Genomic DNA, 57,671 nt, shown 5'->3' with positions numbered 1-57,671 from the left:
TACATCTTAGAGCGCGCGGAAGAGAAAGGGACGCTTATCGTCAACAAGCCGCAGAGCCTGCGCGACTGTAACGAAAAACTGTACACCGCCTGGTTTGCTGATCTGACGCCGGAAACGCTGGTCACCCGCAGCAAAACTCAACTGAAAGCCTTCTGGCAGAAGCATGGCGATATCATCATGAAACCGCTGGACGGCATGGGCGGTTCGTCCATTTTCCGCGTTAAAGAGGGCGACCCGAACATCGCGGTGATTGCTGAGACACTGACAGAACTGGGTACCCGCTACTGCATGGCGCAAAACTATCTGCCAGCTATCAAAGACGGTGACAAGCGCGTGCTGGTGGTTGATGGTGAACCGGTGCCTTACTGCCTGGCGCGCATCCCGCAGGGCGGCGAAACGCGTGGCAACCTGGCAGCCGGTGGTCGCGGCGAACCGCGTCCGCTGACGGAAAGCGACTGGGAAATTGCCCGAAAAGTAGGCCCAACGCTGAAAGCGAAGGGACTTATCTTCGTTGGTCTTGATATCATCGGTGACCGTTTGACCGAAATCAACGTCACCAGCCCGACCTGCATTCGCGAAATCGAAGCAGAATTTCCGATCTCCATCACCGGTATGCTGATGGATGCTATCGAAAAGCGTCTGGCGAAGTAAACTACGCGGGCAAAAGGAAACCGCCCGCGCTCGACAGCACCCTGGCTTATCCAGCATACTGGGTGCTGCTTTTTTAAACAGGACACAGAACCTCTGACAATGAATTTACAGCACCACTTTCTTATTGCCATGCCTGCGCTTCAGGATCCGATCTTCCGTCGCTCTGTCGTTTATATCTGTGAATACAATGATGATGGCGCCATGGGAATTATCATCAATAAACCGCTGGAAAATCTTCAGGTTGAAGGCATTCTGGAAAAACTGAAGATTGTTCCTGAACCGCGCGATCCCGCCGTCCGCCTGGATAAGCCGGTGATGCTCGGGGGTCCGCTGGCTGAAGATCGTGGTTTTATCCTTCATACGCCGCCCTCTGATTTCTCCTCCAGCATCCGTATTTCTGACAATACTGTGATCACCACGTCCCGCGATGTGCTTGAAACGCTCGGCACCGCGGAACAGCCGACTCAGGTACTGGTGGCGCTCGGTTATTCTTCCTGGGAGAAGGGACAACTGGAACAGGAAATCCTCGACAACGCCTGGCTGACCGCCCCGGCGGACCTGAATATTCTGTTCAAAACGCCCATCGCTGACCGCTGGCGAGAGGCCGCAAAACTGATTGGCATCGATATTCTGACCATGCCGGGCGTGGCGGGACATGCATAATGAGTGGAACATTCCTGGCTTTTGATTTTGGCACAAGAAGCATCGGCGTGGCGGTAGGCCAGCGAATTACGGGCACTGCACGTCCGCTGAATGCGCTCAAAGCGCAGGACGGTACGCCTGACTGGAACAGCATTGAACGCCTGCTGAAAGAGTGGCAACCAGAAAACGTGATTGTCGGCTTGCCGCTGAATATGGACGGAACGGAACAACCGCTGACCGCCCGTGCGCGCAATTTCGCCAACAAAATTCATGGCCGCTTTGGCGTAAAGGTCACGCTGCATGACGAACGCCTGAGCACCGTGGAAGCAAAATCCGGGCTGTTTGAACGCGGCGGCTTCCGGGCGCTTAACAAAGGCAGCGTTGATTCCGCCTCCGCGGTGATCATCCTGGAAAGCTTTTTTGAGCAGGGCTACTAAGTCTTTCCGGGTGCGCCCATGGCACCCGGTAACCATCACAGTCAGTGACGTAAATGCTCATTCGCCCAGCTCACCGCCTGGGTTCTGTTCTTCACGCTTAGCTTACGAAAAACATTATACAAATGGGTGCGTACGGTGTTTTCGCTGATAAACAAGGCCCGGGCGATATCCATGTTCGTCGCGCCGTGACGTAATTCATTGAGGATCTCGCACTCGCGTTCGGTCAGCGGAACATTATCATCGGCATCAGCATGATTATCCGCGGCATACATCGCCGGATGCATCACGCTCAGTTCTGCCGTCTGCTCACCATTTAACACTGCGCGAATTCCTTCAAATAAGCGCGATTCATCGTCGTCGTGGCGGAATACACCATACAGCGAAGGCCATTGTGTCATTTCGTATAACTCATACTTCTGCGCGCTATTGATAATTAACAGACGAGGCGCATCAGCCTGAGTACGAATAAGATCCCGCCAGATGCCATTCAGCTTTTTGTTGGATATTGCGATATCAAATAACACCACCACACCTTTTGGCAGACGGTGTGTCAGGGGCTTATTAATATTGTGAACTTCGACGGAAATCTGTAGTAAATCAGAAAGGTATGAAGCAAACGTATTTGCCTGCACGGAAGGATGGGTAATAAGTAACAGGTGCCGCACGGCTTGTATTTTGTTAGACATATCAATCATTTAAACTCTCCTTAGTTAACGATCACCTTCATGGTGGCTAAATGAAACAAAGTAATAAAAAATAACAGTAAAAATGAAACAATATTTTATAGGAAACATCCTATTTCCATACTTAGAATAGAACGAACGCATGAGAATAGTCAAAAGATATCACGCTTTCTTTTTCACTAATCACAACGCAATCTAATGGATTGCTCGTAATTTGTTCATCACCATCTCATCAGCCATCATTCGACAAACCAGCAGCCCGAGGGATATTGCCGGAAAGACGGAATATCCCATGACATGAAAAATTCGCCACAACAACATTTCAACATCAATATTTTTTATGTTTCATTCCATTTCATTACGTATATATATTTATATCAATAATGATTTACTGCAATTAATAATATAAAAATATAATTTATGAAATTGATGACCATCAAATTCACGGATTAAATTCGTCCTGCGGCGACCCGTTGTTGGTAACTCTGGGTAAAGGTCTGCATGCCGGACTGCTGCCCGGTTTGCATTACGCCTGGCAACTGATGCCCCTTCCCTTCACGAATCAGGTTGGCGACAGCGGGTGTATTGACCAGCAGTTCATACAGCGCCACCCGGCCATCTTGTTTATCTGCCACCAGTTTTTGCGCCAGCACCGCGCAAAGACTCCCGGCCAGCTGGCTGCGCACCTGCTCCTTTTCTTGTGCCGGGAAAACATCCACCAGTCTTTCTACCGCCGAGGCGGCGCTTCGGGTGTGCAGGGTCGCCAGCACCAGATGCCCCGTTTCCGCCGCCGTCAGTGCCAGTTTGATGGTTTCGCGATCGCGAAGCTCGCCAAGCAGGATTACATCGGGATCCTGACGCAGCGCGGCGCGTAGCCCGTCAGCAAAAGACAGGCAGTGTGTTCCCAGTTCCCGCTGTTGGATCAGACAACGCTCGCTGTGATGAATAAATTCCACCGGATCTTCCAGCGTCAGAATATGCCCGTCCAGATGATGATTGAGGTGATTCACCATCGCCGCGAGAGTGGTGGATTTTCCGCTACCGGTCGCCCCTGTCACAAGGATCAACCCACTCTCTTCATGCAACAGATTTTCCAGCGCGGGCGGCGCAGCGAGCGTTGTCAGCTGCGGGCACTGCTCCGGCAACAGTCGCAACGCCAGCGACACACCCAGCGTATTGACAAATGCGCTGGCGCGCAGGCGTTTGCCGTCAGCCAGCGCGACAGCGAAATCCGTCTGCTGATGAGCCTGCCACGCTGTGCGTTGTTCCTGCGAAAGCCAGCCTGCAAGCAGTGATTCGACATCAGGCGCTGGGATCGGCGCGGGTTCCAGCCGCCCCTGCCGACGCCAGCGCGGCGGTCTGCTACTGCACAGGTGTAGATCCGAGACATTATGCTTTACACTAAGCTCCACGATTTCTTGTATATCCATATACCCACCAGCAAAAATGAACGACATTGCGCATAACCTGGCACAGGTCCGGGACAAAATCCTGACCGCCGCGGCACGATGCGGCCGCGATTCAGAAGAAGTTACGCTGCTTGCAGTCAGTAAAACAAAACCTGCGAGCGCCATCGAAGACGCCATCGCTGCAGGTCAGCGTGCATTTGGTGAAAACTACGTTCAGGAAGGGGTAGATAAGATCCGCTACTTTCAGGACGCCGGTCACAGCGATCTGCAGTGGCACTTTATCGGTCCGTTGCAGTCCAACAAAAGTCGTCTGGTGGCTGAGCATTTTGACTGGTGCCATACCGTCGATCGTCTGAAGATTGCCACCCGCTTAAGCGAACAGCGGCCTGCGCATCTGCCGCCGCTCAACGTGCTGATTCAGATTAATATCAGCGATGAGCAGAGCAAATCCGGTATTCCGCTGGCATCACTGGACGCGCTGGCGGCAGAGATCGTTGAATTACCTGGCATCCGGCTTCGCGGTCTGATGGCCATTCCGGCGCCAGAAGCTGAATACGAAAGGCAGTTTGCCGTTGCCCGACAAATGGCTGTAGCATTTGCCGAACTGAAAACACGCTACCCGACAGTCGATACGCTCTCACTGGGCATGTCGGATGATATGGACGCTGCTATCGCGGCAGGTAGCACAATGGTACGCATCGGCACCGCCATTTTTGGTGCGCGTGATTACACAAAAAAATAAAGGAAACTGAGGAACGCCATGATTACCTTGTCCACTTTGTTAGCTCTGGTTCTCCAGATTTACACGATGGTGCTGTTGCTTCGTATCTGGATGCAGTGGGCACGGTGTGATTTTTACAATCCCTTTTCCCAGTTCATCGTGAAGGTCACCCAACCTGTCGTCGGGCCATTGCGCCGCATTCTGCCGTCGATGGGGCCGATTGACAGCGCCTCGTTGCTGATTGCGCTGATCCTCTGCGCCATTAAAGGTTATTTCTGTCCGTACGTTTCCGTTGGCGGTGCCGCCATTGCGATTGCCGCGCTGCTGGTGCTGGTCAAAACGCTGGGCTCGCTGATCTTCTGGGTGCTGCTGGCGATGGCAATCATGAGCTGGGTCAGCCAGGGGCGCAGCCCGGTGGAATATGTGCTGATGCAACTGGCCGATCCGCTGCTGCGACCTATCCGCAACTTCCTGCCGTCCATGGGTGGCATCGATTTTTCACCGATGATCCTCGTGCTGCTGATGTATGTCATCAATATGGGCGCTGGCGAACTGCTGACCAACATTTCCATGCCGCTGGCGATCATCTGGAGTTGGGCTTGAGTGCAGTCACCCCCTGCAGCGACGGGCTGGTGCTTCGGCTGTACATTCAGCCGAAAGCCAGCCGGGACAGCATTGTGGGCGTGCATGGCGACGAGTTAAAAGTCGCCATCACCGCCCCGCCTGTCGACGGTCAGGCTAACGCGCATCTGGTAAAATTCCTCGCCAAACAGTTTCGGGTAGCAAAAAGCCAGGTCATTATTGAAAAAGGCGAACTTGGCCGTCATAAGCACGTTAAAATTATCGATCCGCAAAACATCCCGACTGACGTCGCGGCGCTGATAAATTAGGATATCCCATGCAAAAAGTTGTCCTCGCCACCGGTAACGCCGGTAAAGTGCGTGAACTGGCTACGCTGCTTAGCGATTTTGGCCTCAATATTGTCGCTCAGACGGAGCTCGGCGTAGACTCGGCGGAAGAGACGGGTCTGACGTTTATCGAAAATGCGATTCTGAAAGCGCGTCATGCGGCACAGATTACCGGCCTGCCCGCGATTGCCGATGATTCTGGTCTGGCGGTTGATGCGCTTGGCGGCGCACCAGGCATTTACTCCGCTCGTTACGCAGGCGTGGACGCGACCGACCGTGAGAATCTGGAAAAACTGCTGGCAACACTGAAGGATGTCCCGGATGGGCAGCGTCAGGCGCAGTTTCACTGTGTGCTGGTCTACCTGCGCCATGCTGAGGATCCCACTCCGCTGGTATGCCACGGACGCTGGCCGGGCGTGATCACCCGTGAGCCTGCCGGTCAGGGCGGTTTTGGCTACGATCCCATCTTCTTTGTGCCGTCAGAAGGCAAAACTGCCGCTGAACTGACTCACGAAGAAAAAATTGCCATTTCCCACCGTGGTCAGGCACTGAAAACGTTACTGGAAACATTACGCAATGGCTGATTTACCGCCGCTGAGTCTTTACATTCACATTCCGTGGTGCGTGCAGAAATGCCCGTACTGCGACTTTAACTCGCACGCGCTCAAGGGCGAGGTGCCGCACGACGACTACGTTCAGCATCTGTTACGTGATCTGGATACAGATGTCGCCCTGGCGCAGGGCCGCGAAGTAAAGACGATTTTCATCGGTGGCGGTACGCCGAGCCTGCTTTCCGGTGAAGCGATGCAGACCCTGCTTGATGGCGTTCGCGCGCGCCTGAATCTTGCTGCGGATGCGGAAATCACCATGGAAGCAAACCCCGGCACGGTTGAGGCAGATCGTTTTACCGATTACCAGCGTGCCGGAGTCAACCGTATTTCCATCGGCGTGCAGAGCTTTAGCGAGGCAAAATTGCAGCGTCTGGGGCGTATTCACGGGCCGAAAGAGGCAAAGCGTGCTGCACGGCTGGCGAGTGGCCTCGGGCTGCGCAGTTTTAACCTCGATCTGATGCACGGCTTGCCGGATCAAACGCTCGACGAGGCGCTGGATGATTTGCGCCAGGCCATCGAACTGGATCCGCCGCACCTCTCCTGGTATCAGCTCACCATTGAGCCGAACACATTGTTTGGTTCGCGCCCGCCGGTACTGCCTGACGACGATGCGTTGTGGGACATCTTCGAGCAGGGTCATCAGTTGCTGACGGCGGCCGGGTATCAGCAATACGAAACCTCGGCCTATGCGAAACCGGGCTACCAGTGTCAGCACAACCTCAACTACTGGCGCTTCGGCGACTATCTGGGGATTGGCTGCGGTGCGCACGGCAAAGTGACCTTCCCGGATGGGCGTATTCTGCGCACGGCCAAAACCCGCCACCCGCGTGGCTATATGGAAGGCCGTTATCTTGAGCGCCAGCACGACGTGGCAACGGAAGACAAACCGTTCGAATTCTTCATGAACCGTTTCCGTCTGCTGGAGCCCGCTCCCCGCGCCGAATTCGCACGCTACACCGGTTTAACGGAGGCGTCGATTCGCCCGCAACTCGACGCGGCGCTGGCGCAGGGGTATATCACCGAGAACGCGCAATTCTGGAAAATCACCGAACACGGTAAGCTGTTCCTCAATTCGCTGCTGGAGCTGTTCCTCGCCGACGAGGCGTGAGAACAGCGCACCCGCTAGTGAATAACGCCGTTGCGGCGCAGATAAGCGATATCGCGGTCCCAGCGCTCTAAACGGCGCTGCATCTCGTCGCTACTGGTATTCAGTTTCATCAGCTCGGTGCGCAATTCGCCCTGTTTAAGCCGCAACGGCTGGAGCGTGTCATCCCGCGCCGCCATTTCGTCCTTGATCTTGTCGCTCATGATTTTGAACTGCACCGAATACTTGCGCTGCTGGTCGCTCAGCGCGAGATCCCGCGCTTTTCGCAACGGCGTCGCATCACAGTCTGGTTTTTTCTGGCAGGCTTCCAGCGCGGGTTCGTAGACGGTGGCGTTGTAGTGGTTTTCAAATTTCAGCGGATCGTTGTCTTTGCCAAACTGATACAACTCCTGCAGCAACGCGCTTTGCACGTCGCCCCGGCTCAGTGGTTTACCGTTTTTATCTTCTCCCCAGCTGGCATTGATTTGCTTTTCGAGCGTGGCGATCTCGTCCTCCAGCTCTTTTTGCCGGGTCAGCGACACCTGTTGTCTGGCTTTCAGCGATGCATAGTCGGCATTAATTTTCGCCAGCCGCGCATCGAAACCAAAGTCATTGACGATAAGGTACTTATCCTGATTATCCACGTCTTCCAGCGGATGACCGACGTTTTTCGCCGCCGCTTGCATGGAGAGGAAGGAGGTCGTCCAGCCGGATTCAGGTGTACCGGTCGCGGTCATCATGGCGGAAAACTTCACCGGCTTGCCTTTGGTCCAGGTTTTTTCCACCAGTTGATAATCTGCCGCCATCCCGACGATAGCGTACAAATCTTCCGTCGCCGACATATCGCCTTTTACCGAATACGTCGCCTGATTGCCCAGGGCATCGAGGCGTTCGAGGTTGATGGCGTCAAGATGAAAGAGACCGTTGTACTGTTCACTGAACTGCTGGCTCATCACCGGATAAGTGGGGGCATTACTGTTTGCAAACGCCGTCAGCGAGGCAAAGAAGAGTAATGAAGCGGTAACGATTCCCTGTATTCTCATGAAAATATCCTTGTGGGGTATGAATGACGCCACACAGGATAAAAGAGATGCCCCTTCGCGAAGGATAAATGAATTCCGAATTACCGGCTTTCTGTCCGAAAACGGAAAGCCGGATAATTGACTACTTCAGCGTTCCTACCAGCGCCTTACGGCTGTCTTCCAGGGAGACCACGCGCCCGCAGACGTCTTTACCGAACTTCTGGAAATCATCTTCCTGCGTTTTCCATTCGTTCTGGATCGCGGTTTGCAGCCCGCCGAGACTACCTAAAACGCCCTGCAGCGGGTTACCGCCACCTTTGAGCACCGCTTTTGCCCCGACTTCATTGATGCTGTCCTGCAGGATGCCGCCCATCGCCTGATTCACCAGTTGCTGGCCGTCGGCGCGCACCTGATCGATGGCTTTATAGTGGAACGTCAGGCCATCGCTACGATGCTCAATGATGCGGTTCATCTGTTCTTTCAACTGGGCGTCCAGTTTGGTCAGGCGGCCACGCATGCTGCTGCTTTCACCGACCTGCTCAGAGATGATTTTATCCAGCGCCACGCGGCTTTTTTCGACGCGGGAGCGGGCGCCTTCGTCGATCCACGGCAGCGCACTGCGTAAATCGGTCTGATAATCTTTGGCCTGCTCACGTTGAGCCGCAGAGAGGTTGTACTGTTTTCCGTTGTACATCACGTTGCCGTCGGGCGTGATGACCAGGTTGCCGTTCTCCCCTTTCACCTGGACGGTTTGCGGGCTCAAAATCACATCGTCACGTGGGGTGACGCTGCACTGATAGTCGGCCTGAGCGGCGAACGCCGTCAGCGTTAGCGCCGCAGCCAGCAGCGTATTGCGCATCATAATCTTCCCTCAAGACAAAACGGGCCGGCATTTGCCGGCCCTTTCGTTAACTTAGTCCCACCAGACGTCGAAAAGTTCGCTGATGCGTACATCTTCGAATTTGCGGTCTTCCAGCCATTTGCGGACGATGGCCTGATGCTCTTCGGTGCATTTACCGATTTCCTGCATGCAGATAAGCCCTTCCCAGGCCAGGTAGCCGCTACCGTCAAACGCCAGTTTGTTCGGCTCAATCACGTCGTTGATGAAGTCATCGACGGTTTTATCGATCACGTCTTCGCTGGTGCCTTCCGGAAAACGCCACGCAATCGAAAAGCCTAATTCCTGGAATTCGTCGATATGCATTTTCTTACGCAGACGACGGCTACGGTTCTTTGCCATTATTTCACCCTCTCGAACATTAAGTCCCATACGCCGTGACCAAGACGATGGCCACGTTGTTCAAATTTGGTCACCGGACGTGATTCCGGGCGCGGTACATAGTCATTGCTTGCTGACAGGTTTTTGTAGCCATCAAGCGAGGACATCACTTCCAGCATATGCTCCGCATAAGGCTGCCAGTCGGTCGCCATATGGAATACCCCGCCGAGCTTCAGCTTACTTTTGACCAGTTCAGCAAACGGCCCCTGAACGATACGGCGTTTATTATGACGTGCTTTGTGCCACGGGTCAGGGAAAAAGAGCTGTACCATGTTCAGAGAATTGTCAGGAATCATTTTATGCAGCACTTCCACCGCGTCGTGACACATCACACGCAGGTTCTCAACGCCTTCTTCATGGGCGGAGCTGAGACAGGCGCCCACGCCCGGCGAATGCACTTCAATGCCGAGAAAATTCTGTTCCGGCTTCGCTTTCGCCATCGCGACCAGCGACGCGCCCATGCCAAAACCGATCTCCAGCGTGACCGGCGCGCAGCGACCAAACAGGGTATCGAAATCGACCGGCTGTTCGCTAAATTCGACGCCCATCACCGGCCAGTAGTTATCCAGCGCATGCTGTTGCCCTTTCGTCAGGCGCCCCTGGCGGCGGACGAAGCTACGAATACGGCGCAGCGGGCGACCGTTTTCATCAAATTCCGGTGAGATGACGTCGTTATTCATAAAAATTATGTCTGCTTGTGAGAATGTTCGGGAAACGGGCATTATCCAAAGTTAGGGAGAGTATGCAAGCATGGGAAAGATCCTGTTTACACCGCCGGAGCGCTGTGCTGGAATTTGCCTCCCTGATAATGCGAATCGATAACCATGCAAGCCTCTCAATTTTCAGCCCAGGTGCTGGACTGGTACGACAAATACGGGCGTAAAACCCTGCCCTGGCAAATTGAAAAAACGCCTTACAAAGTCTGGCTGTCTGAGGTCATGCTGCAACAAACGCAGGTGACAACGGTTATCCCTTACTTTGAGCGCTTTATGGCGCGATTCCCGACCGTTACCGATCTGGCCAATGCGCCGTTAGATGAAGTGCTGCACCTGTGGACCGGGCTCGGCTACTACGCCCGCGCGCGCAATCTGCATAAAGCCGCGCAGCAGGTCGCCACGCTGCATAACGGTAAATTTCCGGAAACATTTGAAGAGGTTGCCGCGCTGCCGGGCGTCGGGCGTTCAACGGCGGGCGCTATTCTGTCGCTCTCGCTCGGCAAACACTTTCCGATCCTCGACGGCAACGTAAAACGCGTGCTGGCGCGCTGCTACGCCGTCAGTGGCTGGCCGGGGAAGAAAGGGGTGGAAAATCGCCTGTGGGAAATCAGCGAGCAGGTCACACCCGCCAGCGGCGTTGAGCGCTTTAACCAGGCGATGATGGATCTCGGTGCGATGGTCTGCACCCGCTCAAAACCAAAGTGCGAGCTGTGTCCGGTAAATACGATTTGCGTCGCGCATGCCAACAACAGCTGGGCGCAGTATCCGGGTAAAAAGCCGAAACAGACGTTGCCGGAACGCACCGGTTATTTCCTGATCATGCAGCACGACAACGAGGTGTTTCTCCAGCAGCGCCCGCCGGTTGGGTTATGGGGCGGCCTGTTCTGTTTCCCGCAGTTTGAGAGCGAAACCGCGCTTCGCGAGTGGCTGGCGCAGCGGCGCATAAAATCAGATAATCTTACGCAACGTAATGCGTTCCGCCATACATTCAGTCACTTCCATCTGGATATTGTGCCGATGTGGCTTGACGTGCACTCCATCGCCGCGTGCATGGATGAAGGCAGCGCTCTCTGGTATAACTTAGCCCTGCCGCCGTCCGTCGGGCTGGCGGCACCCGTGGAGCGCCTGTTACAGCAGTTACGCGCCGGGGCACTGGTGTAGTCCCCTGGCCGAAAGAAGAGGATTTATCATGAGCAGAACCATTTTTTGTACTTTCCTGCAGCGTGACGCTGAAGGTCAGGACTTTCAGCTTTATCCGGGCGAGATCGGCAAACGGATCTACAACGAGATCTCCAAAGAAGCCTGGGCTCAGTGGCAGCATAAGCAGACCATGCTCATCAACGAGAAAAAGCTCAACATGATGAACCCGGAGCACCGCAAGCTGCTTGAACAGGAGATGGTCAACTTCCTGTTTGAGGGCAAAGAGGTGCATATCGAAGGCTATACGCCACCGGAAAAATAAGAAGCCCCGCGGGGCTTTAAACCCAACAACACGCACTCCCGGAATGATGAAAAAACTTTTAGCGCTAGCCCTGATTGCGCCGTTGCTTGTGTCGTGTTCCGGCTCGAAGAAAGGCGATTCTTATAACGAAGCCTGGGTCAAGGACACCAACGGATTTGACATTCTGATGGGGCAGTTTGCCCATAACATTGAAAATATCTGGGGATACAACGAAGTTCTGGTGGCAGGCCCCAAGGACTACGTGAAGTATACCGACCAGTATCAGACCCGCAGCCACATCAACTTTGATGCGGGTACCATCACTGTCGAAACCATTGCCGGTACCGAACCTGCCGCGCGCCTGCGTCAGACGATCATCAAAACCTTGCTGATGGGCGACGATCCGGGATCGATCGACCTCTATTCCGATACCGACGATATCCAGATTTCGAAAGAGCCGTTCCTGTACGGACAGGTCGTGGATAACAATGGCGAGGCGATCCGCTGGGAGTGGCGCGCCGCGCGCTTTGCTGACTGGCTGCTGCAAAACCGCATGAAGAGCCGCAGCAATGGCCTGCATGTGATCTACAGCATCACCATTAACCTTGTGCCAAACCACCTGGATAAGCGTGCGCATAAATATATCGGCATGGTGCGTCAGTCGGCGCGTAAATACGGCATTGATGAGTCGCTGATTCTGGCGATTATGCAGACTGAATCCTCCTTTAACCCCTATGCGGTCAGTCGTTCTGATGCACTGGGCCTGATGCAGGTAGTTCAGCACAGTGCGGGGAAAGATGTGTTCCGTGCGCAGGGGAAATCAGGCACGCCGAGCCGCAGCTATCTGTTTGATCCGGCAAGCAACATTGATACCGGCACTGCGTATCTGGCGATGCTGAATAACGTCTATCTTTCCGGAATCGACAACCCGACGTCGCGCCGCTATGCGGTGATCACCGCCTATAATGGCGGCGCAGGCAGCGTGCTGCGTGTCTTCTCTGACGATAAAATTCGTGCCGCGAGCATTATTAACAGCATGGCGCCGGGTGATGTCTACCAGACGCTGACGACCCGCCACCCGTCGGCGGAATCCCGTCGCTACCTGTACAAAGTGAATACCGCGCAGAAAGGTTATCGCCGGAAATAGCGGTTAACACGATGTCCCCTCTCCGCGCCGGAGAGGGGAATACATATCAGGCGTCAGCCGCTTTCAGTACGTAACCATACAGCCGCTTGATGCCATCAGCGTCTTTTTCGCTATAGACGCCCTGCAGTTCCGGTGAGAAGCCTGGCAGCAGGTTGACACCCTCTTCCAGCGCCAGAAAATAACGCAACACCGCCCCGCCCCAGATTTCACCGGGAACCACGCAAAGTACACCTGGCGGATACGGCAACGCGCCTTCGGCGGCAATTCGCCCTTCTGCTTCGCTCAGACGCACCAGCTCAACATTGCCGCGAATGAACTCGCGGTTGGCGTCCTGCGGGTTCATCACCACCGCTGGCAAACTGGCTTTGCGGAACATCGCTTTTTGCAGATCCTTCACGGCAAAGCTGACGTAGAGATCGTGCATCTCCTGACACAGCTGGCGAAGAGTGTAATCGCGATAACGCACCGGATATTTGTGATAGATGGTCGGCAGCACCACTGACAATGGTGTGTCGTCTTCGATGTGTTGCTCAAACTGTGCCAGCATGGCGACCAGTTGCGCCAGCTTTTCCGGGCTTTCGGCAGGCGTCAGCAGGAAGAGGATCGAGTTCAGATCGCACTTTTCCGGCACAATGCCGTTTTCACGCAGGTAATTGGCAAGAATGGTCGCCGGGATGCCAAACCCGGTATATTCGCCGGTTTCCGCGTCAATGCCGGGCGTCGTCAGTAGTAACTTGCAGGGATCAACAAAATACTGATCCTGGGCGTAACCTTCAAAACCATGCCAGCGCTCACCGGGGCCGAAACTGAAGAAACGACGCTCCCGGGCGATGGTTTCCGTGGGGTGATCCTGCCATGGCCGACCGGCGACGACTGGCGGTATAAACGGTTTGATCATCTTGCAGTTAGCGACGATCGCCTTGCGTGCTTCGATCCCCATCTCGACACATTCCGCCCACAACCGACGCCCGCTCTCCCCTTCATGGATCTTCGCGTTGACATCCAGCGCGGCAAACAACGGGTAAAACGGACTGGTTGAGGCGTGCAACATGTAAGCATTATTCAACCGCTTATAAGGACAGAACCGCGCCTGACCGCGGATATGGTTATCTTTTTTGTGGATCTGCGAGGTTTGCGAGAATCCCGCCTGCTGTTTATGCACCGATTGCGTAACGAAAATCCCTGGATCATTTTCGTTAAGATCCAGCAACAGCGGCGAACAGTCAGCCATCATCGGGATGAATTGCTCGTAACCCACCCATGCAGAGTCAAACAGAATGTAGTCGCAGAGATGACCAATTTTGTCGACCACCTGGCGGGCGTTATAAACGGTGCCATCGTACGTACCGAGCTGGATCACCGCCAGGCGGAATGGCCGGGCTTCACCGGCTTTCTCTGGCGCGACCTCGTTAATGAGTTCACGCAGATACGCATCATCAAAACAGTGCTCATCAATGCCGCCAATAAAACCGAACGGATTGCGCGCCGCTTCGAGATAGACAGGCGTCGCACCGGCCTGGATCAGCGCGCCATGGTGATTCGATTTGTGGTTGTTGCGGTCGAACAACACCAGATCGCCGCGTGTCAGCAGCGCGTTAGTGACCACTTTGTTGGCCGCCGAAGTGCCGTTCAGCACGAACCAGGTCTTGTCGGCATTAAAGACTTTCGCTGCGTATTTCTGCGCGTGCTTTGCCGCACCTTCGTGGATCAGCAAATCGCCGAGTTTGACGTCGGCATTGCACATATCGGCGCGAAAGATGTTCTCGCCGAAGAAATCATAAAACTGACGCCCGGCGGGATGTTTTTTGAAAAACGCGCCATGCTGATGCCCCGGACAGGCAAAGGTACTGTTACCCATTTCAACGTACTGTTTCAGGGTGTCGAAAAACGGCGGCAGCAGGTTTTCTTCATAGCTGACAGCCGCAGCTTCCAGCTCCAGCCACTGCTGATCTCTTCCCTGTAACACGCCACTGACGCCCGCGGGCACAACCGTCCCTTCCTCACTCAGCAAAAATACCGGCAGTTGAAAGCCGCTGCGTTTGAGTAACGCCAGAATACCGCTGCGGCTGTCCGCCTCGCTAACCACGACGGCTGCCACATCGGTGAAATCGGTATTGTCCAGTGCCACCACCTCCCGGTGCGTGGAGAGTCGGGAGACCAGCGTATGGCTGGCAGCTATTTTCATTGATTTCATAAGCAAATAGACCCGGTTCGGGGGAATGAAAAAGGATTAATTAACGGTGGTACTTCGTTAGCTTCACCGCATGGTGATCATAGAAAGCGGTGCGGAAGTATGGGATAACCTACGCTGGCGCGCGCATGGGTGCTGGCAAATTCGTAATGAAGTGGTCATCACTGTCGGCCCCATCTCAGGAAAGGAGGAAATTCGCGCAATCATGGCACCTTTCCTGTGTGCGTGCAAGATGCATTGATTATGCAAATCCGCTGTGAATGGTTCCCCATTCTCCGGGATATTCATTCAATAATCATGCAGTTATTGCGAGTAATTAGCAGGAGTTACTTTTGGTTATTGGTCCTTTTATTAATGCGGGTGCCGTCCTTCTGGGCGGCGTGCTGGGCGCTGTACTGAGTCAGCGCCTGCCGGAACGTATTCGCGTTTCCATGACGTCTATTTTTGGCCTTGCATCGCTGGGCATTGGTATTCTGCTGGTCGTTAAATGTGCAAATTTACCCGTGATGGTGCTCGCAACGCTGGTGGGCGCGCTGATTGGCGAGTTTTGCTATCTCGAAAAAGGCATCAACACCGCTGTGGGCAAAATGCAGCAGCTGATGATGAAATCTGGCGGGAAACGCAGCGGCACTCATGAAACGTTTATCCAGAGTTATGTCGCCATCATTATTCTCTTCTGCGCCAGCGGTACCGGGATTTTCGGCGCCATGCGCGAAGGAATGACCGGCGACCCCAGCATTCTGATTGCGAAGTCATTTCTTGATTTCTTCACTGCCACGATCTTCGCCTGTACGTTGGGTATCGCTGTCGCAGCGATCAGTGTACCGATGCTGGCGATTCAGCTGTCGCTGGCGGTTTGCGCATCAATGATCCTGCCGATGACCACGCCAATGATGATGGCGGATTTCACCTCCGTGGGTGGCCTGCTCCTGGTGGCGACCGGCTTGCGCATCTGCGGAATCAAGATGTTCGCGGTGGTAAATATGCTGCCTGCGCTGGTGCTGGCAATGCCGCTTTCCGCCGCCTGGACGGCCTTTTTTGCCTGAGCCTCCGTGCAAACCGGCGAAAGTGGTGATAGATTGTGCAGTCTGCAATGAAAATCGCAAATTTCATTGACGAAGCGGAGCGAATCAGGTTTAATGCGCCCCGTTGCCCGGATAGCTCAGTCGGTAGAGCAGGGGATTGAAAATCCCCGTGTCCTTGGTTCGATTCCGAGTCCGGGCACCACTTCTTTAAAGAACCCGCCTCTGGCGGGTTTTTGCTTTTAAATCTCAGAGTGTTTTTCCTGACTCAACATTATTATTCAATAAATCCATTCCATTTATATTTAATCAAATAACATCACTCCAATAAATATAAAAGTTATGTTCCCGACAGAATATCAGCGGTATATAATTGCGCAAAACATGCGTCAAATTACAAAATACTATTGAAGGATCATAAAGTATGCATTCTCGATTAACGCTCTTCTTATGTGCAGTCGCCTTTCTCTCAGGCTGTTCATATTCCCCTATTGATGCAAAAAAAACGGGAGCGCCCCGCACGGAAAATCGCATCAGCAAGGCTGCCACCGTGCAACTAACAGACAGAGACGTTTTCGGAAGTGAAGCCACCCTGGCCGTTTCGGAAGAAGATATTCAGGACGCGCTGGATGGAGAAAAATTCCATATTCCGATGAATGCTTCCGTCATACTGGTGCAATCGGGCAGTCGCGCGCCAGAAATGATGATGCAGCAGGAAATGAGTAAATATTATTTAATTTCGACCTTCTCAGGCATCCCGGATCTGCAGAAATCACTCTCCTGTAATAAAAACGCAGATACAGCTGAAAGTGAAAATATGAATTATATGCAGGCCTTACGTTATATTGCGGCAAAAGGTCGGCAAAAAGCGGTAATTGTTTACTGGGATGAACTTCAGACGGGGAAATACGATACCGTCAGCAAAAACACTGTATGGGCAGGCTACAAAAATGAAAAACTCACAGACACTACCCTGCTCCGCTATCTGGTACGCTTCGCGCTGGTGGATGTCGCAACGGGTGAATGGGCGAGCTGGTCGCCCGTCAATTATGAATATAGTGTACTGTCGCCGACCGGAGCCACGCCAGAGTTACAGGAACAACAAATCGCCCAGTTGAAACAAAAAACGTATGCGGCTGTTGTAAAGGATCTTGTCAGCCGCTACGAATAACTATTCTGCTGCCGCTGTTGGCTCGTTTGTGAGTAGCCACCAGCGGCTTATTACACCATCCAGTCGTTCGTTAATTTGCTTTTCCAGTAGATCTGTATTTTCACCATGAGAACGACGTTCTTCGTATTGCGTCAGCAGATACTCCAGAGGGGCCTCCTGATTCAGCATCCTCTCGGCCTGATAGATCACGGTTTTAATATGCGAGAGCGTGAGACCTTCTTTATTCTGCTCCCGTTGCAGCAACAATTCGGCGAATGCCCGCAAATCGGTCCGCGTTTGCTGCCAGCCATGTAGCGACGGGCTACCTGTCGCTCGAGTTTTCAGCGCCTCATTCCACGTGTTAGTGGCTTGTTGTTGCTGCAGGCTTTCCGGCCAATGACTATCAGCCACACGTGTCATTTGCTTGCCTGTATCCAGTTGCTGTAAAGGGGAAGCATTGAGCTGTTTTCTGAGTAGTGCGTCATAGTCAGAAAGCGTCGGCGACGCCAGCCAGATGGCTGTCATTCCTGATATGGTATCCCGCACCCGACTGTTCTGTTGCTGTATGGGATAGACCCACCACCACCAGAGAGCAGTAGCGACGGCCACGGAACAGATCACCCCGGCCAAAAAACCTTTCAGGAGGCCGACAGGATGTGTCTCAGAAGTGGCCTCCATCACGCCGCGATGCACAGTAACTTTCATTTCCGGAAGTTCTGGCAAAGAAATCACCGAATCAGTTTCTACGCTTTCCGGCTTGTAGATCAACGTGCGTACAGTCGGCATTTCCGTTTTATCTGTCACGGTCGCTTTCGGCTGTGGCTCGTAGCGTTTTCGTGTGTTCTGAATAAAGTAAAGCAGATTTTCCACGCGCGGGACGCGCTTTAGTTCCACTTGCTGAAGCTTATCGCAAATCACCTGCAGTGCCCGTTCTACACGATACATCAGGGGAAGATCAGCGTCGGAAAAGGACAGTTGTTGGCGCAGGATATTACCGGTGCGGGTGTTAAACCAGTCGAGCATTTCTGTTCGCGCCGCGCCGCCTTGTGGCCAGAACTTCTCCCATTCATGGCTTATCATCGCCGCCATCAGTTCTACACCTTCACAAAACCCTGCCAGACCCTGCGTACGGGTCCGTGCCAGCGTGTACCAGGCAGCCGTATGTAAATCCACTCCATTAGATTTAAATATGCTCAGCGCCAGGGATTCGACAAGTTTCCAGTTCATTTCCGGTTGCGCGGGATGACTGGCTTTGTTGATCTCCTCGCGAATAGCACTAAATTCCGGCAAATCGCGAGGATCACGACCAGTACTAATTGTCTGAGTATCGGCAGATATATTCATTTTTTCTTTACTCAACAGACTATTGAAGGATTGAAAGCGTTTATTTTCTGAAGTGATACCCAAATTGTTCATACATTACTGACGACTTTACAAAATGGAGCCGGTCTTAATACCCCTTCATTTCAGTATTTCTTTTGGATACAGCATTTAGAATATACGTTCACTCCACAGGCTATAAGCACTTGTACCCGCAATACAATGCTCCCAGCTAATGGATTCATAAGTTAGATCTATTGATTCTTCCGGCTGCCCCTCACTGTCATGGATAGTATGAGGATTGTGTAGTTGAATACTGGAGATTCTGGCATTTGTTAATTTAAGCTTATAATAACATTCATTCAGGCCGGTCCGATTTGTTCGATAAAAACTAAAATCGCAGCTTAATACCTCGTTTTCATTAATTGCCTTCCCCAGTAATGGGGATGATTTGTCAACCGGTTTAACCAGTCTCAACGTTTGATGATTCACATTTTGCTGGCGAGTTAATCCATGGGTAAGTGCCAGTACCATGATTTGATCACGATGACTAAGTTGCGCTTTATTACCAATTGAATCCACAGAGGAGCAACCTGCAGAAATTAACCCCTGCATTTGACCATTAAGTGTCAGATAAATAATATTCGCCATGACAATTCCTCATTATCACAAATAATTAATATAAAATAAGAACCGCACCGGATTGCTCTTCCGGCGCAGATTTTTTTGTTCAGTACAACGTATCCGGGAGATGGAACTGGCTGAATAACCCTCCGGTAAATGGATTGTCTTCTGTATCCGTATGTACACGGTAAACCATGTAGCCGCCATCGATATTAAAGCGAACCGTAAATGTTCCCTCCTGTACGCCCGTTAACTGCCCCGCGCCAAGCAATCTGAACTGTGCCCATGGGCCGCTAAAAGCGATGCTGCGGGGTGAGTTGCTATTACCGGCACTTATCAGTGTCAACTTACTCTCGTTTCCTTCACGCATATTATTCGGCCAGACCAGATGCGCGGTATAATTACGCCCTTGCGCATAATCCACCAGTTGACCATCAAGGTTAAGTACGCTGCGTCGCTTGTTACCCGACAACGACACCGTTTCAACTGCGAATTGCGCGCCTAATCCATTCTGGCGACTAAAGAAAATGTCACGAATTTTCTGCGCTGCATCTAGCTGGCTGAGGATATCTTCACGAATAATCACGTTATCGTCGTCATCCCGGCTCAGATCGTTTTCAATAAACAGCTTCAGGTTCTGCTGATAAAACGTATCCAGAACACCATCCGGCTTAAAGAACCGTTCAAACGCATCAAGCGAGGCATCTTCTTTGGCTTGTGGATTAAAAGGATACTTATCAGCCAGTTGGGTATTAAAGGTTTCGACTACATTGTCACGCCAGTCCAGTTCCATATAATGAACGGCTTCCACCATCACAACGTGCCAGGCTTGATCTGCCAGTTTACCAACCCATCGGTTTAGCGGAGCGGGCAGGTTTTTAGCCAGTTGCCGGGTTGCAAAAATCGGATCGCTGCTGTTTTGATCCAACCGCAACTGCACGGCTTTTAACGCTGATTTCCCTGGTACCGGCGCATTTTGGATTGCCAGTAGATACCGGTGCAGTTCTGTCAGTTGCTGATAGACAGCCTGTAAAGTACTGGTTTTTTCCTTCTGCTCTGCCAACGTACTATTTTCTGCCGAAAACTCCTGCCCGAGGCGAGTCAGCAGGCGGTAATCCGGCTCTGCCAGTAATGCGTCTCTGGCTTTTTCATCGAGTTTCTCCGAAAGTCTGGTTGGTTGCGTATTGTCACGAAGCGTCACCAGTACCCGCTGGAAAGGCTGATCACCGCTAATGATTTGCTCCAGCGCGCCGGTCATCTCTGCGACAGACTCATAGTCACGGACATTCAGGTTATCCATACCGGCTCGCCAGGTGGCGGTGTAATCACTCAAATACTGTTCTGTCAGTTGCCGTTGGATCTCCTCTCTGTCTGCGTCGCTATAACTGACGCTGCGTGTCAGATTGAGCACCCATGAATCCATTGCCGTGAGTTCAATAAGCTCATCCCGCTGTTTCACAAAGTAATTTTGCAGACCGTAGCGGGTAAGAAATTGCGGGATGATAAGTTTTTCGTCATCCCCGGCGACAAAAATCCGATCGAACGCGGCGCCAGTCTGATCCCGAAGGTTAAGATCGGCGGGTAACACACCCTGAGCGCGGGTTTTCAGACTTTGATAAACCCGCTGATAGACCGGCAGCTTGCTCAGTTCTTTCTGAGCTGCAACAACCGGCTTCTCATAAGGCGCCCAGCGGCTGATCGCATCGCCATCCCCCACCAGTCGCTGTGCATGCCAGTCCGTACGATTAAGCGCATAGTCCAGATGCGACATAAGTTGCACCTGAACATCACGCTGCCCATGAAATTTTTCGCTCCAGCGCTTCGCCATGTACTGTTTCACCACGGCGTTATTACGCCCGCTTTTGTCCTCCAGCATGCGAATAACGCGCAATACGGCAAGCTTCTCTTCACTTTCTGGTGGAGCGTTATTCAGATCATTCATCAGACCATTCAGAACGGCGGGCATATAACGCTGCGCCAGCAGTTGCAGATACGTCTGTTCAACATAGGGACCAATGCGCGTTCCCTGATACAGCCCCATATCCGCTAACCGGTTATGATCACCCCAGTCACCATAAGCAAGCGTCGCATCGCGTAACGGATTTAACAGTGGAAGCTGCAGGTCGCCATTCTCGTCCTTGCCCTGTGGCGGCGGGATTGCCATAAAAGATTTTGCCTGCCTGAGCACAGTGACACCCGCGTCATAGTTACTGTTGTAGTAATGATGCCAGCCACCAATTAGCGACAGCATCACTACACCACCAGCGGCCGAGAACCAGGAGAGACGGCGGCGGGACTCAGCTAGCCAGACGCTGTTTTCACCCGCAAGATTAGGCTCTGCCAGCAATACCTGAGGAAACAGCATGCGTGTAAAATATGGCGAGCTTTCCACCAGCGGCCAGGCCGTAAGGGAACGGCTGCCAAGGCCATATTGCCGGGCAGCAGACTGCATAAAGATATCATCCACCTGTCCGCGCTGCGCCGAAGAAGTGAGATAAACACCACGCAGCATGACATCGTTACCTTCACCATCGAGTAAACCGTCAATGAGCGTTGTCAGCTGAGTGCCTGCCCCCTGCATTTGGCGTGAGAAACTGAACAGAGAACTGCGCGGTGCTGCACTACTCTGCGCAAGCATGCGATCCGCCAGAGCATGGTTCATTCGCTGCCCCCATTCCTGCCAGAATACATTCAGTTCTGTTCGCCACTCATCTTTTTCATGGGCATTCCGGGTAAACGTCACGCCAAGAACGGTATCGCGATCTTTTTTCTCCAGTGAATGAAATAGCGCGGAAAACCCCGACAGCAAATCCAGTTTTGTCAGCACGAGGTAGACGGGCAACCGACAATGAAGTTGTTGGCGAACCTCCTGGAAACGACTGCGAAGCAATTGTAAAAGCTGCTCACGCCGGGTTTTATTCGCCGTGAGCAAATCCGGGAGGTCGAGTGTCAGAATAACGCCGTTGAGCGGCTGACGTGCTCGTTTCTGCGACAACCAGCCCAGCCAGTGTTCCCGCAATCGACGGTGTAACAGATCATCATCTCCGCTCGCGATTAGCGCACCGTCAATATCAAAGATGACAGCCTGTTTGCCAACATGCGGCGTAACAGTCACTCGTTGTTCTACACCGCGTGAACTCTCCGGGGTATAGAGAATATCGGACGGGAACCCTTCCCTTACCAGCGTGGTTTTACCACTCTGCCGCGGGCCGATAACCATATACCACGGCAGTTGCCACAGATAATGTCGGCTATCAAGATGGCGTTGAAAACGCAGCAGCCAGCGATCCAGATAACGTTGTTGATAGTTAATCTCCTGGAACAGCGGATCCTGAATTTCCTGACGCTGTTCCTTCTGCTGCTTTTCTATCTGTTGCAGTCGCTTCATGACTCTTACCGTGAGCCACACCAGCACAATCAGCCCCCATACCGCTGTCGCAAGCCAGCGATTCGTCAGCGGCTTAAGCCATGACTCGCCATACAGCGTCCACGCTGGGCCCTTCCACCAAATCCATACCAGTAGAAAAATCCATGCCAGTGCCAATAACCAGGCGGCGGACACCGTCAGCCGGGGCATTGCGGGCCTGAGCAATGATTTCAACCCGGCAAAAATGCGGGGTGTCGGTATTCTGAACACAAAAGCTCCTTGTTATTCTTTTATCTGTTCTTCCAGATGCTGCAGCAGCGCAGGTTCCCACTCCGCCAGCGAAATGTGGCAAGCTGACTGGTGTAATGTGCCGTAATGCTGACGTGCCAGCTGTTTCAGTCCGGTGGCTTCAAGCATTTGAGCCCCAAGCCATTCACGATAAAACCGCGTACGTAGTTCCCCCTCGGGCTGCTGTTCAAGCAAATGCAAGGCTGCTTCCAGCCCCTGTTCTTCAAAACATTGCCAGACCAGACGGGTATCTTCGCTCGCTGAAAGATCGGCTGTTACTGGTGTTGAAACAGCCGTGTTTTCCAGCCATTGCCGGGTGGTATCGTTAATAAAAGAGGTGCGATCGCTGAATTTCAACAGGGTCAAACCCGGCAGGCGTTGCAGGAAGCGGCTCGCTTCATCACGGATTGCGTCTGCAATATCGGTATGTCCAAGTTGTTGTGCGATACGAGCAGAGAGATGGTGGCCGTCCAGCCAATACGGTGCCCGCAACAGGCTTTGTTCCACCTGCTGCCAGAGCGTGATATCGGCATTATTCAATCGATTCTGGTAGTCTGCGACCATGTCTGCAGAAACCGCTGCCAGCGGGGTGCGTCCATCAGCTTCAGACTGCGGTGTGCTGGAAATGGATTGCCATAGCGCATGGCGGCGCAAGCGATACCCCAGTGGTGACTCCGGATGACGTTCGCAAAGAATTTCTGCCACCTTCAGCAAGGTCTCGCGCCAGGCTTTATCATCGTGGCTATTAACACTCACAGTCGGAGCGGGTGCTATGGGAGCACCAGGCTGTGCTGCAACAGGAGTCGCAACTGCTGGACTTGTTACTGTCGCCGGTGCAGCATCCTGAAAAGCATGTCGATACAATATCGCCAGCTCATCAGTTGCTTGCGCCAGAGCTGACGCTTCATGCGCTTTCCAGAGTTGCGCCAGCCTGGCAAGCTCACCCAGTAATGCATCCCGCTGTGTTGCATTTGCAGCCGTAGTGAACCCGTCAATCCCCTTCTCAAAACGTTTCAGTATCTGATCGGCAAACCGCTTCTTCTGCGTAGCATTCTGCGGCCAGGCAGTCAGCCAGAAATGCTCGACATACAACGCCAGAAGCCGGACGGCCAGAAGATGGTCGCCAGTATGCTGTAGGGTGCGCAACAGATGTGCCAGAAGACGTACATCCTTACTTTCTGAAGCTAAAAGCTGGAGTCCACGGCGTTGAAGTTCAGGTAAATCAAGCTGATTATGCGCGAGTGACCCCAGCTTAACGATTTCACTCTCAATAAATTCCCAGTGAGGATTGTCGTCACTCAACGCGCAAGATTGTTTCTCTTCCGGCAGTGTTTCAAGGAGGTGTGAAATCCAGGTATCAGGATTACGTAAATCCATAGGTGCGCTCCTTATTCCCCGGTCCAGTGGCAGGTTTCCCGCAGCGGCTCAATCGCCTGCGCCAGCCCGTCTATCGTAAAAACCAGCTTACCGGCGGCACCTTCTGTCCCCAGATCCACGGTGAGTACCTTCGCGCCGAAAAGTTGTTTGATCTCATCAATTCCGGCTAAGCCACGACTGGATTCCAGGAGCATACCGTTTTCACGGATAAACCAGCGGCTGCGGAATTGCCGTCCATCGACATTCAGTACCACGGGAATATCGTTTTCTTTTCGTGCCTGCATCAGCGCTACCTGCATACGGGTAATGTTGTCGACGCAACTGAACATCAGCACAGGGCGAGGTGGCAGGTTACCAATGGCTGGCGTGGTGATCACCACAACAGGGCGCTCCCCTCCCGTTTGCTTAACCAGTAGCGTGGTGGTATCGCCAGTTCGTTGTTTCTCCTGTTCGACTGCTCGCTGCCATGTTTCGCCTGAGTAACGAGCTTTAACCAGTGCGCCATCGAACCCCTTCTCGTGTTCTGGAGTGAGAACATGGTCGTAACAATCAAGACGCTCCAGCGCAGCAGCTTCTCTCCGGCAGATGCTCATGGCTTGTAACAGCGCCAGCCCGTCAGATTCAACGGGTGGTGCATCCCCGGCAAACACCGGGGTCGTTATTAACAACATGCTGAGCAACCAGCGAATGGCATTACTCATAACGCGCCTTCACTCACCGGGTCTGGCATGTCAGCATCTTCAATCTGAGCCGTGAACGTACCGTCTTCTGCAGATACCCGAATTCGGGCAATTGCCGTATTGGCTGCCATTTTCTGTAATAGCAAAAGCGATAGCGGAGGTAACATTTCACCGTCGATGATCGACTCCAGCATACGGGCACCATTCTCGCCACGAGTGACACGCTGCATGATTTCATCTGTTACTGCCTGTGTTATTTCGACTTCGGCGCCAAAACGGGAGCGCAATACGCTATCCAGGCGATCCAGCTTCGCCGCGATGATGATGGCGAGCGTCTCCTTCGATAGTGGCAGCCAGGGGATTACCTCCATACGTGCCAACAGCGCAGGTTTAAAGAAATCAGCCAGAACCGGATACAACACCTCCTGCATGACCGCAGGATCCTCCGCATATTCAGCGATGACCTGATACCCGAGATTAGAGGTGAGGAAAAAAAGGATATTTTTACAGTCAATGAGACGGCCTTCACCATCCGCCATTTCGCCTTTGTCGAATGCCTGATAAAACAGATTGAGCACATCCGGATGCGCTTTTTCTACTTCATCAAGCAACACCACCGAATACGGTTTCTGCCGGATGGCCTCGGTCAGTACGCCCCCCTCACCGTAGCCCACATAGCCTGGCGGAGAACCAATCAGCCGCGAGACAGTATGCTTCTCCTGAAATTCCGACATGTTAATAGTGGTAAGGTACTGTCGACCACCATAGAGTAAATCCGCCAGTTGCAGCACAGTTTCGGTTTTTCCCACACCGCTTGGCCCTACCAGCAAAAATGCACCCAGCGGGCGACCTGGCCGACGTAAATCAGCCCGGGCAGTCAGCAGGTGTTTATGGAGATGGCTAATCGCCAGTGTCTGGCCTTTGATCGTTTCGCCCAGCCACTGGGGCAGGTCGGTAATCATCGACATTTCGTTTTGCGACAGGCGATTGAGCGGCACGCCAGTCCATTCAGCGATCACGGCGGCAATCTGCTTTTTGTCCACATGCGGCGAGACCAGGCGTTGTTCATTATGTAACGCATCAAGTTGCGCGGTGAGCGTTGTCAATTGCCCGGTGGTAACGGTACTGGACACGCTTTCTGTATCACTCAATAGCGTCTGGCGTAGTTCAATGATTTCCTGCACCAGCGACTGCTGCTGATGCCAGGCATCTTCCAGCGTCTGTAACGCTATTTGTGTCGATTCATACTGCTCGTGAATCTCTTTCAGGCGTGATGCATCGGTACGTAATCCGATACGCATCTCACGTTCAAGCTGACGAATTTCCGCTTCGAATTGATGGCATTCTGTAGTCAGTGCTGAAATTTGCTTCGGTGGTGAAGAGAGATTAATTGCGACACGGGCGCAGGCTGTATCCAGCACGTCAATCGCTTTGTCCGGTAACTGACGGCCGGAAAGATAACGTTCACTCAACGCTGCGGCGGCTTGCAAAGCATCATCATCGATTAGCACTCCGTGGGACTGTTCATAAACAGCCGAAAGACCGCGCAGAATGATGGTTGCCTCCGCTGCGTTCGGTTCACTCACCTTCACTAGCTGGAAACGGCGTGACAAAGCGGCATCTTTCTCGAAATACTTTTTGTATTCACTCCATGTCGTGGCAGCAATGGTTTTCAGTTCACCGCGAGCCAGCGCCGGTTTCAGCAGATTCGAAACATCCAGACCGCCCTGTTGATTACCCGCGCCAATCAGCGTATGTGCTTCATCGATAAATAAAATGATGGGTTTGGGTGACTGAACCACCTCTGCCATCAGTCCCTTAAAACGCTTTTCGAACTCGCCTTTCACCGATGCACCGGCCTGTAATGCGCCTAAGTCCAGGGTCATAATGTCAGTGTCACGCAGTTTATCCGGCACCCTCCCCGCGATAATACGCAAAGCAAGCCCTTCAATTAACGCACTTTTCCCTACGCCAGCCTCGCCGACTACCACAGGATTATTTTTACGGCGACGACAGAGAATATCGATCATCAGGTCGATTTCGTTATCACGGCACAAAACCGGATCAAGCCTGCCATGGCGGGCATCGGCAGTCATATTTTTCGCATAGCGGGCAAGCAGACTGTCATCACCATTCATATTCGCCGTGGTGGAATGCTCGCTCTCATTCAGCACAACAGATTCTGCCGATGTCTCTGTCCATTGGCTAAAATCCTGCTGCAGGCGATCACGGTTAATGGCTGTCAGAAGTCTTGCCGCCTGCACAGATACATAACGCTGCGGAGTGTGCAGAAGCGCCAACAGCAGGACGCCCCCTCGGAGATCCGTCATCTGCATTTCAGCTGAAGCCAGTAGCCACGCGTCTTTCAGCCATTCGACCAACAGAGGGGAAAACGCCGGGTAAGCGTCCACCTGACGGGTGGTGGCATAGTTTTCTACCGTCAGCGCCTGGCGCAACACATCTGTAGTGATATCCGCCTGCTCAGTAATGACACGAAGATCACTACGCGGAATAGCAAGCATCTGTAGTAACACATGGCTTACGGTGATTTCGCTTGCCTGCTGACTCATGCACTCTGAAGCTGCCATCTCCAGCGCCTGTTTCGTGAAGGTATTAAGGCGTTTAACCAGCGTCGGCAAATCAATTTGAATCATGGGGTGTCCTTACCTGGCGAGAAGCCGGTTTAACTGGTGGAGAATGTCCTGGGTTTGAGCATCAAGGCGCAATAAATAAAAGAAATAAATCAGCGCCAGCAGTGTGAGCCCGCCTGACAGGATGTGTTTGATCGTCAGACGTTTTATTAGCTGATAACGTCCGCCCTGCCTTTTTTGATCGAGATGCAATAGCGGAAATGGTGCCTCGCCGCGAAGCGGATACAGTACATGGTGCAAACGACGGTAAATCTGTTCAAATTCATCCTGACTATGTTGCGCGACTTTGTAGCGACCGCGAAAACCAATGGAAAAACAAAGAAACAGAAATTCCAGCAGATCCTGATAGCGTTTTGGTTCGCGCATCAGACGTTCGAGCAGGATGAAAACCTTTTCGCCTCCCCATGCCTCATTGTGGAAATGCACCAGTAACGACTGCTTTATCCATTCGTTTTTGTTCGACCAGCCATTACCCAATGCTGCCTCGTCGATAAATGTGCAAAGAATGTAGCGAAACGAGACGATGACACCGGGCTCATACCCCTGCTCCTGGAGAAGCTGCTCCACTGCCTGCACATCAGTCACGACCTGCGCAAAAAGATGTTCCGGCATAGCATGACTGTTCATGGTAGTCAGCCGCATCACCATGCCCAACAGCGGCGTAGCAGCATCAATCATTGGATTCAGACTATTGCCGCGAAGCGCCAGGCGATACTGGCGACGGACGCTCTCCTCTACCATTTCAGGTGAAAAAGCACCTGACAGTTCCGGTGAGTCTTCTGTTACCGGAACGCGGTTTCCGCCATGGGAAAAGACAAACTGCTCGCTCATGGTGTTAACCTCTGATCGCCCACAGTTGCATATCCAGATCCGGGAAGGTGCCAGAAATATGCATCGCCAGCGCTCCGGCCTTTACAACGTCCTGCCAGGTCGCAGCGCCTTTTTCGAGCTCGAAATAGACATAGCCATCGTGATACGGCAACTGGCGCGGGGCAGCAGGAAGCGGCCGCAGCGGAATTCCCGGTACCTGCACGCTGACCATATTGCGGATTTTGTCGGTCGCCGCGATCTTTGACTGCTGGGTAAATTGAAGGATTAGCTGGTTATGCTGCATCCGCGCACGTACAGCCAGAACAAACACCCCGGATTGCAGGAGTTCCGGATCGTTGACCGTCGCCAGGTAAACGCCTTCTGTGAAAATCAGCGGCAGGTTTTGCGCGCGTGGGCGCAGAACGATATTTAACGCCCGGCGCAGTTCCGGAATAACGGTTTTGAATGACTGAGTGAGATCACGATGATCATAAGGTTCAACAGTACAAGGGAGACGACTGGTTTCTGTAAAGGTCATCAATTCACCCAGCACACGGATTAAATCGAGGTAAAACGCTTGTGGATGCAGCACGTGCAGACAGGCCAGATGCGAAAAATGCATCTGATAGCGATTAAGCATCTGCAACATCATAAATTCTGCTACATCTGCAATACCGCTTTGCTCCGGGGAACCAATACGTTTTGCCAGATCAGCCGCACGGGTGGCAATGAGCCCCTGGACTTCGCCAACAAATCGCTCCAGTGCAGTGCTGACGCGAACAGTCTGGCAAGTTGGAATGAAACTTTCGTCCAGTGCCAACGCGCCGCCGGACAACCGGCTGCGAATACGGCACAACGGTAATACCGCCATCGCGCTGAGATCGTCTGCACCGCTGACAATTTTCGGTGCCAGTTGGCCGAGCGACAGCGGTTGCACGTCCCCTCCATCCGTGTGCAAATCACGGACGTCAGTCAGGGTAAGTTGGTAGCGTTCGGAGCTTTGCCCTGCACTGCGTAACCCTTTAATTTCATTAATGACGTCGCTAATGACTGGCAGTGCGAGATAAATATCATGGCTTTCCGGCGTTGCCAGATCATCAGGTTGAAAAGGCGCTGGTAGTAAATCCTGATCAGGAATACGGAACACGGTCCCGTCTGGCATGCAGCCCGATGCCCGGTTAATCATGATTTTACCCTGCGCGAGCAGCTCATCGTTGATCGACAATTCGGTAAATCCCCAGGCAAAATTCGCCAGCGCACCCAACCGCTCACTCAGGATGTAGTCACTATGGCGCTGCTGTTGCTGAAAATGCTGCGGCAGAGCAAACAGGCCTTCCTGCCAAATCACTCTGTTTTTCATTGTTGCCATGGTCAGTCGTCCTCTTTTTTTATCTCAATGCTGTTCTGCCGCACATGAACCAACAGACGGTAACGATGTCCCGTACCTTCTACCGATTCTGTCTGTTTCCATTCACTGGTCTGGTCGTCAGAAAAATAAGCCACGACACCGATAAACTGTGTTTTTGCGTCCAGTTTTACTGGCGGTTGGGTTTTGATGGTGTCCGGGAGCAGGGTAAAATCCTGATGTTCGATATAGTTTTTCCCGAGGACATCCGGCAGTGGCGTGGTGGCTATCTGGTCATAATCAGCAGACTGCAGTTTTGAGTCATCGCTCAGATAAACCAGTTGAACATCAATGGGGGCGGGGTCTCCGTCGCTATTGATATTGGTATCCTGCTCAGTGAGCAGGGTGACGGTGAGTTCCGAAGGTTGCTCCGCCAGCGCGCCCACCTGAATGTTTGGATCGCTAATAACCTGGCCAATTTTTTTCGCCGTTTCGCAGCCGGTTAACATGACCATCATCAGGATGCTGACCAGAAACATCTTCAACGTCATGCTTCCTGCTCCCGCTGTTTCTCACGCAATACCCGGTCATACACCTGGGCATACACTTCATTAAACAGCATGGCGAAACCCTGCTGACGATCGGACGCCAGCTCTTCGTAATAATGGCTGTACATCCGCCATGCACCTGCGTCATCCAGTTCGCGTCGCAATTCATGGCTACGACGATACTGTACAAACCGACGCATCAGGTTCTGCGGCGAGAAGGCATCAAGCATCACCCTCAATGCTTCGGCAATAGCGGCGCGGTTAGCTTCTTCATGATGGCGTACATTGCGCAGGCTCTCGCGAATAGCCGCAGGTGCTGCCAGATGCACCGGACTTTTACCCTCTGCAAACATCACTTCCAGCGCTGTGGAGTAATCAAGGTTCAGGCGTAATGGGTTATCCTCCAGCGGGCGCAGATGCTTATCCGACAGGCTGTTCTGGCTGTGCTGGAGATCGAGCAGCCCTTGAATGGCGGCCTGAAGCGCGCGTCCTGATTCCTCCAGAAAGGCATCTGCGTCCTGAGTATTTTGTACACTGAGCGAACTGCCTAAGCCACGCAGCAACGGTGTTACCGCAAGGTGTTTATGCGCCATGTCTGCCAGCGAGGTCTCGTCGTCCTGCGGATCGGCGTACACCGGTGGCAGATCCATAAATGGGTTGTCGATTCCCCCGTTCGCCTTTAGATCGGACAACGGCACCGTGCGCTGTTGTAGAGAGGCCGCAGAAAACTGTGTCAGGCTCTCGGTCTGAAGTACCTGAAGAGGGTCAGCCGAGAAACCATTGACCACGGTAGGCGTCAGTTGATGACGGTGCTGCATGCCAGGATATTCAGGTTGACCGTCTGTGGATATCAGCGCCTCTGCCAGGCTATCACGACGTATAACAATGCTTTCTGGTGTCGCCATCTGCTCGTCATAGCTGATGCGTTTTCCTTCATGCAGAAAGACTTTTAGCGCCAGCGCGCCAAGGCTGATCTCATCACCCTGGCACAAGCGTACCAACCCGGCGTCGGTGGTGACGGGGGCCAGATTGATCATTAATCCAGGCATCAGGCTACGTAAACAGAATGCACCGTCATGCTGAACAATCGTGCAGGCGCGACCCGTGATGGAGCCTGCACGATCCTGTACCGGCCAGTGACACTCCCCCGCGTGGCCAATATCTCCTCCGTCAGCGGAGAAAAGGCATTTCGCAGCACGACCACTTTCCAGTTCGTTGCCATTCATCACCTGTAACGTCAGTGATACATTGTTATGTTGTTGTTTTTCTTCAACCACGGACTGCTCCATAAAATTATTCCCTGATGTGGAGGGTGACGGAAGGCGGCACCTTCGGCTGACCAATGAAGCTGGTTCTTCCCAGGCAGGTGCTGGACCTGTCTCCGAGCAGCATTCCTTTTGCCTCATCTGCTGCCAGACACAGCTGTAAATCCCAGGCAAACTGGTCGCGCAACAAAAAAGAGATAAACATCTTCAGAGCCTGATGATTTTCACCATCCGGCAAAAATGAGAGATAACGCGCCATCGACAAGTCACCAATCTGCAGCAGGAATTTACCGCTACGATCCGGCACCCGTGCGCCAAGCGTAAAATTGACGCCCAGCACCGACTTGCCCGGGATATGCCCCGCAGTTTTCTTTTTTGGTGTGCGCTCACCAAGCCGGTTCTGTTCAGACGGCGTAATTGCAACCCAGCGTAGTTGCCAGCTTTTGATAGCCACCACCGGTAGGTCAAAACAGTGGGAGACGAGGTTACAAATCACTTCCGGCGCGCGCCCCGGCGTTGCCAGCACGCCAGCGTAGGCCAGCATTTTGCTGTGATTGATAGCAAGCCTGTTGCGAATGCTTTGGCTACCCAGCCCTACAAGGGCATACATCCGCTGCGAAAAGTGATCCGTGCCCCCGTTGCGAAAACAGATGTAATAGCGGTACTTACGCCAGGCGTGGTATGCAAATTGCGTCCAACGGTGGCTGAACAGATCGAGGAAATCCTTTAATCCTTCTTCATTCTGAGCGGACTCCAGCGCCATCTGGTCCAGGTAATAACCTGGCAACGGAGACTGACTGCCGGATAAACCGAGAAATTTTGTAGTCAGTGAAAATTGCCCGGAATCGTTGCGTTCAAGCACGCTTAAGTCACTACCAGGAAAGGCGATACCAGCGTCAGATTTGAAAAGCACTACTTCCTTTCCCGGCTCAGTTCGCAGCGAGGGCTCACACCCTGACTTGTCATAGCGGCGATACAGCGACTCCAGCAACATGTAAAAATTCATACCGCGAACATCTGCCGATAGCGGTCTCTGTAACGCTACATCAGGGCGTGTTGGCCACTGCTTTGCCATTCCCAAGCCTCCTGACTTTCCGTGTTAATGATTTTGAGACAGTGGAACGAGTTGATGCTGGCATACAGAGAAAAAAACGCTGACAACACGGCCCCCAGCAGATATACCTCACCCTCACAAACAAACGGCGCGGGATTGATCCATAGCGTTGTGGCAAGTCCTCTGACGGGGATACCCTTAAATAATCTGTCCACAGGCCGGGTTTCCATTTTCTCAATGGCATCCAGCTTTTGCCGTGAAAGTCTGGCCTGTTGAGGGTGGTGAACACCTGGCAGATCGAAGGTGCGAAGGATCTGTACCAGCACATCCCTGTCCAGCAAGGAGAGATAATTCAGATTCATGCTGGAAATAAGCGACCAGTGCATATCTCCATCTGTAACGGGGTACAACGGTCGTGTTGGACGAGTGACGTTACTAAAAGAGGCGACGGCCGGATTTTTACCAATGGCGACACAGATGTCGCCCGTATGTAGCTCAGCAGGTAACATCTGGTTGGTACAAATCAGCGATGCGGTGATCACTTCCCCTTTCAACCGGGAAATCCCAGGAATGCTGCCATCGGCATGGACAAAAGCAATTGCGTGATCAAGCCCTTGATGAAACAGGGATGTTTTTGTCCGGTGATGCCAGTACACCACCTCGCGCTGGCGACTGTATTCAATCTGGTGATTGAAACTTTCGAATTCCGCCCATACCCGGGTTTTATTGCCACGCCCTGACGGGCTGTCTGCATTCTGAAGATTGCTGGATACTGATTCCACCCGGAAAATGTCATAAGCATCCGGATACTTATGGCTGGCACGCAGCGGATACTGCGTCATGCCACCATCCGGTCTGACAGGTTCTGCGTGATGGACAAACAGATTGACGGCGGGTGTACAGTAAAGCCGCAATGAATTCTGGCGCAGCTTAATATCAACCGGCAGAGGCTGGTTAAAACGCAGACGCAACGTGAAGGCATTGACCGGAAAATCCTCCGGTAACGTGGCAACATCCTTCAGATGAAAGAAAAAGAAACTCTCCGGATAACAAAAATACTCCTGGAGAACACGGTAACCATTGTGGACGTTTTTCGGCCACGGTAACAATGCATCTCCCCGTTCAAACCCGGCGGCCTCCAGCCATAAATTGGGTAACGGTACCTTAAATTCCCCGGCAATGAGTTCAGCGTCGATCAGCCGTTCACTGAACCACAAATACAATTGATGGCGGGTATAGTCATCTTCATTTCCCAGCCAGAAAGTGAGCTTGTTGAGATCCAGAGCGCGAGGGGAAATACCAGCTGCTGCGGCAAAATCGACATCAATGATGCCTTCTTTGAGGGAACTACTATTGCATACATCCTGTATTTGTACTGGCTGTAACCAGACGTCCCGCGCGAGAGTGAAATGGCAAACGGGAGGCAAGGCCTCTTCACTTTCAGCCAGTGCTCCTTTCCCAGGCGAGAGTGACCCATGTACAGTTCGGGATCTGACCAGCTCATTACGACAAACCTGAACAGGCGCATTAAGTCGGTTTTTAGGTTGGTATTCAATCACCGTCATGGCAGGTACCGGACGGAGATAATTAGGCCAGAGCATCCGAATAATACCGTGCGTAAACTCCGGAAACTCATCTTCCAGCTTTTGCCGGAGCCCACCAGAAAGGAAAGCAAATGCCTCCATCAGACGTTCTACATCAGGATCCCCCGCCTTTTCAGACAGAAAACGGGCAAGGTGTGGCTTTTCCTCAGCCAGTAACTTGCCTAACTGACGAAGGTAATCCAGCTCCTCACGATAGTAACGTTCCTCAAATGCCATGATGTTCACTCCACCTGAAAGCGCTGATGGCTATCCAGCAGAATGTCAAATTCCAGGACATCGACTGCATCTTCAAAATCCACCTGAGCCATAATGTGAAAACGTAACTCCAGCGGGGAGTAGCCATCCGATGCAGCGGCAGTCACGGCAGCATCCGCGATACGTGGTTCGTACCGCAGGATGCAATCATGAAGCCCTTGTCCGATTTCACGGCGAAAATCGCGGGAAACGAGAGCTTCGTCGTTTAAATCAGCAATCCCTAACTCAGGAGAGCCATAACAACTGCCGGAACGGGTATTGAGGATGTTTTGCAGGTTCTGCATGATGGAACGCAGCAACGCCATTTTGGGTTTCCGGCGCGGCGACAACATAGCCGCCTCGCTAATACGTTCAAATAAGCTCCCACCAATGCCCCGTTCCACCACAATGGTTACTCCCTGTCCAGACGACCGACCAGAGACAAGTCGAAGCTGGCACCCATGTATTTGAAGTGGGGTCGAACGGAGAGTGCAACTTGATACCAACCCGGTTCACCTTCAACGTCCAGTACCTCAATCTTCGCCTGACGCAGCGGTTTACGGCTGCGAACTTCAGCTGGTGGGTTTTCCTGATCGGCGACATACTGACGGATCCAGGCATTCAGTTCTCGTTCGAGATCGCCACGCTCTTTCCATGAGCCAATCTGCTCGCGTTGCAATACTTTGATGTAATGCGCCAGACGGCTAATGATGAAGAGGTAAGGCAGTTGCGTCCCCAATTTGTAGTTGGTTTCGGCCTCTTTTCCTTCCGGCGTGTTCGGAAATACTTTGGGCTTTTGTACAGAGTTGGCAGAAAAGAAGGCGGCGTTATCACTGCCCTTACGCATAGTGAGCGTGATGAAACCTTCTTCAGCCAGTTCGAACTCACGGCGATCAGTAATCAGCACTTCTGTTGGAATTTTCGCCTGCAACTGCCCCATTGCTTCGTACAGATGTACGGGCAGATCCTTAACTGCTCCGCCGTTTTGCGGACCAACAATATTTGGACACCAGCGGTATTTCGCAAAACTTTCCGCCATATTTGAAGCCAACAGAAATGCCGTGTTACCCCAGAGATAATCTTCGTGATTGCGGCTGACATCTTCACGGTAGTTAAAACTTTTCACCGGATTTTCACCAGGCGCATAAGGTTGGCGCAACAGAAAACGAGGTGCGGTAAGGCCAAGGTAACGAGAGTCTTCAGCATCGCGAAGAGCACGCCATTTACTGTAAGCCGGGCCTTCAAAGATAGCCGCGGGATCTTTTATCCCCGGCAGTTCAGCCCAGGTATCCAGACCGAAAAATTCTGCAGAGACAGATGACAGGAAGGGAGCGTGCGCCATCGCACTGACCGTGCTGATATATTTCAGCAGTTTCATATCCGCGGCAGTGTTTTTAAACGCATAGTTACCAATAATCGCCGCGACCGGTTCTCCACCAAACTGGCCGTAGCCGCTGGAGTAAACGTGCTTATAAAAACCGGACTGAGTAATTTCAGGTGCGAACTCGAAATCGTCGAGCAGTTCCTCTTGAGTCGCATGCACGACATAGATTTTGATATTTTCTCGCGTATCTGCTCGTTCCACCAGCAGTTTCAGCGAACGCAAAAATGATTCCAGTTCCTGAAATTCGGGGGAGTGAACGATGAGATCCATCTGCCGCCCCATGCGCTCGTCGATGTCTGCAATCATGGTATTAACAGCGAGAATATCGATCGGCTCAGCATCGTTGTCGCTTTGCAGCAGGGCTGAAATAAAGGCAGTGACGCCATGACGCGCAATATCGTAACTTTCGGAATCGGGTTGAAACCGGGTTTGCGACATAATTTCATCCAGCAGGGATGAGGTAGCCGCTGGTGTGGCGCTGACCGGAGCAAGTTCTTCCTGTTGAGACATACTGAAATCCTTGTACAAAGTTATTTCTGACTGGCGAGACCCAGCTCCTGAATCAGCTGCTCGCGGGTTTCTTCGTTATCCAGCAGCGCCTGAAGTTGGGCGCGGAAAGACGGAATATTGCCCATTGGCCCTTTCAGCGCGACCAGCGCTTCACGCAGCTCCAGCAGTTTTTTCAACTCCGGTACCTGAGCGGCAATATTATCTGGTGAAAGATCGGTCATGGATTTCACTTTCAGATTGATATCCATCCGCGCACCAGGGGTTTCATTAAGCACCGACGGCGTGGTGAAATCCCGGCGGATATCCGATTCGGCAATGACAGCATCGAAATTGTTTTTGTTAATGGAAACAGGCTGGCGTTCGTCCAGTGGAGTATCGTCCGCTTTACCTTTCAGATTTCCCGTCACCAGCAAATTAAGCGGTAGTTCCACTTCTGCTGTCTGGCCATCCGTTTTGGGGACGTAGCGGATATTAATTCGTTCTTTCGGGGCGATACTGCCTTGTTTATTGCTGCTCATGAGTTTAATCCGTCAGGTTATCCAGGTGCATTCCGTTCAGCCATCTAAAGAAATACCGTCACAGACAAAAAGCATGAGTATTGCTTTAATGGCAGTAGAAAAATAACGCAGGGCTATTTTTTACCGGACACTATACGCACATGTAAAACGACTTAATAATCCGATCCCGGACTTTCTCTGACATTGTCAATTTGGTTAAATATAAAACAAATAAAAATCAACAAAATACACAAAGATGATTACATATTTAGATGACGAGGCACTTTCTGAACAATAAAATATATATAAAATAGTTGATGTTTAAACCAACCAACACTCGTTATGAGAATGTTTGCAACGCTATAATTATGCCAGCCGCCGCTAATTTATTCATATAAGTAATAAAGTGATGCGATATTACTTACCTCATCCGATTTCGAACCTTTATAAACATGAATTAATCAGCTATTCATGTGAACATATAAATATCCTGGCCCCCAGGAACTCATGAAGAACTATTGTTAAATAATGACGCATCAATTAAGAAAAGGAGTTAATCATGCCAACACCCTGTTATATATCGATCCAGGGCCAAACTCAGGGGTTAATCACCGATCGGGCATTCACAGCGGAATCCGTGGGCAATATCTACGTTCAGGGACATGAAGATGAAATGCTGGTGCAGGAATTCCAGCATAACGTCACCGTACCGACCGATCCGCAGTCCGGTCAACCAAGCGGTCAACGCGCACATAAGCCATTCATTTTTACCGTCGCACTGAACAAAGCGGTACCGCTGCTGTACAACGCACTGGCGTCCGGTGAAATGCTACCGACCACAGAATTGCACTGGTATCGTACGTCTATTGAAGGCAAACAAGAGCACTTCTTCACGACTCGCCTGACGGACTCCACCATTGTGGATATCGACTGCCATATGCCGCACTGTCAGGACGACACGAAACGTGAGTTTACGCAGCTGATTCAGGTGTCTCTGGCTTACCGTAAGATCGAGTGGGAACACGTATCAGCAGGTACATCAGGTGCCGATGACTGGCGTGCACCGCTGGAAGCGTAACCCCCTACAGCATTTTGCCCGTCCGGCAGAATGCTGTTTTTCTTATTTATTATCTTTCGCCACCACACACTGCTGCGGGTAATGCGCCTGAAAGTAACTTCGAAGAAACTCGACGGTGGTACGGATTTTTGCCGATGTCGCCAGCCGGGAAACATACACGGCCCAGATGTTTGCGGGTTGATAGCAGTCCGGCAGGATATGCACCAGATGGCCGCTGGCAATGTTGTCACTCACATCCCACCAGGAACGCAGCGCGATCCCCTGCCCGTCCAGACACCACTGATGCACAATTTCGCCGTGATTCGATGACAGCGCGCCGGTCACCTTTATAGAATGTACGCCCTCTTTACTGTGCAGTTGCCACACGCCGAACGGATGATCGCGTTCTTTGATCACCAGACAGGGCAGCGCCGCGAGATCGCTCAGTTGCTTTGGCATACCATGACGGGCAACGAAATCCGGTGAAGCGCAGAGAATGCGATGATTATTTGCCAGCTTGCGGGCGATGAGATTAGGCGCGATATCGTCACCCACGCGAATATCCAGATCGACGCCTTCATTCACCAGATCCACCAGCCGGTCTTCCACATCAAAACGTAATTCCAGTTGGGGATACTGTCGGGCTAGTGCCGATAATGCCGGAGCCACCACGCGGCGACCAAACCCAAAACTGCTGATGATGCGCAGCGTTCCCTGCGGGATTTGCCGTACATCGGACAGTTCATCCATCATCTGATCCACATCCTGAAGTATGCGCTGCGCCCATTCGTAGATGCGCTCCCCTTCTTCCGTGATGGTGACACGACGCGTTGTCCGGTGCAGCAGCACCACATTCAGCGTCTGTTCCAGCAGTGAGACCCGCTTACTGATGAAGGCCGGTGAAACGCCTAACTCTCCTGCCGCTGTGGCAAATCCTGCCCGGCGGGCTACCAGCATAAATACACGTAAATCATTCAGCAGCGGAAGATTATTCATGATCTGTGTTTTATGTTTCACCAGTTAGCAGGATTAATTATGAATCAGTCAATTATAGGATAAAGGGGAAGTCAATTTTTATCGCTGATAAGTGAGAGCTGGTATGAAGAAAACCTTTCGTATTGCTGCCATTCCCGGGGATGGTATTGGTAAAGAAGTTCTGCCAGAAGGCATTCGCGTGTTGCAGGCGGCTGCCGAACGCTGGGATTTGTCGCTCAGTTTTGAGCAGATCGAATGGGCCAGCTGTGAGTATTATTTGCACCACGGCAAAATGATGCCCGACGACTGGCATGCGCAGCTTAAGGATTTTGACGCCATCTATTTCGGCGCCGTCGGCTGGCCGGACACCGTACCTGATCATGTTTCCCTGTGGGGATCACTGTTGAAGTTTCGTCGCGAGTTCGATCAGTACGTCAACCTCCGTCCGGTGCGTCTGTTCCCCGGCGTGCCCTGCCCGCTGGCAGGCAAACAGGCGGGTGATATTGATTTCTACGTCGTACGTGAAAATACCGAAGGGGAATACTCGTCTCTCGGTGGGCGTGTTAATCCTGGTACCGAGCATGAAGTGGTGATTCAGGAATCCGTATTTACCCGCCGTGGTGTGGATCGCATCCTGCGCTACGCCTTCGAACTGGCACAGAGTCGCCCTCGCAAGACACTGACTTCAGCCACGAAATCTAATGGACTGGCAATCAGCATGCCTTTCTGGGATGAACGTGTTGAAGCCATGGCAAGCCATTACCCGGACATTCGCTGGGATAAACAGCATATCGATGTATTATGCGCGCGTTTTGTCCTGCAGCCGGAACGTTTTGACGTGGTTGTCGCGTCGAATCTGTTTGGCGATATTCTTTCCGATCTCGGCCCGGCCTGTACGGGAACGATTGGCATCGCGCCGTCTGCCAACCTCAACCCACAGCGCACCTTTCCGTCGTTGTTCGAACCGGTTCATGGTTCCGCACCGGACATCTATGGCAAGAATATTGCCAACCCTATCGCCACGATCTGGGCCGGTGCGATGATGCTCGACTTCCTTGGTGAAGGTGATGAACGCTACCACACGGCCCACAACGGTATTTTAACTGCCATTGAGCAGACCATTGCCAGTGGCCCCAAAACCCCGGATATGAAAGGCCAGGCCTCCACACAACAGGTCGGGGAAGCCATTTGCCAGGCCATTCAAGGCTAACGACGGGTACTGGATTGCTAATCTTATGAGGGCAGAGCAGACAGGTATGCGACGCCCTCAAAAACAACACATAGTTAACATTTCATCAAACAAAATTTGACATACCCCCCGCCTTTCCGGATGTATATACAGGCAAATACAAGAAAACATAACAACCATTCTGTAAACATCCACTTCAGGCAGGGGAGATCCATATGACCGTATCCGGCGGCATGAACATTCAACACGCTATCGACGACAGCCGCTTTTCGTGGTTCCACTGGACGATCATTATTCTTGGTTTTCTGGTGCTGGCGATTGACGGTTTTGACACGGCAGCGATGGGCTACATCGCGCCTGCACTCTCCAGCGACTGGGGGATCAAAAAACAAGATCTCGGCCCGGTGCTCAGCGCCGCCCTGCTCGGCCTGTCACTGGGCGCGTTGATTGCAGGTCCGATTTCAGACAGCATTGGCCGCAAACGCGTGCTGGTCTTTTCCTGCCTGTTCTTCGGGCTCGCCAGTCTGGGGACAGCGTATGCGCAGTCGATCAACACCCTGACGCTGTGGCGCTTCCTGACCGGGCTTGGGCTCGGCGCCGCCATGCCGAACGCCATTACGCTGATGTCGGAGTATGCGCCGCAGCGCTGCCGCTCCCTGACCATCAACACTATGTACTGCGGCTTTCCGCTTGGTGCGGCAGGCGGTGGGGCTATATCTTCCTGGCTCATTCCGGCGCATGGCTGGCACAGCGTCTTGTTGCTTGGCGCCGCCGCGCCGTTAGTGCTGACAGTATTGCTGGTCTGGCTGCTGCCGGAGTCGGTGAAATACCTGGTGAATCGCGGCAATAACGTGGTGAAAATCAAACGGATCCTGCGCCGTTTTGTTGATCAGGATCTTGCGCAGGTGAGCCGCTTTTCGCTCCACGAAGAGCAAACAACGCAGAAGAAAGGCAGCGTGACGCAACTGTTCAGCGCGGCGTATCTGCCCGGCACGCTGATGTTGTGGATGAGCTATTTTATGGGGCTGGTGATCTATTACGTGCTGCTGAGCTGGATGCCCACCCTGATGCAGGGTATGGGTTATGAGATGGAACAGTCCGCGCTGCTCACCTCGCTGTTCACCTTTGGCGGCACCGCGGGCATTCTGCTGGCCGGCTGGCTGATGGACCGTTGGGAAGCGCATAAAGTGGTCTCGGTGGGGTTCATCGTTACCACGTTGTTCATCATCCTGATGGCGCAGGAAAACAGCCATATCTGGCTGTTTGGCGGGCTGATTTTCCTGATGGGGATCACCATGAACGGCGCGCAGTCCGGCATGCAGACACTGGCGGCTACGTTCTACCCGACGCAGTGTCGCGCAACGGGCATTGCATGGATGCAGGGCGTAGGTCGCTTTGGTGGCGTGGCGGGTACGATGATGAGCGCTCAGTTGCTGTCGATGCAGTGGCAGGCCGACAGCATCCTGATGTTCCTCGGCGCTCCGGCACTGATCGCCGCCTGCGCCACGCTGTACAAAATGTGGCGTTGCCAGCCTGTTGCGCAACCTGCGCTGTAACTCAGTTGCCGCGCTTCACTCACGAAGCGCGGCTCTTCTCACAGAAAATCCTTATCCTTCAGCACAATCAGCGGTTCGATGTCGCTCTCTTTTTTAATCACCAGTGACTCATCGCCGCGCAGGCAGGAACCGCCGTAGTTACCGCCCACGGTGAAGGTACAAACCTGAATGTATTTACCCTCCACTTTCGGCAGACACCACAGTTGCTGGTAGATATTTTTACGGTCGGCAAACTTACCGGAACTTTGATCGAGCAGACGATCGTCGTGGCTGACCAGATCGATATTGCTGCCGCAGCGGCCAGAGATCGGTTTCACGGCATAACCGGTTTTCGCCAGGTCTTCCGTAACGGTGAAATCGGTATCCAGCAAATAGCGATGGCCGGGGAACAGAGACCAGAGCACCGGTAAAATCGCTTTGTTGCCGGGGATCACCGTCCACAGCGGTTCGAACACCAGCACTTCCGGGCGCAACAGAACATCGATCAAGCGCACCTCATTTTGCGGATGACCAGTACGAATCGGCACCGCCGCGTATTCCGTTTCACTGACTTCCCGCACCTGCTCAAGGGCGGTTTCCCACGCCCAGGTTTTCCAGACGCAGTTCACGTGCCGCCCGTCGTCATCGATGAGCTGCCCGGCGTCGTCCCAGCGCAGTTCGCCCAGACCATGCAGAATTTTGCTTTCAAAACCGGCTTTCGTCAGCGCGCGTTGCATAAACTGCGCGTGATAATCTTCTTCAAGATCCTTGTCCTGCATGATGTGCACGAACGGACGCGCCTGGCTGTGGCTCCACGCGCCGGTCAGTTCATCAAGCAGATCTTCCGCCGGATTATAGCCTTTACCCGAAAGGCCCAGTTTCGCCCACTCTTCGAGGATCACGCCCCCTTCGGTATGGCAGGAGGCGGAATCGGCGTTGTATTCGTACACCTTCAGCCCGCGCTCATCCATGCAGAAATCCATACGACCAGTGATCATATGGTGGCGCCGGAGCTGCCAGGAGAGGCGCAGTCGCGGCCAGAGAATTTTCGGGATGTCGAACAACGCCAGCAGGTTGTCATCTTTCAGCACCTTATCGGTGGCGTGCAGATACATCAGGTGCAGTTCGTTGGTAGCCTTAATCAGTTCCTGCTCGCCAGTCTCGGAGATGGTGAAATACTGGTACGGATCTTTGTTGATTACATGTCCGTTGGCTCGCACATAAGCGCGCTGGAGCGAATCCTGTTCGTTGAGCCATTTGCCATCAAACTGACCGTGGTTTTCCAGTCGCGCGCTGTGGATAGCCATGAGTCCGGCCGGGCTTGCCGGTTGCGGCAGGCTGTACTGCGCATCGTCTGTCTGGATCATCCAGCCAAGAATGGTGGTGTCGTCGAAAGTATCGTGAATGGTGTAGTCACCGTCTTTCACCTCAAGCGTCAGCTCGCGGGTCCACTGTTGCCCCGGTGGCAACGGCTGGTGCGCCACGTTCTGCTCGGCGATACGCACTTTATTCCCCACCAGTTGCGTCACCACCGCGACATGACCGGTCTGATGAAATTCGCCGCCTTTTTGCCAGATCAGCAAGGAACCCGCCACCGGCGGGCGTCGGGAACCGTTGGCAAACGCCTTCAACGGATGGAGATTGTCATTCACCACTTCGCGCAGGAAACGTAACGAGAAGATCTCATACGCCATGCCAACGTCAGTAAACACGAAACCGTAGGTCAGATATAAAAAGCGGCGCGCAAACTCAACGCACTGCCATTTGTGGCCCATATATTCGTTGCCGATATAGCTACGAAAAGAGGGATCATCGTGGGAAAAATCGGGGTCTAAACTGCTGTAATTGGAAGAGTAAATTGCAACGCCACCTGGCGCATACCCCAACAGCGTTCCGAATGGGGCATCGCTACTCTGTGTTCCTGTACTCATGTTTAAACCTTAGGAAAAGACCACCTGAGCATATTCCTTCTGTGAACAGTGCGCAGGCATGACCGATCAGAAGTGAGGCTATAATAGCACCGCTGTGACATGTGCGCATTAACGCCTCAGTTCGTTAAACCCTTCCCATAACTCCTGCTACACTGCCTCAACAACCCAGGAAAAAGGCAGGCCAACATGTCAGACAACACGTACCAACCTCCAAAAGTATGGGAATGGAAACAGAACAACGGCGGCGCGTTCGCGAACATCAACCGCCCGATCTCCGGCCCCACGCACGAAAAAGAACTCCCTGTAGGTAAGCACCCACTTCAGCTTTATTCGCTCGGTACGCCGAACGGTCAGAAAGTGACGATCATGCTGGAAGAATTGCTGGCACTGGGCGTCACTGGCGCAGAATACGATGCCTGGCTGATTCGCATCGGCGAAGGCGATCAGTTCTCCAGCGGCTTCGTGGACGTCAACCCGAACTCGAAAATCCCGGCGCTCCTCGACCATTCCACCACACCGCCGACGCGGGTATTTGAATCCGGCAACATCCTGCTCTATCTGGCAGAAAAATTCGGTCACTTCTTACCGAAAGATCCTGCCGCCCGCACCGAAACGCTTAACTGGCTGTTCTGGCTGCAGGGTTCAGCGCCCTTCCTCGGCGGTGGCTTTGGTCACTTCTACAGCTATGCGCCAGAGAAAATTGAATATGCGATCAACCGCTTTGCGATGGAAGCGAAACGTCAGTTAGATGTGCTGGATAAACAGCTGGCGCGCGGGCGCTATGTGGCGGGGGAAGAGTACACCATCGCCGATATGGCTATCTGGCCATGGTATGGCAACGTGCTGCTCGGCAACGTTTACAATGCGGCGGAATTCCTTGATGCGCAGAGCTACAAAAACATTCTGCGCTGGGCGAACGATGTCGGTAACCGACCGGCCGTGAAACGTGGGCGCATCGTCAATCGAACCAATGGCCCGCTGGACGAGCAACTGCATGAACGCCATGACGCCAGCGATTTTGACACCCGTACGGAAGATAAGCGTCAGGCTTAATCGACATTTCAGCCGGGCGGCTCTCGCCCGGTTGTTCCCTCCCCAGCCAGTTTCCCGTCATACGTCTCACCGGGTTGTGATCAACGCAACGTGATCGCCGTCGCAAACAGAGTAGGATAGAAACAGTGTTTCGAAAATAACAATCAGTGAAGGAGACATCATGGCCTGGTTAGCCAATCCTGCCCGTTACGAGCAGATGCAGTATCGTTACTGTGGCAACAGCGGCTTGCAGTTACCCGCCTTGTCGCTCGGCCTGTGGCATAGTTTCGGCCACATCAATGCGCTGGACTCTCAGCGTGCCCTGCTGCGTAAAGCCTTCGATCTGGGGATTACGCATTTTGATCTGGCAAATAACTATGGCCCACCGCCGGGTAGCGCTGAAGAAAACTTTGGCCGCCTGTTGCGTGATGATTTTGCCGGTTATCGCGACGAATTGATCATCTCCACGAAAGCGGGTTATGACATGTGGCCTGGTCCGTACGGTTCCGGCGGCTCGCGTAAATATCTGCTGGCGAGTCTCGACCAGAGCCTGAAACGAATGGGGCTGGAATATGTCGATATCTTCTACTCACATCGTGTTGATGAAAAAACGCCAATGGAGGAAACCGCATCCGCACTAGCACAGGCGGTGCAGAGCGGTAAAGCGCTGTATGTCGGCATCTCGTCCTACTCGCCAGAGCGGACGCAGAAAATGGTGGAGTTACTGCGCGAGTGGAAGATCCCGGTGCTTATCCACCAGCCATCCTACAACCTGTTAAACCGTTGGGTGGACAGCAGCGGACTGCTCGACACGCTGCAGGATAACGGCATCGGTTGCATCGCCTTCACGCCGCTGGCGCAGGGCTTGCTGACCGGGAAATACCTTAACGGCATCCCGGACGGTTCCCGTATGCAGGTGGAAGGAAAAAGGGCGCGCGGCCTGACCGAAAACATGCTGAGCGAAAGCAACCTCAGAAGCCTGCGTCTGCTGCACGACATGGCGCAGCAGCGCGGTCAGTCAATGGCGCAAATGGCGCTGAGCTGGCTGTTGAAGGATAACCGCGTAACGTCGGTGCTGATTGGCGCGAGCCGCCCGGAGCAACTGGAAGAGAACGTTCAGGCGCTGAATAATCTGTCGTTCAGCGCTGAGGAACTGGCGCAGATCGATAAACACGTCGCCGACGGGCAGTTGAATCTGTGGCAGGCGTCATCTGATAAGTAACTGACGACCCCCTCTCTGCGGAGAGGGGTTATTTCAGATATCCTGCGGATTGATCCACGGGCGCTGAAACTCAGGCCAGACCAGCGCCACCAGCGCGGGCCAGGCATCAAGGCTGAATTCGCGGAAACATTGCTGCAGGTTCAGCACGTCGAGATCGGCACGTGAAACCTGCTCGCCATTCAGACAGCGTTTTTTTAACGTGTCGTAATATTTATATACCGCTGAATTGAGATCACTACAGCGCCGCTGGGCATCAAATAAACCCGGCACGGCATTTATATCCGCCATACTCATCTGTTTAATTGTCGCGTGCAGAAAATCGATATATTCGTGATTCACCCGCCAGTACCACACCGGCGTGATGGCATTCATGAGCACCGAAAAGTGATCTTCGCCCTCTTCTTTACTCATCGGATACACGGATTCCGGGCCTGACTGGCCCTCGCCACGCGGCTTTTTATTGATCCCGGGCATTAAGAAAAGAATTACCGCTGTGAGCAATAACAGTGCTATCACAAAATAAATTATGCTATTCATGGCTTGCTCCATTTTTTTTGATTTTAAAATTACACCATGATATTGTCAACGAACCTCAATTCTGCATCCCCTCTATTCTGTTGAATAAAAAGGACATCATCGATGATACCCGAGACGCTTATCCCGGCTCGTTTCCACTTATCCGCAATGGAAAAGGAAACCGGGGAGGCAGATAAAAATGCTAATCTAACGCAAAATACAAGCACGCTGGCCAGTCATGAAAAACATATTTTAGCGACCGTGGCGCATAACGGTCAGTCGCGAAATATGTTGCTGGAAGAGCGTGACCGCCATATTAAAGACCGTCTGTTTCGCGTGATTAAAATTGAAGCTTTTGCCCGGGCATTGAATGATTTACAAGTGGAAGGTGAAATTGATGCTCAGGAATTAAGTCAAATTATTACTGAGAAAACGACATTTATTAATGAATCCGGTAATGAAATTTGGCTTAATTTAATAACCCGCGAGACTGACTCACCCATTTTTTATAAATTTCTCGACGAGTCATCAACATGAAAGATGTTGAAGATAATAACGTCTATTTGACTTTAGACGACAGAAACAGCGATGACATTATTCGCCATCAGAACCTGACGGTGCTGATTAACGAAAAGAACGCCGCCATTGAACAAACAGCACAGGCGGCGGTGTCCATTCCCGCCGCGCTGGTCAAGATGAAATGGCAAAACCGCCGCGATATCTACGCCTGGCAGGTGAAAGAAGAGATTTACGGCGCCGCCATTGAGGAGATTATTGCGCGCAAGCCGGAACTGAAAGAGAAGTTGCTGGCGCGTATTGAAGCCAATTATCAGCATCTTCTGGCGCGTGAGACCGCGACGCTGCGTCTGTCGCGCAGGCTGGCAGAAGGTCAGTTGCGCACCTCGAACGTCAATAATGTGGCGCTGGACGACACACCGAAGAAGAAGAAGAAATAAAAAAGGCTGGCAACCGGCCAGCCTTCTCATCACCTTGCGTCACGCGAAATTACTTCGCTTGCGTGACTTCCTGCCCTACCAGACCAATCTTCAGATAACCCGCCTGATGGAGCGTATCCATCACTTTCATCATCGTTTCATAATCGACGGTTTTATCCGCGCGGAAGAAGATAGTGGTGTCTTTCTTGCCTTCCGTCGCCGTGTTCAGCGCGGTGATCATATCCGCTTCCGTCACCGGATCGTTGCCGAGGAACATCGACTTATCCGCTTTAACCGACAGGTAAATCGGTTTTTCCGGGCGCGGCTGCGGCTGACTGGAAGACGCAGGCAGATTGACTTTAACGTCCACGGTGGCGAGCGGCGCAGCCACCATGAAGATGATCAGCAGTACCAGCATAACGTCGATAAACGGCGTTACGTTGATTTCATGCATTTCACCGTTATCGTCCAGATTTTCGTTAAGACGCATTGCCATAAAACATCAACCTACACGTAATTTCTGAGCCGTACGAACCGGGTGTGCGACGCCGCTGGCGTTGAGATCCAAATCGCGACTCTGCAACAGCAGCACCTGCGCCGCCACATCGCCGAGGGTCGCTTTGTAGCTGCCAATCATACGGGCAAAAATGTTGTAGATAACCACCGCCGGGATCGCCGCAAACAGACCGATCGCCGTCGCCAGCAGCGCTTCCGCAATACCGGGTGCGACGACGGCGAGGTTGGTGGTCTGCGTCTGGGCGATACCGATGAAGCTGTTCATGATCCCCCAGACGGTACCAAACAGACCGACGAACGGGGAAATGGCGCCTATGGTCGCCAGATAGCCATTGCCGCGCCCCATATGGCGGCTGACAGCGGCGACGCGACGCTCAAGGCGGAACCCAGTGCGCTCTTTAATGCCTTCGTTATCTTCCGAACCGGCGGACAGCTCAAGCTCGTTCTGCGCTTCATTCAGCAGCAGCGTACTCAGGCTTTTACCGTGGAAGGTCGCGGCAATGTCGCTGGCCTGATCGAGGGAACGGGCTTCGCTCAGCTGTTTTTGTTCGCGCTTGAGGCGACGCTTATGAGACAGGAGCTCGGCACTTTTACTAAAGAAAATGGCCCAGGTGATGACCGACGCCAGCACCAGACCGATCATCACGACCTTAACCACGATGTCGGCATGATGATACATACCCCAAACGGAGAGATCCGCCTGCATCAAATTATTACCCACTCTGCATCTCCAGGATGTCTGTCACAAAAAAAACTGAGCTAATAATATCAAAACGTCGTCGAATTGATAGTCGTTCTCATTAGTATTTACATAGTGCCGTAAATCACACTTCTTTTCCTTGCGCTCACGCAGTAAAAAAGGCGCATTTTTCCGTTACGAAAAATATTCTGCTTTATCTGTTAACCACTGGTGCAGCTTTTATCAGTCATGGTAGTCTGGACGTCCAGACGTATAAAAACAGGCAGATTAACATGGCAGACAAACATCTCGACACCGCGCTGGTTAATGCAGGGCGTAGCAAAAAATACACGCTGGGCGCGGTGAACAGCGTAATTCAGCGCGCCTCTTCGCTGGTTTTTGACACGGTTGAAGCCAAAAAACAGGCGACCCGCAACCGCGCGAAAGGCGAGCTGTTCTATGGCCGTCGCGGCACACTGACCCATTTCTCATTGCAGGAAGCGATGTGCGAACTGGAAGGCGGCGCCGGTTGCGCCCTCTTCCCCTGCGGCGCGGCCGCGGTCGCGAATGCCATTCTGGCGTTTGTTGAGCAGGGTGATGAGGCGCTGATGACCAACACCGCCTACGAACCCAGCCAGGATTTCTGCAGCAAAATACTTGCCCGGCTCGGCGTCAGCACCAGTTGGTTCGATCCGCTGATCGGCGCCGACATCGCGCAACTGGTGAAGCCGAACACCAAAGTGGTGTTTCTCGAATCACCGGGGTCGATCACCATGGAAGTTCACGACGTTCCGGCGATCGTACAGGCCGTCCGTCGCGTGGCCCCTGAGGCGATCATCATGATCGACAACACCTGGGCGGCCGGTATCCTCTTTAAGGCGCTGGAATTCGGCATCGATATTTCTATTCAGGCCGCCACCAAATACCTGATCGGCCACTCCGATGGCATGATCGGCACCGCGGTCGCCAACGCCCGCTGTTGGGATCGTCTGCGGGAAAATGCCTACCTGATGGGGCAGATGGTGGATGCCGATACCGCCTACATGACCAGCCGCGGATTACGTACGCTGGGCTTACGTCTGCGCCAGCATCATGAAAGCAGTCTAAAAATTGCCGAATGGCTCTCAAACCACCCGCAGGTTGAACGAGTAAACCACCCTGCACTCCCCGGCAGCAAAGGCCACGAATACTGGAAACGGGATTTTACGGGCAGCAGCGGTTTATTCTCATTCGTTCTGAAAAAACGCCTCACCGACGCCGAGCTTTCCGCCTATCTCGACCCGTTTGAGCTGTTCAGCATGGCCTTTTCCTGGGGCGGCTTCGAGTCGTTGATCCTCGCCAATCAGCCCGAGCAGATCGCCCATATGCGCCCCGGTGGCGAGGTCGATTTCAGCGGTACGTTGGTGCGAGTGCATATCGGTTTAGAGAATGTTGACGATCTGATCGCGGATTTAGCGGCGGGGTTCAGTCGCATCGTGTAAAGTAGCGCAGGCTGTGCACCTGAATGAACACATTTACAGATAATTTCTTCAGAATTGTCTGTATTTGTTGCGCCCGCGATCAAGGTGTTTGGGGAACATCAGGAGTACAATAGCAAAATAAGCGCGGTTCTTTAGGAAAGTTCATGGTAGTCATTCAAGATATAGTCGCCGCTCTCTGGCAGCACGACTTTGCTGCACTGGCGAATCCTCACGTTGTGGGTGTTGTTTATCTGGTTATGTTTGCGACGTTGTTTCTGGAAAACGGTTTGCTACCTGCCTCTTTTTTACCGGGCGACAGTTTATTGTTACTGGCAGGGGCGCTTGTCGCAAAAGGCGTCATGGACTTTGTACCTACCCTTGTGATCCTGACGACCGCGGCCAGTCTTGGCTGCTGGCTGAGCTATATTCAGGGACGCTGGCTCGGCAATACGCAGATCGTGAAAAGCTGGCTGGCGCAGCTTCCGGCGAAATATCATCAGCGTGCGACCTGCATGTTTGACCGTCATGGTCTGCTGGCGCTGCTTGCCGGGCGTTTTCTGGCGTTTGTGCGTACGCTGCTGCCGACCATGGCCGGTATTTCCGGGCTGTCGACCCGCCGCTTCCAGTTCTTCAACTGGTTGAGCGCCCTGCTGTGGGTGGGCGTGGTGACCAGTCTGGGCTACGCGCTCAGCATGATCCCGTTCGTGAAACGCCATGAAGAGCAGGTGATGACGTTCCTGATGATCCTGCCGATTTTCCTGTTAGTGGCCGGGCTGCTCGGCACACTGATTGTGGTCATTAAGAAGAAGTACTACAACGCCTGATCACTGCTGACGCCGGGCAACGCCTTATGCCCGGCGAATACGCGCCGCATCCTCGCCTGGCGTCATGCCAAAATAACGCTTAAATTCCCGACTGAACTGCGAAGCACTTTCATAGCCCACGCGCATCGCCGCCGCGCTGGCTTTCATGCCATCGTGGATGATCAGCATTCGCGCCCGGTGCAGGCGATAGGTTTTCAGGTACTGCAGGGGCGACGTGCTGGTGACTGATTTGAAATTATGGTGAAAGGCCGAGACGCTCATGTTGGCTTCCGCCGCCAGTTGATCGACGCTTAAGTTCTCGGTGTACTGGCTTTCAATGCGCTTCAGCACCCGGCTTATCAGGCTGAAATGGGTCTGACGGCTGACCACCGCCAGCAACGCGCCGCCGCAGGGGCCTGTCAACACATGGTAAAGGATCTCGCGGATAATCTGCTTACCGAGAATGCGCGCGTCCAGGGGTCTTTCCATCACATCCAGCAACCGCTCAGCCGCGCAGAGAATATCGTCGGACAGTTTGGCGGAGTTGATGCCACTGGCGGCCATTGCCGGGCGAAAAAGATCGTCTTCGCCGATGTCCATCAGCAGCTCCTGGAGCTGCAAAATATCGACGTTGAGGCGGAAACCCGCCAGCGGCACGTCAGGTGTGGCGAAGGTTTCGCACTCAAAAGGCAGCGGAACGGTCAGCAGCAGATATTCATTGGTGTCGTAGCGAAAAGTTCGCTCATTGATATAGCCAATCTTATGACCTGAAAAGAGAAATACAATGCCGGGCTGATACATCACCGGCGTACGCGTACCGGGCTGCGTACCGTACAGCAGACGGACGTCAGGCAGCAGATCGTTCAGCTTTTCCTGATGAGATATCAGTTGTTTAACCTGTTCCGTCAGTTGCAGACAGATGGCTTCACGATTCATTGCAGATCACTCCAGGCAGATTTATCGACCGTTACATTGTGCGCATTCTTGTACGGTTTCTCCAGCGCTCTGGAGAAATGGGCAAGACATCGGCAGAAATGTGCATTGAGGGTCCGGGGGGACAAGACCACAATGTTCACCATCAGGCAGAGACCCTGCGCTGCCACTTTTCACTCTCTGTTAAGGGAACGAGCAATGAATAATTTTAACCTTCATACCCCCACCCGCATTCTGTTTGGTAAAGGCGTGATTACCGATCTTCGCGCTCAAATCCCGGCTGACGCTCGCGTGTTGATCACTTACGGCGGCGGCAGTGTGAAAAAAACCGGTGTGCTGGATCAGGTACTGAGCGCGCTGAAAGGTCTGGACGTGCTGGAGTTTGGCGGCATCGAACCTAACCCGTCTTACGAAACGCTGATGAAAGCGGTGAAAATCGCCCGCGATGAGAAAGTCACCTTCCTGCTGGCTGTCGGCGGCGGTTCCGTTCTTGATGGCACCAAATTTATCGCCGCGGCGGCGCATTACACTGACGGCGTTGATCCATGGCAGATCCTCGAAACCCGCGGTAGCGAAATCCACAGCGCGATCCCGATGGGTTCTGTGCTGACGCTGCCCGCCACCGGTTCTGAATCAAACAATGGCGCGGTGATCTCGCGTAAAACCACCGGCGACAAGCAGGCGTTTAAAAACCCGCACGTGCAACCGGTGTTTGCGATCCTCGATCCAGTTTATACCTACACCCTGCCGCCGCGTCAGGTTGCTAACGGCGTGGTTGATGCCTTCGTCCATACCGTTGAGCAGTATGTGACGTATCCGGTGAACGCCAAAATTCAGGATCGTTTTGCCGAAGGCATTCTGCAGACGCTGGTTGAAGAAGGCCCGAAAGCCCTCGCCGAACCGGAAAACTACGATGTCCGCGCTAACGTGATGTGGGCAGCCACTCAGGCATTGAACGGGTTGATCGGTGCTGGCGTGCCGCAGGACTGGGCGACGCACATGCTCGGTCACGAACTGACCGCGATGCACGGGCTGGATCACGCTCAGACGCTGGCGATTGTTCTGCCTGCGCTGTGGAATGAAAAGCGTGACGCCAAACGCGCCAAACTGCTGCAGTATGGCGAACGCGTATGGAATATCACCGAAGGTTCTGAAGAAGAACGCATCGACGCCGCTATCGCCGCGACGCGTAATTTCTTCGAGCAACTTGGCGTGCCGACGCATCTGTCCGACTACGGTCTGGACGGCAGTTCTATCCCGGCGCTGCTGGTTAAACTGGAAGCGCACCACATGACCCGACTGGGCGAAAAACAAGATATTACCCTCGACGTCAGCCGCCGTATTTACGAGGCCGCGCGCTAAGGTTTACCGCTTTTCCTTTCGTTTTTGCATATTTCGTCCAGACTTAATCCTATACCTCTCCGGGGCATTGCTCCGGGGAGACACATAAAAGGAGGAATGCATGACACATCCAACCGTAATCAAACTACAGGACGGCAACGTAATGCCGCAGCTGGGTCTCGGCGTGTGGAAAGCAGGTAACGAGGAGGTCGTCAGCGCCATTCATAAGGCGCTGGAAGTGGGCTATCGTTCTATTGATACCGCCGCGGCATATCAAAACGAGGATGGCGTAGGCAAAGCGTTAAAGACCGCGAGCGTGCCGCGCGACGAGTTGTTCATCACGACTAAACTGTGGAATGACGACCAGAAACGCCCCCGCGAAGCGCTGCAGGAAAGCCTGAAGAAACTGCAGCTTGAGCATGTCGACTTATACCTGATGCACTGGCCGGTACCGGCTATCGACCATTACGTTGAGGCCTGGGAAGGCATGATTGAGCTGCAAAAATCAGGGCTGGTGAAAAGCATTGGTGTCTGCAATTTCCAGATCAACCATCTGCAACGGCTGATCGACGAAACCGGCGTCACGCCGGTGATCAACCAGATCGAACTGCATCCACTGTTGCAGCAGCGTCAGTTGCATTCATGGAACGCCACGCACAAGATCCAGACCGAATCCTGGAGCCCGCTGGCACAAGGGGGGAAAGGCGTGTTTGATCAGAAGATCATTCGCGACCTGGCCGATAAATACGGCAAAACCCCGGCGCAAATCGTCATTCGCTGGCATCTCGACAGTGGCCTGGTGGTGATCCCGAAATCGGTCACGCCATCGCGCATTGCGGAAAACTTTGACGTCTGGGATTTCCGTCTTGATAAAGACGAACTCGGCGAAATTGCGAAGCTGGATCAAGGGAAACGGCTGGGGCCGGATCCGGACCAGTTTGGCGGTTAGTGCGTAAAAAAGCCGGATGGCGCTGACGCGTATCCGGCCTTCAGGGCTAAAGAAGCATCAGCGCCGCTGATGCTTCATCGGCGTATGTTTGGTCAGCGCCGGGCGCGTGTTGCGATTCTGACGGCGCGCCTCGCGCATCTCTTCAATCGTCGGTGCCGGAACCAGACAATCACGGCGACCGCCAATCAGATGCTTTTTGCCCATCGCTTCCAGCGCCTGACGGATCAGCGGCCAGTTGGCCGGATCGTGATAGCGCAGCAACGCTTTGTGCAGACGACGCTGTTTGTCGCCCTTCGGCACCACGACTTCTTCACTCTTGTAACCCACCTTCGCCAGCGGGTTTTTGCCGGTGTGATACATGGTGGTTGAGTTCGCCAGCGGCGACGGATAGAAGTTCTGCACCTGATCGAGACGGAAGCGGTGCTTCTTCAGCCACAGCGCCAAGTTCACCATGTCTTCATCACGGGTCCCCGGGTGCGCGGAAATAAAATACGGGATCAGATACTGCTCTTTGCCTGCCTGCTTCGAGTACATGTCGAACAGTTCTTTAAAGCGATCGTAGCTGCCCATTCCCGGCTTCATCATCTTCGAAAGCGGCCCCTCTTCGGTGTGCTCCGGGGCAATCTTCAGATAACCACCCACGTGATGGGTCGCCAGCTCTTTGATGTAGCGCGGATCTTCCACGGCGATGTCATAACGCACGCCGGAGGCGATGAGGATTTTTTTGATCCCTTTCAGATCACGGGCGCGGCGATAGAGGTTGATCGTCGGTTCGTGATTGGTGTCCATATGCTGGCAGATGTCCGGGTAGACGCACGACAGGCGGCGACAGGTCTGCTCTGCACGCGGCGACTTACAGCGCAACATATACATGTTGGCGGTCGGGCCACCAAGATCGGAGATCACACCGGTAAAACCCGGTACAGAGTCGCGAATGGCTTCGATCTCGTTGATGATCGAATCTTCTGAGCGACTCTGGATGATGCGCCCTTCGTGTTCGGTGATCGAACAGAACGAGCAGCCACCGAAGCAGCCACGCATGATGTTGATCGAGAAACGGATCATCTCGTACGCCGGAATGCGGCTGTTGCCGTATGCCGGATGCGGCACACGTTTGTACGGCAGGGCAAACACGCTGTCCATCTCTTCGGTCGACAGCGGAATGGCGGGCGGGTTGATCCAGATGTAGCGATCGCCGTGCTTTTGCATCAGCGCACGGGCGCAACCCGGGTTGGTTTCATGATGCAGAATACGGGAGGCGTGGGCATACAGCACTTTGTCGCTTTTAACTTTTTCAAACGATGGCAGCAGCACGTAGGTTTTCTCCCACGGCTTCGGGCGCGGCGGCTGAACGACAATGGCTTTCGCTTCGGCTTTCTTCGGTTCGACCGGTTTGTTATCCGCACACGGCAGGTCTTCACCGTACGGATGCGGGATCGGGTCGATTTTGCCCGGCATATCAATAATACGGGAGTCCACTCCGCTCCAGCCCGGCAGCGCCTCTTTCACCATAATCGCGGTGTTGCGTACGTCGCGGATCTCAGCGACCGGTTCCCCCTGCGCCAGACGGTGCGCCACTTCCACCAGCGGACGTTCGCCGTTGCCAAAAATCAGCATGTCGGCTTTGGAATCCACCAGCACGGAACGACGCACGGTATCAGACCAGTAATCATAATGCGCAGTACGGCGCAGACTAGCTTCGATGCCGCCGAGGATCACCGGCACATCTTTCCATGCCTCTTTACAGCGCTGGGTATAGACCAGCGTCGCGCGGTCCGGGCGTTTGCCCGCCACGTTATCCGGCGTATAGGCGTCATCATGGCGCAGCTTGCGGTCAGCGGTGTAGCGGTTGATCATCGAATCCATGTTGCCGGCGGTCACGCCGAAGAACAGGTTCGGTTTGCCGAGACGCATGAAGTCTTCTTTGCTGTTCCAGTCCGGTTGCGCAATGATGCCGACGCGAAAGCCCTGCGCTTCCAGCATACGGCCGCAGATCGCCATGCCGAAGCTCGGATGGTCGACGTAGGCGTCGCCAGTCACCAGTATGATGTCGCAACTGTCCCAGCCAAGCAGATCCATCTCCTCCCGTGACATCGGCATAAAGGGCGCGGGGCCAAAACAGGCCGCCCAGTACTGGGGCCAGGAAAAGAGGTCGCGATCCGGCTGGATCAGGGAAATAGCGCTCATAGTGCTTCCGAAGAAAAAACAAACAAAAGGGCGGGGATTATACGCCGGATCATTGTGGGAAATGAAGGAGTATTGTGCGGGGCCAGGTAATGCCCGGTGGCGCTGCGCTTACCGGGCCTGTGTGACTGGCGGGCGATTTACGGCGCCGGATTCACCAGCATCTGCCCAATCGAACCGCGATCGGCCATTTCCAGCGTCTGGCTGACAAACTGGAACGGGAAATGCGGCCATGACGGCTGACCATAGTAGACCAGCAGTTCAACCTGACCATCGATCCACACCGTATCCTTCCAGCCGCGATCTTCCGGGAACGGCATCGCGCCGTTAACGTTGCGGATCTGGAACATCACGCCTTCAATGTGGAACGACTGTGGCAGATCGGCGCGTACCGTCCAGCGCTCCCAGGTTCCCTGCTGCGCGGTGATATCAATGCGTTTCGGATCCCACAACTGGCCGTTAATGCCCGGATCTTCGCCAAGCGTAATATCGCGACTGCGAATCGGCGTACCGGACATGATCTCCGTTGGCAGCAGCCGCATCGGCAGGCTGTCAGTGACCAGCGGCAGCAGCCCAGTCGGGCGCAAGGTCAGCACTAAGGTGGAAATCAGAATGCTCGACGGCTCAAAGAAGCCGCGAATACGATCGACAATACTGGCGGCTTCACCACAGGTAATCGACACTTCATCGCCGTTGGTCATATCCACCAGCACTTCACGGCGTTCGCCAGGTGCCAGCGACAACTGCTTCACGGACACCGGTGCCGGTAAAAAACCCTGATCGCCGGAAATCACATGCAGCGGGCGTCCGTCACTCATTTGCAACTGATAGCGGCGGGCGTTCGACGCATTCAGCAGACGCAAACGCACCCAGCCACGGGACACCTCGACATACGGGCTTTGCACGCCGTTCACCAACAACGTATCGCCGACAAAACCGCCGTTACCGGGCTCGCTGTATTCCGGTGTGCCAAAGTTGTCGAGGCGTTTGTCCTGGATAATCACCGGGAAATCATCAACGCCGTAGTGGTTCGGAATGGGTAAGGACTTACTCACCTCGTCTTCCACCAGCCACATGCCCGCAAGACCGTTGTAGACCTGCTGTGCCATGTGGTTCGGCGTGTTGGCGTGATACCACAACGTCGCCGCGCTCTGGCGAATCGGCAGCACCGGCGCCCAGTCAGCATTAGGCGACATCATACGCGCCGCACCGCCGATGAGCGGCCCCGGCACCTGTAGCCCGCTGATGGTCATCGCCACGTTTTCTGACAGGCGGTTGCTGTAAATCAGCTTGGCGTCATCACCGTTCCAGACGCGAATCGTCGGCCCGAGATAACGGCCATTGATGCCCCAGACCGGCGCGCGCGTGCCCTGGGTAAACGACCAGTGCGCACGTTGCAGGGTTAAGAAGATCGGCTGACCATGGCGGGACTCCACCAACGGCGGGATCGGCAATGCCTGTTGCTGACCCGCGGCGTTTGCCCTCAGCGGCACGGCACCGGCACACAGTGCCAGCCCCGAGGCCTGAATAAACTGACGCCGACTGAGTGACATAGAGACTCCATGAAATACTGACAAAACAGAAGGCAGGAATTCGTTTCCCGCCGATTAGCGTTTTCCGCTCGCTTCCCGCTGCGCGACTTCCTGATCGAGCTCGGCAATCTTCGCCGCCATTACCTCACGGCAATGAGTGGACAGAGCGCGAACCTGATCTTTGCCCCATTTGCTGGTATCGATGGGTGG

General features: G+C 53.4%; 55 protein-coding genes and 1 tRNA gene (2 of these 56 running past the window's edge). 25 read left to right on the top strand and 31 right to left on the bottom strand.

From position 1 onward, the window contains the following. From gshB to ruvX, 3 genes are all read left to right on the top strand, one after another. Positions 1 to 651, top strand: the 3' portion of a protein-coding gene (gene gshB / locus AOY23_RS08990) for a glutathione synthase (RefSeq protein WP_054178809.1). Its footprint begins 297 nt before the window's first position; the window shows 651 of its 948 coding nt (coding positions 298-948); its start codon lies off the left edge, out of view; its stop codon occupies positions 649 to 651. Positions 652 to 750: 99 nt separating this feature from the next. Further along, positions 751 to 1,314 carry a YqgE/AlgH family protein gene (locus tag AOY23_RS08985; RefSeq protein WP_054178810.1) on the top strand — a complete coding sequence of 188 codons (564 nt, stop codon included), beginning with the start codon at positions 751 to 753 and terminating at the stop codon, positions 1,312 to 1,314. Beyond that, entirely contained in the window at positions 1,314 to 1,730 is a 417-nt protein-coding gene (ruvX, locus tag AOY23_RS08980) for a Holliday junction resolvase RuvX (protein WP_054178811.1), read from the top strand. The genes AOY23_RS08985 and ruvX overlap by 1 nt, the downstream gene beginning before the upstream one ends. A 41-nt stretch (positions 1,731 to 1,771) precedes the next feature. On the opposite strand, the gene AOY23_RS08975 is transcribed toward ruvX, so the two are convergent. Then, complete coding sequence (locus tag AOY23_RS08975; protein ID WP_054178812.1) at positions 1,772 to 2,425, bottom strand: LuxR C-terminal-related transcriptional regulator; 654 nt, start codon at positions 2,423 to 2,425, stop codon at positions 1,772 to 1,774. Positions 2,426 to 2,862: 437 nt separating this feature from the next. Continuing rightward, a complete protein-coding gene (locus tag AOY23_RS08970; protein ID WP_054179079.1) occupies positions 2,863 to 3,843 on the bottom strand; it encodes a type IV pilus twitching motility protein PilT in 981 nt (326 codons plus the stop codon). A 16-nt stretch (positions 3,844 to 3,859) separates the two neighbouring features. On the opposite strand from AOY23_RS08970, the gene AOY23_RS08965 reads away from it, so the two are divergent. From AOY23_RS08965 to hemW, 5 genes are read left to right on the top strand one after another with little or no spacing between them, the layout of a single operon-like run. Next, on the top strand, positions 3,860 to 4,564 hold the full coding sequence (locus AOY23_RS08965; protein ID WP_054178813.1) for a YggS family pyridoxal phosphate-dependent enzyme: 705 nt from the start codon (positions 3,860 to 3,862) through the stop codon (positions 4,562 to 4,564). A gap of 18 nt (positions 4,565 to 4,582) precedes the next feature. Then, complete coding sequence (locus tag AOY23_RS08960) at positions 4,583 to 5,146, top strand: YggT family protein (RefSeq protein WP_054178814.1); 564 nt, start codon at positions 4,583 to 4,585, stop codon at positions 5,144 to 5,146. Continuing rightward, positions 5,143 to 5,433, top strand: coding sequence for a DUF167 family protein YggU (gene yggU, locus AOY23_RS08955; RefSeq protein ID WP_054178815.1), 291 nt, complete (start codon positions 5,143 to 5,145; stop codon positions 5,431 to 5,433). The genes AOY23_RS08960 and yggU overlap by 4 nt, the downstream gene beginning before the upstream one ends. 8 nt (positions 5,434 to 5,441) lie before the next feature. After that, the gene (locus AOY23_RS08950; RefSeq protein ID WP_054178816.1) at positions 5,442 to 6,035 is read left to right on the top strand and encodes an XTP/dITP diphosphatase; all 594 of its coding nucleotides are present in this window, start codon (positions 5,442 to 5,444) and stop codon (positions 6,033 to 6,035) included. Further along, positions 6,028 to 7,170 carry a radical SAM family heme chaperone HemW gene (gene hemW / locus AOY23_RS08945; protein WP_054178817.1) on the top strand — a complete coding sequence of 381 codons (1,143 nt, stop codon included), beginning with the start codon at positions 6,028 to 6,030 and terminating at the stop codon, positions 7,168 to 7,170. The genes AOY23_RS08950 and hemW overlap by 8 nt, the downstream gene beginning before the upstream one ends. A gap of 14 nt (positions 7,171 to 7,184) precedes the next feature. On the opposite strand, the gene AOY23_RS08940 is transcribed toward hemW, so the two are convergent. From AOY23_RS08940 to trmB, 4 genes are all read right to left on the bottom strand, one after another. Beyond that, positions 7,185 to 8,189 (bottom strand): DUF1202 family protein, encoded by a 1,005-nt coding sequence (locus tag AOY23_RS08940; RefSeq protein ID WP_054178818.1) that lies wholly within the window; start codon positions 8,187 to 8,189, stop codon positions 7,185 to 7,187. A gap of 121 nt (positions 8,190 to 8,310) precedes the next feature. Then, positions 8,311 to 9,030 (bottom strand): YggN family protein, encoded by a 720-nt coding sequence (locus tag AOY23_RS08935; RefSeq protein ID WP_054178819.1) that lies wholly within the window; start codon positions 9,028 to 9,030, stop codon positions 8,311 to 8,313. Between the two features lie 51 nt (positions 9,031 to 9,081). Further along, positions 9,082 to 9,408, bottom strand: a complete 327-nt coding sequence (locus AOY23_RS08930) for a YggL family protein (RefSeq protein ID WP_038158200.1) — start codon at positions 9,406 to 9,408, stop codon at positions 9,082 to 9,084. Beyond that, the gene (gene trmB / locus AOY23_RS08925; RefSeq protein ID WP_054178820.1) at positions 9,408 to 10,127 is read right to left on the bottom strand and encodes a tRNA (guanosine(46)-N7)-methyltransferase TrmB; all 720 of its coding nucleotides are present in this window, start codon (positions 10,125 to 10,127) and stop codon (positions 9,408 to 9,410) included. The genes AOY23_RS08930 and trmB overlap by 1 nt, the downstream gene beginning before the upstream one ends. Positions 10,128 to 10,265: 138 nt before the next feature. Between trmB and mutY the strand changes: the two genes are divergently transcribed. The 3 genes from mutY to mltC are packed head-to-tail and all read left to right on the top strand — an operon-like array spanning position 10,266 to position 12,751. Next, entirely contained in the window at positions 10,266 to 11,324 is a 1,059-nt protein-coding gene (gene mutY / locus AOY23_RS08920) for an A/G-specific adenine glycosylase (RefSeq protein WP_054178821.1), read from the top strand. A gap of 28 nt (positions 11,325 to 11,352) precedes the next feature. Next, a complete protein-coding gene (locus AOY23_RS08915) occupies positions 11,353 to 11,625 on the top strand; it encodes an oxidative damage protection protein (protein ID WP_038158211.1) in 273 nt (90 codons plus the stop codon). A 46-nt stretch (positions 11,626 to 11,671) separates the two neighbouring features. Beyond that, positions 11,672 to 12,751 carry a membrane-bound lytic murein transglycosylase MltC gene (gene mltC, locus AOY23_RS08910; protein WP_152958487.1) on the top strand — a complete coding sequence of 360 codons (1,080 nt, stop codon included), beginning with the start codon at positions 11,672 to 11,674 and terminating at the stop codon, positions 12,749 to 12,751. A gap of 46 nt (positions 12,752 to 12,797) precedes the next feature. Here mltC and AOY23_RS08905 read toward each other — a convergent pair whose 3' ends face one another. Beyond that, positions 12,798 to 14,945, bottom strand: coding sequence for an ornithine decarboxylase (locus tag AOY23_RS08905; RefSeq protein WP_054178823.1), 2,148 nt, complete (start codon positions 14,943 to 14,945; stop codon positions 12,798 to 12,800). A 329-nt stretch (positions 14,946 to 15,274) separates the two neighbouring features. Here AOY23_RS08905 and AOY23_RS08900 point away from each other — a divergent pair, with 329 nt between their 5' ends. The 3 genes from AOY23_RS08900 (at position 15,275) to AOY23_RS08890 (ending at position 17,135) form a co-directional block, all read left to right on the top strand. Further along, complete coding sequence (locus tag AOY23_RS08900) at positions 15,275 to 15,988, top strand: DUF554 domain-containing protein (protein ID WP_054178824.1); 714 nt, start codon at positions 15,275 to 15,277, stop codon at positions 15,986 to 15,988. Positions 15,989 to 16,093: 105 nt separating this feature from the next. Continuing rightward, positions 16,094 to 16,169, top strand: a tRNA-Phe gene (locus AOY23_RS08895). Between the two features lie 219 nt (positions 16,170 to 16,388). Further along, positions 16,389 to 17,135: a lipoprotein YafT gene (locus tag AOY23_RS08890; protein ID WP_054178825.1), complete on the top strand. Its 747-nt coding sequence runs from the start codon at positions 16,389 to 16,391 to the stop codon at positions 17,133 to 17,135. Here AOY23_RS08890 and AOY23_RS08885 read toward each other — a convergent pair whose 3' ends face one another. The 15 genes from AOY23_RS08885 to tssB all read right to left on the bottom strand — a co-directional run bounded on the left by AOY23_RS08885 (position 17,136) and on the right by tssB (position 36,693). Further along, positions 17,136 to 18,458, bottom strand: a complete 1,323-nt coding sequence (locus tag AOY23_RS08885; protein WP_054179080.1) for a VasL domain-containing protein — start codon at positions 18,456 to 18,458, stop codon at positions 17,136 to 17,138. It lies immediately after the preceding gene. Positions 18,459 to 18,605: 147 nt separating this feature from the next. Continuing rightward, positions 18,606 to 19,085, bottom strand: coding sequence for an Hcp family type VI secretion system effector (locus tag AOY23_RS21685; RefSeq protein WP_072170961.1), 480 nt, complete (start codon positions 19,083 to 19,085; stop codon positions 18,606 to 18,608). 79 nt (positions 19,086 to 19,164) lie between these two features. Next, positions 19,165 to 22,695 (bottom strand): type VI secretion system membrane subunit TssM, encoded by a 3,531-nt coding sequence (tssM, locus tag AOY23_RS08880; protein ID WP_054178826.1) that lies wholly within the window; start codon positions 22,693 to 22,695, stop codon positions 19,165 to 19,167. A gap of 12 nt (positions 22,696 to 22,707) precedes the next feature. Then, on the bottom strand, positions 22,708 to 24,090 hold the full coding sequence (tssA, locus tag AOY23_RS08875; RefSeq protein WP_054178827.1) for a type VI secretion system protein TssA: 1,383 nt from the start codon (positions 24,088 to 24,090) through the stop codon (positions 22,708 to 22,710). Positions 24,091 to 24,101: 11 nt separating this feature from the next. Continuing rightward, complete coding sequence (gene vasI / locus AOY23_RS08870; RefSeq protein WP_081005616.1) at positions 24,102 to 24,791, bottom strand: type VI secretion system-associated protein VasI; 690 nt, start codon at positions 24,789 to 24,791, stop codon at positions 24,102 to 24,104. After that, positions 24,788 to 27,424: a type VI secretion system ATPase TssH gene (gene tssH, locus AOY23_RS08865; protein ID WP_054178828.1), complete on the bottom strand. Its 2,637-nt coding sequence runs from the start codon at positions 27,422 to 27,424 to the stop codon at positions 24,788 to 24,790. Before tssH ends, vasI begins: the two co-directional genes overlap by 4 nt. A gap of 9 nt (positions 27,425 to 27,433) precedes the next feature. Further along, a complete protein-coding gene (gene icmH / locus AOY23_RS08860) occupies positions 27,434 to 28,162 on the bottom strand; it encodes a type IVB secretion system protein IcmH/DotU (protein WP_054179082.1) in 729 nt (242 codons plus the stop codon). A gap of 94 nt (positions 28,163 to 28,256) precedes the next feature. Then, positions 28,257 to 29,600 carry a type VI secretion system baseplate subunit TssK gene (gene tssK / locus AOY23_RS08855; RefSeq protein ID WP_054178829.1) on the bottom strand — a complete coding sequence of 448 codons (1,344 nt, stop codon included), beginning with the start codon at positions 29,598 to 29,600 and terminating at the stop codon, positions 28,257 to 28,259. A gap of 2 nt (positions 29,601 to 29,602) precedes the next feature. Beyond that, complete coding sequence (gene tssJ / locus AOY23_RS08850) at positions 29,603 to 30,127, bottom strand: type VI secretion system lipoprotein TssJ (RefSeq protein WP_054178830.1); 525 nt, start codon at positions 30,125 to 30,127, stop codon at positions 29,603 to 29,605. Further along, positions 30,124 to 31,401, bottom strand: a complete 1,278-nt coding sequence (gene tagH / locus AOY23_RS08845; protein WP_407830008.1) for a type VI secretion system-associated FHA domain protein TagH — start codon at positions 31,399 to 31,401, stop codon at positions 30,124 to 30,126. Before tagH ends, tssJ begins: the two co-directional genes overlap by 4 nt. Before the next feature lie 16 nt (positions 31,402 to 31,417). Then, positions 31,418 to 32,464 carry a type VI secretion system baseplate subunit TssG gene (gene tssG, locus AOY23_RS08840; RefSeq protein WP_054178832.1) on the bottom strand — a complete coding sequence of 349 codons (1,047 nt, stop codon included), beginning with the start codon at positions 32,462 to 32,464 and terminating at the stop codon, positions 31,418 to 31,420. Beyond that, positions 32,431 to 34,263, bottom strand: a complete 1,833-nt coding sequence (gene tssF, locus AOY23_RS08835) for a type VI secretion system baseplate subunit TssF (protein ID WP_054178833.1) — start codon at positions 34,261 to 34,263, stop codon at positions 32,431 to 32,433. Before tssF ends, tssG begins: the two co-directional genes overlap by 34 nt. A gap of 5 nt (positions 34,264 to 34,268) precedes the next feature. Further along, complete coding sequence (gene tssE / locus AOY23_RS08830) at positions 34,269 to 34,685, bottom strand: type VI secretion system baseplate subunit TssE (protein WP_412180381.1); 417 nt, start codon at positions 34,683 to 34,685, stop codon at positions 34,269 to 34,271. A gap of 8 nt (positions 34,686 to 34,693) precedes the next feature. Continuing rightward, positions 34,694 to 36,175 carry a type VI secretion system contractile sheath large subunit gene (gene tssC, locus AOY23_RS08825; protein ID WP_054178835.1) on the bottom strand — a complete coding sequence of 494 codons (1,482 nt, stop codon included), beginning with the start codon at positions 36,173 to 36,175 and terminating at the stop codon, positions 34,694 to 34,696. A gap of 20 nt (positions 36,176 to 36,195) precedes the next feature. Beyond that, positions 36,196 to 36,693, bottom strand: a complete 498-nt coding sequence (tssB, locus tag AOY23_RS08820; RefSeq protein ID WP_054178836.1) for a type VI secretion system contractile sheath small subunit — start codon at positions 36,691 to 36,693, stop codon at positions 36,196 to 36,198. A 538-nt stretch (positions 36,694 to 37,231) separates the two neighbouring features. Between tssB and AOY23_RS08815 the strand changes: the two genes are divergently transcribed. Continuing rightward, positions 37,232 to 37,750 carry an Hcp family type VI secretion system effector gene (locus AOY23_RS08815; protein ID WP_054178837.1) on the top strand — a complete coding sequence of 173 codons (519 nt, stop codon included), beginning with the start codon at positions 37,232 to 37,234 and terminating at the stop codon, positions 37,748 to 37,750. 42 nt (positions 37,751 to 37,792) lie between these two features. Here AOY23_RS08815 and AOY23_RS08810 read toward each other — a convergent pair whose 3' ends face one another. Then, a complete protein-coding gene (locus tag AOY23_RS08810) occupies positions 37,793 to 38,746 on the bottom strand; it encodes a LysR family transcriptional regulator (protein ID WP_161804018.1) in 954 nt (317 codons plus the stop codon). Positions 38,747 to 38,828: 82 nt separating this feature from the next. On the opposite strand from AOY23_RS08810, the gene AOY23_RS08805 reads away from it, so the two are divergent. Then, positions 38,829 to 39,914, top strand: coding sequence for a tartrate dehydrogenase (locus AOY23_RS08805; protein WP_054178839.1), 1,086 nt, complete (start codon positions 38,829 to 38,831; stop codon positions 39,912 to 39,914). A gap of 194 nt (positions 39,915 to 40,108) precedes the next feature. Beyond that, positions 40,109 to 41,449: an MFS transporter gene (locus AOY23_RS08800; protein ID WP_054178840.1), complete on the top strand. Its 1,341-nt coding sequence runs from the start codon at positions 40,109 to 40,111 to the stop codon at positions 41,447 to 41,449. Positions 41,450 to 41,487: 38 nt separating this feature from the next. Here AOY23_RS08800 and gss read toward each other — a convergent pair whose 3' ends face one another. After that, positions 41,488 to 43,359: a bifunctional glutathionylspermidine amidase/synthase gene (gss, locus tag AOY23_RS08795; protein WP_054178841.1), complete on the bottom strand. Its 1,872-nt coding sequence runs from the start codon at positions 43,357 to 43,359 to the stop codon at positions 41,488 to 41,490. Between the two features lie 186 nt (positions 43,360 to 43,545). Here gss and yghU point away from each other — a divergent pair, with 186 nt between their 5' ends. Next, the gene (gene yghU / locus AOY23_RS08790; protein ID WP_054178842.1) at positions 43,546 to 44,412 is read left to right on the top strand and encodes a glutathione-dependent disulfide-bond oxidoreductase; all 867 of its coding nucleotides are present in this window, start codon (positions 43,546 to 43,548) and stop codon (positions 44,410 to 44,412) included. Between the two features lie 160 nt (positions 44,413 to 44,572). Continuing rightward, positions 44,573 to 45,613, top strand: coding sequence for an aldo/keto reductase (locus tag AOY23_RS08785; RefSeq protein ID WP_054178843.1), 1,041 nt, complete (start codon positions 44,573 to 44,575; stop codon positions 45,611 to 45,613). A gap of 33 nt (positions 45,614 to 45,646) precedes the next feature. Here the strand turns inward: AOY23_RS08785 and AOY23_RS08780 are convergent, their stop codons facing one another. Then, the gene (locus tag AOY23_RS08780; protein ID WP_054178844.1) at positions 45,647 to 46,150 is read right to left on the bottom strand and encodes an ESA_00282 family adhesion-associated protein; all 504 of its coding nucleotides are present in this window, start codon (positions 46,148 to 46,150) and stop codon (positions 45,647 to 45,649) included. Positions 46,151 to 46,252: 102 nt separating this feature from the next. Here AOY23_RS08780 and AOY23_RS08775 point away from each other — a divergent pair, with 102 nt between their 5' ends. Then, entirely contained in the window at positions 46,253 to 46,666 is a 414-nt protein-coding gene (locus AOY23_RS08775) for a hypothetical protein (RefSeq protein ID WP_054178845.1), read from the top strand. Further along, positions 46,663 to 47,085, top strand: a complete 423-nt coding sequence (locus AOY23_RS08770; protein ID WP_054178846.1) for a hypothetical protein — start codon at positions 46,663 to 46,665, stop codon at positions 47,083 to 47,085. Before AOY23_RS08775 ends, AOY23_RS08770 begins: the two co-directional genes overlap by 4 nt. 49 nt (positions 47,086 to 47,134) lie before the next feature. Here AOY23_RS08770 and exbD read toward each other — a convergent pair whose 3' ends face one another. Both exbD and exbB read right to left on the bottom strand, forming a co-directional pair. Continuing rightward, complete coding sequence (exbD, locus tag AOY23_RS08765; protein WP_054178847.1) at positions 47,135 to 47,560, bottom strand: TonB system transport protein ExbD; 426 nt, start codon at positions 47,558 to 47,560, stop codon at positions 47,135 to 47,137. 6 nt (positions 47,561 to 47,566) lie between these two features. Further along, positions 47,567 to 48,301, bottom strand: a complete 735-nt coding sequence (gene exbB, locus AOY23_RS08760) for a tol-pal system-associated acyl-CoA thioesterase (protein WP_054178848.1) — start codon at positions 48,299 to 48,301, stop codon at positions 47,567 to 47,569. A 251-nt stretch (positions 48,302 to 48,552) separates the two neighbouring features. Here exbB and metC point away from each other — a divergent pair, with 251 nt between their 5' ends. Together metC and yghB are read left to right on the top strand one after the other, a co-directional pair. Then, the gene (gene metC / locus AOY23_RS08755; protein ID WP_054178849.1) at positions 48,553 to 49,740 is read left to right on the top strand and encodes a cystathionine beta-lyase; all 1,188 of its coding nucleotides are present in this window, start codon (positions 48,553 to 48,555) and stop codon (positions 49,738 to 49,740) included. A 143-nt stretch (positions 49,741 to 49,883) separates the two neighbouring features. Further along, positions 49,884 to 50,543: a DedA family general envelope maintenance protein YghB gene (gene yghB, locus AOY23_RS08750; protein ID WP_054178850.1), complete on the top strand. Its 660-nt coding sequence runs from the start codon at positions 49,884 to 49,886 to the stop codon at positions 50,541 to 50,543. A 24-nt stretch (positions 50,544 to 50,567) separates the two neighbouring features. Here the strand turns inward: yghB and AOY23_RS08745 are convergent, their stop codons facing one another. Beyond that, positions 50,568 to 51,458 (bottom strand): AraC family transcriptional regulator, encoded by an 891-nt coding sequence (locus tag AOY23_RS08745; protein WP_054178851.1) that lies wholly within the window; start codon positions 51,456 to 51,458, stop codon positions 50,568 to 50,570. A gap of 195 nt (positions 51,459 to 51,653) precedes the next feature. On the opposite strand from AOY23_RS08745, the gene yqhD reads away from it, so the two are divergent. Together yqhD and dkgA are read left to right on the top strand one after the other, a co-directional pair. After that, entirely contained in the window at positions 51,654 to 52,817 is a 1,164-nt protein-coding gene (yqhD, locus tag AOY23_RS08740; RefSeq protein ID WP_054178852.1) for an alcohol dehydrogenase, read from the top strand. A 100-nt stretch (positions 52,818 to 52,917) separates the two neighbouring features. Further along, the gene (gene dkgA / locus AOY23_RS08735) at positions 52,918 to 53,745 is read left to right on the top strand and encodes a 2,5-didehydrogluconate reductase DkgA (protein WP_054178853.1); all 828 of its coding nucleotides are present in this window, start codon (positions 52,918 to 52,920) and stop codon (positions 53,743 to 53,745) included. Between the two features lie 57 nt (positions 53,746 to 53,802). Here dkgA and AOY23_RS08730 read toward each other — a convergent pair whose 3' ends face one another. The 3 genes from AOY23_RS08730 to plsC all read right to left on the bottom strand — a co-directional run. Continuing rightward, on the bottom strand, positions 53,803 to 55,932 hold the full coding sequence (locus tag AOY23_RS08730) for a YgiQ family radical SAM protein (protein ID WP_054178854.1): 2,130 nt from the start codon (positions 55,930 to 55,932) through the stop codon (positions 53,803 to 53,805). Positions 55,933 to 56,069: 137 nt separating this feature from the next. Beyond that, positions 56,070 to 57,482, bottom strand: coding sequence for a cell division protein FtsP (gene ftsP, locus AOY23_RS08725; RefSeq protein WP_054178855.1), 1,413 nt, complete (start codon positions 57,480 to 57,482; stop codon positions 56,070 to 56,072). 54 nt (positions 57,483 to 57,536) lie between these two features. Then, positions 57,537 to 57,671, bottom strand: the 3' end of a protein-coding gene (gene plsC, locus AOY23_RS08720) for a 1-acylglycerol-3-phosphate O-acyltransferase (protein ID WP_054178856.1). Its footprint extends 603 nt past the window's final position; 135 of the gene's 738 nt are visible here — the last part of the coding sequence; the start codon falls outside the window, past its right edge; the stop codon is at positions 57,537 to 57,539.

This window comes from Trabulsiella odontotermitis, from assembly GCF_001297775.1.
GTDB classification, from domain to species: Bacteria; Pseudomonadota; Gammaproteobacteria; order Enterobacterales; family Enterobacteriaceae; genus Trabulsiella; species Trabulsiella odontotermitis.
The sequence above is the reverse complement of the archived record's forward strand: the minus strand, read 5'-3'. Positions and strand labels throughout refer to the sequence as shown.

Bases quoted from the DNA above. Each gene is read 5' to 3' on its own strand.
- AOY23_RS08985 (WP_054178810.1), top strand. From the start codon at position 751: ATGAATTTACAGCACCACTTTCTTATTGCCATGCCTGCGCTTCAGGAT.
- ruvX (WP_054178811.1), top strand. From the start codon at position 1,314: ATGAGTGGAACATTCCTGGCTTTTGATTTTGGCACAAGAAGCATCGGC.
- AOY23_RS08975 (WP_054178812.1), bottom strand. From the start codon at position 2,425: ATGATTGATATGTCTAACAAAATACAAGCCGTGCGGCACCTGTTACTT.
- AOY23_RS08970 (WP_054179079.1), bottom strand. From the start codon at position 3,843: ATGGATATACAAGAAATCGTGGAGCTTAGTGTAAAGCATAATGTCTCG.
- AOY23_RS08965 (WP_054178813.1), top strand. From the start codon at position 3,860: ATGAACGACATTGCGCATAACCTGGCACAGGTCCGGGACAAAATCCTG.
- AOY23_RS08960 (WP_054178814.1), top strand. From the start codon at position 4,583: ATGATTACCTTGTCCACTTTGTTAGCTCTGGTTCTCCAGATTTACACG.
- AOY23_RS08950 (WP_054178816.1), top strand. From the start codon at position 5,442: ATGCAAAAAGTTGTCCTCGCCACCGGTAACGCCGGTAAAGTGCGTGAA.
- hemW (WP_054178817.1), top strand. From the start codon at position 6,028: ATGGCTGATTTACCGCCGCTGAGTCTTTACATTCACATTCCGTGGTGC.
- AOY23_RS08940 (WP_054178818.1), bottom strand. From the start codon at position 8,189: ATGAGAATACAGGGAATCGTTACCGCTTCATTACTCTTCTTTGCCTCG.
- AOY23_RS08935 (WP_054178819.1), bottom strand. From the start codon at position 9,030: ATGATGCGCAATACGCTGCTGGCTGCGGCGCTAACGCTGACGGCGTTC.
- AOY23_RS08930 (WP_038158200.1), bottom strand. From the start codon at position 9,408: ATGGCAAAGAACCGTAGCCGTCGTCTGCGTAAGAAAATGCATATCGAC.
- trmB (WP_054178820.1), bottom strand. From the start codon at position 10,127: ATGAATAACGACGTCATCTCACCGGAATTTGATGAAAACGGTCGCCCG.
- AOY23_RS08915 (WP_038158211.1), top strand. From the start codon at position 11,353: ATGAGCAGAACCATTTTTTGTACTTTCCTGCAGCGTGACGCTGAAGGT.
- mltC (WP_152958487.1), top strand. From the start codon at position 11,672: ATGAAAAAACTTTTAGCGCTAGCCCTGATTGCGCCGTTGCTTGTGTCG.
- AOY23_RS08905 (WP_054178823.1), bottom strand. From the start codon at position 14,945: ATGAAATCAATGAAAATAGCTGCCAGCCATACGCTGGTCTCCCGACTC.
- AOY23_RS08890 (WP_054178825.1), top strand. From the start codon at position 16,389: ATGCATTCTCGATTAACGCTCTTCTTATGTGCAGTCGCCTTTCTCTCA.
- AOY23_RS08885 (WP_054179080.1), bottom strand. From the start codon at position 18,458: ATGAATATATCTGCCGATACTCAGACAATTAGTACTGGTCGTGATCCT.
- AOY23_RS21685 (WP_072170961.1), bottom strand. From the start codon at position 19,085: ATGGCGAATATTATTTATCTGACACTTAATGGTCAAATGCAGGGGTTA.
- tssA (WP_054178827.1), bottom strand. From the start codon at position 24,090: ATGGATTTACGTAATCCTGATACCTGGATTTCACACCTCCTTGAAACA.
- vasI (WP_081005616.1), bottom strand. From the start codon at position 24,791: ATGAGTAATGCCATTCGCTGGTTGCTCAGCATGTTGTTAATAACGACC.
- tssH (WP_054178828.1), bottom strand. From the start codon at position 27,424: ATGATTCAAATTGATTTGCCGACGCTGGTTAAACGCCTTAATACCTTC.
- icmH (WP_054179082.1), bottom strand. From the start codon at position 28,162: ATGGTAGAGGAGAGCGTCCGTCGCCAGTATCGCCTGGCGCTTCGCGGC.
- tssK (WP_054178829.1), bottom strand. From the start codon at position 29,600: ATGGCAACAATGAAAAACAGAGTGATTTGGCAGGAAGGCCTGTTTGCT.
- tssJ (WP_054178830.1), bottom strand. From the start codon at position 30,127: ATGACGTTGAAGATGTTTCTGGTCAGCATCCTGATGATGGTCATGTTA.
- tssG (WP_054178832.1), bottom strand. From the start codon at position 32,464: ATGGCAAAGCAGTGGCCAACACGCCCTGATGTAGCGTTACAGAGACCG.
- tssF (WP_054178833.1), bottom strand. From the start codon at position 34,263: ATGGCATTTGAGGAACGTTACTATCGTGAGGAGCTGGATTACCTTCGT.
- tssC (WP_054178835.1), bottom strand. From the start codon at position 36,175: ATGTCTCAACAGGAAGAACTTGCTCCGGTCAGCGCCACACCAGCGGCT.
- tssB (WP_054178836.1), bottom strand. From the start codon at position 36,693: ATGAGCAGCAATAAACAAGGCAGTATCGCCCCGAAAGAACGAATTAAT.
- AOY23_RS08815 (WP_054178837.1), top strand. From the start codon at position 37,232: ATGCCAACACCCTGTTATATATCGATCCAGGGCCAAACTCAGGGGTTA.
- AOY23_RS08805 (WP_054178839.1), top strand. From the start codon at position 38,829: ATGAAGAAAACCTTTCGTATTGCTGCCATTCCCGGGGATGGTATTGGT.
- AOY23_RS08800 (WP_054178840.1), top strand. From the start codon at position 40,109: ATGACCGTATCCGGCGGCATGAACATTCAACACGCTATCGACGACAGC.
- gss (WP_054178841.1), bottom strand. From the start codon at position 43,359: ATGAGTACAGGAACACAGAGTAGCGATGCCCCATTCGGAACGCTGTTG.
- yghU (WP_054178842.1), top strand. From the start codon at position 43,546: ATGTCAGACAACACGTACCAACCTCCAAAAGTATGGGAATGGAAACAG.
- AOY23_RS08785 (WP_054178843.1), top strand. From the start codon at position 44,573: ATGGCCTGGTTAGCCAATCCTGCCCGTTACGAGCAGATGCAGTATCGT.
- AOY23_RS08780 (WP_054178844.1), bottom strand. From the start codon at position 46,150: ATGAATAGCATAATTTATTTTGTGATAGCACTGTTATTGCTCACAGCG.
- AOY23_RS08775 (WP_054178845.1), top strand. From the start codon at position 46,253: ATGATACCCGAGACGCTTATCCCGGCTCGTTTCCACTTATCCGCAATG.
- AOY23_RS08770 (WP_054178846.1), top strand. From the start codon at position 46,663: ATGAAAGATGTTGAAGATAATAACGTCTATTTGACTTTAGACGACAGA.
- exbD (WP_054178847.1), bottom strand. From the start codon at position 47,560: ATGGCAATGCGTCTTAACGAAAATCTGGACGATAACGGTGAAATGCAT.
- metC (WP_054178849.1), top strand. From the start codon at position 48,553: ATGGCAGACAAACATCTCGACACCGCGCTGGTTAATGCAGGGCGTAGC.
- yghB (WP_054178850.1), top strand. From the start codon at position 49,884: ATGGTAGTCATTCAAGATATAGTCGCCGCTCTCTGGCAGCACGACTTT.
- AOY23_RS08745 (WP_054178851.1), bottom strand. From the start codon at position 51,458: ATGAATCGTGAAGCCATCTGTCTGCAACTGACGGAACAGGTTAAACAA.
- yqhD (WP_054178852.1), top strand. From the start codon at position 51,654: ATGAATAATTTTAACCTTCATACCCCCACCCGCATTCTGTTTGGTAAA.
- dkgA (WP_054178853.1), top strand. From the start codon at position 52,918: ATGACACATCCAACCGTAATCAAACTACAGGACGGCAACGTAATGCCG.
- AOY23_RS08730 (WP_054178854.1), bottom strand. From the start codon at position 55,932: ATGAGCGCTATTTCCCTGATCCAGCCGGATCGCGACCTCTTTTCCTGG.
- ftsP (WP_054178855.1), bottom strand. From the start codon at position 57,482: ATGTCACTCAGTCGGCGTCAGTTTATTCAGGCCTCGGGGCTGGCACTG.